We start from the raw sequence: 55,804 nt of genomic DNA on the forward strand, positions 1-55,804 counted from the left end.
GGAACATACCCTCTTCCTTTTCTTACTCTGATAGTCATATTAATTTTTCCATTATCAGCCAATGTAGCAATTTTATGATCTGGATTTACGACCTCTACACCTGCAGGCAGATCAAAATCACCAGCTGTTAGATCTCCAGCGCCTGATTTTTCTACCGTCATTTCAGCTTCCTCTTGATCTAAAAGTTTTACACTCATCCCTTTTAGATTTAAAAGAATATTTATTACATCTTCTTTTATTCCATCTATTGTTGAATAATCATGCAAAACTCCATCAATTTTTGCTTCTACTACAGCTGCTCCTGGGGTAGAGGAAAGAATTATTCTCCTTAAGGCATTCCCTAAAGTGTGACCAAATCCCCTTTCGAGAGGTTCTAGTATTATTTTTGAATGATTTACATCAATTTCCTCAACTAAAATCTCTTTTGGGGTGAGAAAATCTTTTATAGCATCAAAGTTATCAGTCATATTTACCTCAGTTTAAAATGTTATCTTGAATAGAGCTCTACAATGTAATTTTCATTAATTTCATTGCTTAGTAATTCTCTGGTTGGCTGTGCATCAAACGTTCCGGAAAAATCTTTGTGATTGACAGTAATCCAATCACAAGTCTCACGAGTAGTGAATAAGTCCATTGCCTGAACAACTCTTTTTTGATTTTTTCCTTTTTCGCTAAGAGAGATTTTATCTCCCTCTTGAACCAAAAACGAAGGAACATTTACCATTGAATCGTTTACTAAAATAGCTTTATGCACTACTAACTGTCTTGCTTCAGATCTTGTAGCGGCAAATCCCATTCTGTATACTAAATTATCTAATCTAGATTCAAGGAATATTAATAAATTTGTTCCTGTTTCCCCTTTTTGACGAGCAGCCAGTTTGTAATAATTTCTGAATTGTCTTTCCAGTACGCCATATATTCTTTTGACTTTTTGTTTTTCTCTGAGCTGAACTCCAAAGTCGGAAAGTCTTGTCCTTCTAGCTCCATGAGCGCCTGGAGGATTTTCTGATCTTATTTTTGAATCATAGGATCTATAGCCACTTTTTAAAAATAAGTCTGTTCCTTCTCTTCTTGAAAGCTTATTTTTTGGACCTATATATCTTGCCATTATTACACTCTCCTTTTTTTAGGGGGGCGACATCCATTGTGAGGAATTGGGGTTACATCAGAAATTTTTGTAATTTTTAAACCGCAACCATTCAAAGCTCTTACTGCAGATTCTCTTCCCGAGCCCGGACCTGACACCTCTACTTCAACTGTAGTCATACCCAAAGCCCTAGCTGCTTCGCCTGCCTTTCCGGCTGCAATTTGCGCTGCAAAAGGAGTACTTTTTCTAGAACCTTTGAATCCGTTAGCTCCTGAGCTAGACCACGCAATGGTGTTACCTTGTTTATCAGTAATATTTATTATGGTGTTATTAAAAGTAGCTAGAATATGAGCTACTCCCTCATTTGATACCATTTTAGACTTTTTTGCTTTTGTATTTTTATTCACCATATTTAATTACCTATCTTCTAATTGGTTTTCTTGGTCCCTTCCTGGTTCTAGCGTTTGTTTTAGTTCTCTGACCTCTGACAGGAAGTCTTTTTCTGTGTCTAATCCCTCTATTCGTTCCAAGATCCATCAACCTTTTAATATTTGTACTAATTTCTCTTCTTAAATCTCCTTCTACCAAGAATTCTGAAACCGCTTTCCTTAGTTTTTCAATATCTTCTTCGTTTAAAGCTTCGATTTTAGTATCGTAATTGATACCGGTAGAAGCACAAATCTTTAATGCGGTTGTTCTTCCAATACCATAAATATGAGTCAGCGAAATCCAAGTTTGCTTTCTGTCTGGAATATTTATACCTGCAACTCTAGCCATTATCCTTGTCTCTGTTTATGTTTTGGGTCTGATGGACAAATTACATAATTTACCCCTCTTCTTTTAATTAATTTGCAGTCTTTACAAATTTTCTTCACTGAAGCTCTTACTTTCATGTCATTACCTTTTATAACCTTTAAGGTTTGCCTTCTTCATTAGAGATTGATACTGGCTTGATAAAAGATGTGATTGTACCTGAGCCATGAAGTCCATTACCACTACTACTGCAATTAATAATGAAGTTCCTCCAAGGTAAAAAGGAGCATTTGCAGATACAATTAAAAATTGTGGAGCTAAACAAATTACAATCATGTACATTGAACCCCATATAGTTAATCTGGACATAACATTATCTATATAATCTACAGTGTGGTCGCCCGGCCTGATTCCTGGTAAAAAACCTCCTGATCTTTTTAAGTTGTCAGATATATCTTTCGCGGGAAACTGGATAGCGGTGTAAAAAAAGCAAAAATACGCAATCAACACTGCAAAAACTACGACATACAAAGGCTGGCCAGGACTTAAAGCTAAAGAGACTTCCTGAAGCCACTCAAAACCGTCATTTTGACCAAACCAGGAACTCATAGAAGCAGGAAATAAAACCAAGCTGCTAGCAAAAATTGCAGGTATTACTCCAGCCATATTTACCTTAAGAGGTAAATGAGATGCCTGCCCCATGTTCATTTGATTAGGCGCACGTCTTGCATAATTAACAGTTATCCTTCTTTGAGCCCTTTCAATCCAAACTATGAAAGCGATTGCTAAAATTGCGAATAAAGCAATCAAAAGAAGTAAAATTAAACTTATTTCTCCTTGCCTAGAAGCTTCGAAGGATTGTCCAATAGCGCTAGGAAGTCCAGAAACAATACTAGCAAATATAATTAAAGAAATACCATTTCCTATCCCTCTTTCGTTAACTTGTTCTCCAAGCCATACAAGAAACATGGTTCCTGTTACAAAAGAAATTACAGCTGTAATGATGAATCCTAAACCTGGAGTTACAGCCATGGCCTGTGAAGATAAAGCAATAGCAAATCCAGTAGATTGAAAAATAGCAAGTACAAGGGTGCCTAACCTTACGTAAGCAGTTCTTTTCCGTCTGCCCGATTCACCTTCCTGTCTGAAAAGTTTTTTAAGGCTGGGTGTAGTTGCTTCAAGTAAGTTCATAACAATTGCAGCTGTTATGTATGGAACTACATTTAAAGCCATAATACTCATTCTCTCTAAGGCTCCGCCAGAAAACATATTAAACAAACCAAGAAGCGTTCCTTGATTTTGATCAAAAAGAGAGGAAATTTTTAAAGGATCTATACCAGGAACTGGAATGTGGGTTCCGATTCTATAAATAATAATAGCTAATAAAACAAACCTTAGTCTCGACCAAAGTTCTTTAAGCCCATCTGATTTAAACCCTAAAGCAGCCATATTAATTTATTTCACCGCCATTATTTGCTATCAATTCTTTTACAGATTTTGAGACTTTGAGTCCTTTAAGTTTTAGAGGCTTAGTTAAATTTCCACCGGATATAACTTTTACTTCAGAAATTTTATTTTTGATAATTTTTTTGGATTTTAATAACTCAATGTCAATTTCTTCGGATCCAATTTTTTCTAAATCGCCCACTTTGATATGACATTTTAGAGGAGCCTGTCTTGAAGTGAATCCAAATTTTGGTAATCTTTGCTGAATAGGCATTTGACCGCCTTCAAAGCCAGGTCTCACTTTCCCTCCAGACCTAGCCTTTTGTCCTTTATGGCCTCTACCAGAAGTTTTACCTGAACCTGAAGCTGAACCTCTTCCAATTCGCTTAGCAGATTTATTTGATTGAATTGATTTTATTTTATTTAAACTCATACTAGTCAACAATTTTCACAACATGTTTAACTTTATTAATCATTCCCCAGTTTTCTGGGGAATTCTTAACTTCTACAACATGATTAATTTTTCTTAGTCCCAACCCCTTAACGGATTTTTTATGAATCTCTCTTATGCCGGACAAACTTCTAACTTGTTTAACCTTAATTGTTCTGTTGTCCTTTTTAGTCATTTACTTTGATCTCCTTATACTTACTTTGGCGGGAGATTCAATACTAGCTAAACCTTTAAATGTTGCCCTTACGACATTAATTGGATTTGTAGAACCATATGATTTAGCCAATACATCTTTTACTCCTGCCAACTCTAAAACTGCTCTCATTGCACCGCCAGCGATAATTCCTGTCCCAGGAGATGCGGGTTGCATATATACCGTTGCTGATCCATGCCTAGCTTTGACTGCATAATGAATCGTGCTGCCATTTAACTCTATATTTGAAATATTTCGTCTAGCGTTTTCCAAAGCTTTTTGTATCGCAATAGGAACCTCCCTAGCCTTTCCTCTTCCAAATCCTACTTTACCTTTTCCATCGCCCACTACAGTTAAAGCAGTAAATCCAAAGATCCTTCCACCTTTAACTACTTTAGCAACACGGTTAACACCTACGAGTTTTTCTTCTAATGCTTCGCCAGATTGTTGTTCAATATTTTCTTCCATAATTTACCTAAAATTTTAATCCTGAAGCTCGTGCTCCTTCGGCTAAAGATTTAACGCGTCCGTGGTATTTGTAACCTGATCTGTCAAACGCAACTTTTTCTATCCCTTTGGCTAAAGCCCTCTTGCCTATAACTTCTCCTACTTTAAGAGCAGCGTCAATATTGCCGGTACTTTTTAAATCTACTTCTTTATCCAAAGTAGAAGCCTGTACCAAAACTTCTTTGCCATCCAATGAAAAAACTTGTGCATAAATATGTTTGCCGGATCTAAAAACGGTCAGCCTGTTTGTTTTTAAATTAATAGCATGGGCCCTTAACTTTTTTGTCCTTCTATTTCTTGATTCTATTTTCTTCGACATAATAATTACGCTTTCTTTGATTCTTTTCTTATGATTCTTTCGTCGGAATACTTAACACCCTTTCCTTTATAAGGTTCAGGGGGCCTAAAAGATCTAATTTTAGACGCTACATCCCCTAAAAGTTGTTTGTTAGGGGAAGTTAAAACTAGCTCTGTTTGAGATGGAGCTTCTGCAGAGACGCCCTCAGGCAAATCATAATTAACTGGATGAGAATAACCCAAAGAAAGTTCTATTTTAGTACCACTAACTTTTACCCTATATCCGACTCCATTGATTTCTAATTTTTTTTCAAAACCTTTTGATATCCCTTCTATAATATTCTCAGCAAGAGATCTCATAGTACTTGCCAACGTAATTGATTCTTTAGAGTCAACATTCGGAGAAAATAGTATAAATTCCTCGTTTGACTCTATAGAAACCTGTTCATGAACATTAAGATCCATAACGCCTTTTTTTCCTGAAAAAGTTACAACTTGCCCTTTCACTTCAGCTTTAACACCTTCAGTAAAATTAATTTTTCTTTTAGAGTTTCTAGCCATATTAAAAAATTGTACAAATTAGCTCGCCGCCAATATTTTGAGTCTTAGCTTGTTTGTCAGTTAATACTCCTTTAGAAGTAGTAAGAATTCCTATTCCAAGGCCTCCTTTAATAGCGGGAATATCTTGGCTCGAGAAATATTTTCTCAAGCCAGGTTTACTTTCTCTATTGAATTCTTTAATTACAGGTTTATCCTCGAAGTACTTAAGAGTTATTTCGATTTCTTGTTTTGGCAAATCTCCTGTTACTTCGGATTTCTTAATGAAACCTTCATCAAGCAAAACTTCACATATAGCTCTTTTAAGTTTTGATGACCCAAAAGAAACTTTTGCATGCCCTCTAGATTGAGCGTTTTTAATTCTTGAAATCATGTCTGAAATAGGATCTTGTAAACTCATATTTATCTCCTTATTTTTACCAACTTGCCTTTACCAATCCAGGAACATCACCTTTCATAGCTAGTTCTCTAAGTTTATTTCTAGATAACCCAAATTTTCTATAGACCGCATGAGGTCTTCCTGTTATTTGACATCTTCTTTGAAGTCTAACTGGGCTTGCATCTCTAGGAAGTTTTTGTAATTTTTTCATTGCTATATCTTTTTCTTCTTCTGTTTTTGAAATGTCATTTATGATAGATTTAAGTTCAATTCTTTTTTTTGAAAACTTTTCCACCATTTTTAGTCTTTTGTTTTCACGTGCGATCATAGATTTTTTTGCCATGTTTACCTCAAGTTTTAAAAGGAAACTTTAAAGCAGACAAAAGTTTTAAGCCTGCTTCATCGGTTTCTGCCGAAGTTGTAATACTTATATCTAAGCCTCTTATTTTTTGAACCTTGTCGTAATCTATTTCAGGAAAAATTATGTGTTCTTTAATTCCAATAGAATAATTACCCTTACCGTCAAATGATTTGGTATCCAAGCCTCTAAAATCTCTTTCTCTAGGAATAGCTATGCCCAATAATCTATCTAAAAACTCATACATTCTCTCTCCTCTCAAAGTCACTTTGCAACCTATTGGGAACCCCTCTCTTAATTTGAAACTGGCTACTGATTTTCTTGCTAAAGTTTTTATAGGCTGTTGGCCAGAAATTAATTTTAATTCCTCCATGGCTCCATCTAAAACTTTCCTATCGTTCATAGCATCAGGCCCAAGACCCATGTTCAACGTAACCTTAGTTATTTTTGGCACGGCCATAGGCGATTTGAGGTTTAACTCTTTCAATAGATTAGGAATCGCTTCTTCCAAAAAGGTTTTTTTAATCATTGAAGTATTCATTTGATTTCTTTACCATCAGATTTAAATATTCTCTTCTTTCCTTTTTCATCAGAATAAATTTTTACCTTATCTGCTTTCTTTAATTTTTTGTTGTAAATGGCCACATTAGAAATGTGAATCGGAGATTCTTTTTCTATGATTCCTCCAGCAATATTTAACTGGGGATTAGGTTTTTGATGTTTTTTTACTATTTTTAATCCCATTACAATACATCTATCTTTTGCTAAAAATTTAGTAAGAGTTCCGGTTTTACCCTTATCCTTTCCGGAGATAATAATCACTTCGTCGCCTGTTTTTAACTTGTTCATTAAATTACCTCCGGAGCTAAAGAAATAATTTTCATAAAGTCTTTAGACCTGAGTTCTCTAGAAACTGGTCCGAAAATTCGAGTTCCTATTGGTTGTTTCTGAGCATTGATTAATACAGCAGCATTGTCATCAAATTTAATACTCGATCCATCTTCTCGTTTTATATTTTTTTTTGTTCTTACAATAACTGCGTCTGCAACTTGTCCTTTTTTTACTCTTCCAGTAGGAATCGCCTCTTTAATTGCAACTTTAATTACATCGCCAACATGAGCATATCTTCTCTTAGACCCGCCAAGTACTTTTATGCACATAACTTCCCTTGCGCCACTATTGTCTGCAACTAAAAGCCTCGATTGTGCTTGTATCACGAAATATCTCCTTTAGCAGACTTCACAATCTCAACCAATTCCCATGACTTAGTTTTAGAAATTGGCCTGGTCTCTTTAATTTTTACTTTGTCACCTAATTTTGAAGAATTTTGCTCATCATGAAACCTAATTTTGGAAGAACGTTTCATAATTTTTCCAACTAACTTATGTTTAACTGTTCTTTGAATAAGAGCAACTCTGGACTTATCGCCTGATAAACTAATAACTGAACCAGTCATTGTTCTTTTAACATCATTCATTTTCTAAAGACCTCTTATCTTGATTAATTTGAGTTTTGATTCTTGCTATATCTTTTCTAGCTTCGGATAGCTTATGAGTTTCTTTAAGAGCAGAACTTGAGTGTTTCATCTTTAGATCGAAATACGTTTTGTTCAACTTCTTCAATTCTTGCGCGTTTTTATCTATATTTTTTTTAGCCATTAGATTGATTTCCTTGCAATAAATTTTGTGGCAATTGGAAGCTTAGCGGCAGCTAGAGCGAAAGCTTCTCTTGCAACTTCCTCATCTACTCCTTCCATTTCATAAAGAATTTTTCCAGGTTTTATTGGAGCTACGTAATACTCAACATTACCTTTTCCTTTTCCCTGCCTGACCTCCAAAGGTTTTTTTGTAATAGGTTTGTCTGGAAAAATTCTTATCCAAATTTGAGCCCCTCTCTTTACATGTCTAGTCATTGCTCTCCTAGCTGCTTCAATTTGTCTTGAAGTGATTTGACCTCTTGATGTGGCTTTTAAGCCAAAAGCACCGAAATCAAGCGTATTTGATTTATGAGAAAGGCCTGTATTTCTACCCTTCATTTGTTTTCTAAATTTTGTTCGTTTAGGTTGAAACATATTTAATCAGTGATTGAATTTTTCTTTTTTTGAACTTCGCCTCTGCAAATCCAAACTTTAACGCCGATTATTCCATAGGTGGTTTTAGCTTCAGCAAAACCATAATCTATATCAGCTTTTAAAGTATGTAATGGCACTCTTCCTTCCTTATGCCATTCAGCTCTTGCAATTTCAGCTCCACCTAATCTGCCTGAAACTCTCACTTTTACACCTAAAGCGCCTTGTCTTGTACAATTTTGTGCAGCTCTTTTAATAACTCTTCTAAACATTGCCCTTTTTTCTAATTGCACTGCTATGTTAGCCGCAACTAGTTGAGCGTCTAAATCGGGCTTTCTAATTTCTTTGATATTTAGACTTACTGGAACTTCCATAAGCTCAGAGAGCTCAGCTCTTAACTTATCTATGTCTTCGCCTTTTTTTCCAATTATCATCCCTGGTCGAGAGGTATGAATTGAAACTTTAGCGCTCTCAGAGGGTCTTTCGATTTCAATCTTACTCACGAAAGCATTATCTAATCGTTTCTTTAAAAACTCACGAACTAAGAAGTCGTTTAGAAGTAGTTTTTGGTATTTATTTTTTTCTGCATACCAAACTGAATTATGATCTCTAGAAATGCCTAACCTGATTCCAATTGGATTTACTTTCTGTCCCATTTAAATTCCTCTCGTGTTAAGCGATAGATTAATATGACATGATCTTTTTTGAATCCTATCCGCCCTTCCTCTTGCTCTGGGTCTTATTCTTTTAAGCAAAAAAGCATCATCTACTGAAATCTCAGATATAAAAAGATTATCAATATCTAAACCATTATTATGTTCTGCATTGGCTATTGCAGACTCTAAAAGTTTTTTTAGATTCTTAGAAGAAGATTTTTTACTAAAATTAAGAATATCTAAAGCTTCTGAAACAAACTTTCCTCTTATTTGATCTGCAAGCAATCTAACTTTGAAGCTAGATACTGGTAGACGACTTAATTTAGCTTTTACTTCATTCATTTTAAGTTTTCCTATCTCCAGAATGCATTTTGAAAGTTCTTGTGAGAACAAATTCTCCTAATTTATGCCCAACCATGTCTTCTTTGATGGAAAGAGGGACGTGATCCCTTCCGTTATGGACAGATATTGTTAAGCCAACCATCTCAGGAATAATTAATGACCTTCTTGACCAAGTTTTAATAGGTTTCCTGTCATTATTTGAGGAAGCTTTAACAACTTTGTCTAAAAGATGATGATCTACAAAAGGACCTTTTTTAATTGATCTAGGCATTACTTCTTCCTCCTTCTGATGATAAAAGAGTCAGTTCTTTTATTATTTCTAGTTCTAAAACCTTTTGTAGGAGTTCCCCAAGGAGAAACAGGATGCCTGCCTCCCGAAGTTCTTCCTTCACCTCCACCATGAGGATGATCTACAGGATTCATAGCCACTCCTCTTACGGTTGGACGAATACCCATCCATCTTTTTGCTCCAGCTTTACCAATTGACTTGAGAGAATGTTCTGAATTTGAAACCTCTCCAATCGTAGCCCTACAAGAAGTTAAAACTTTTCGGACCTCCCCACTTTTTAACCTTAAAGAAGCATACCCAGCATCTTTAGCAACGTACTGGACAGAAGATCCAGCGCTTCTTGCAACTTGAGCTCCTTTTTTCGGCTTCAATTCAACACAGTGGATAGTTGTGCCGACGGGAATGTTATCTAATTCTAAAGAGTTGCCAATACTAATCGGAGCTGAACTTCCTGAAATAATTTCGTCTCCTACTTGTATATTTTTAGGAGCGATAACATATCTTCTCTCCCCATCTGCATATAAAACTAAAGCAATATGGGCTGATCTATTTGGGTCATACTCTAATCTTTCAATTTTGGCGGGAATGCTGTCTTTATCCCTTTTAAAATCAATGATTCTATAGTGGTGTTTGTGACCACCTCCAATGTGTCTGGTAGTGATTCTACCAGCGTTATTTCTGCCGCCAGACTTTAAGTTAGGTTCGGTCAAAGGTTGATAAGATCTTCCTTTATATAGGTCAGGATTGGAAGAAATGCTTCTAAATCTTCTTCCGGGAGAGGTGGGTTTTGCCTTTATTACTGCCATAACTAATCTTGAGATATTTCTATTCTGTCTCCTTCTTTCAAAGCTACATAAGCCTTTTTCCAATTAGATTTTTTTGAAATTTTCCCTTTAGCTGTCATACTTCTTTTTATCTTCCCTTTAACATTGAGAATATTTACCTTATTGACAGTTACTTTGAATTCTTCTTCCACCGCTTTTTTTACTTCAATTTTTGAGGCTTTTGGACTTACTTTAAACACGTAAGCATTTGCGAATTGTCCTACGAGGGAGGCTTTTTCAGTCATATGCCCCGAAAAAATAACTTGATTAGGATAAAGGTTGCTCATGTATATAGCTCCTCTAAATTCTTAAGGCAATCATTATCAATTAAAATTGAATTGTTCTTAAGAAGCGAAATAGGATTTAAAGAATTAATTCCGATAACTTCTAGGTCAGCAATATTTCTACTAGCTAATCTCATATTATCGCTCAACTCTTTATAAATTATGAGACCTTTCTCAAAACCTATTTCTTTGAGTTTCAAAGAAAGTTCTTTAGTTTTTGGGGATGCTAGTTCCAAATCTTGAGAGATAAATATTTTATTTTCCTTTGCTAGATTTGAAAGAATTGACCTCATAGCTGATTTATACATTTTTCTGTTAATTTTTTTAGGTTCCGAAGACTTAGATCTGGCTGCAAACGTTACTCCTCCGCCTTTCCAGATAGGACTTCTTGATGTGCCAGCTCTTGCTCTCCCAGTTCCTTTTTGCCTCCAAGGTTTTTTTCCTCCCCCGCTTACTTGAGATCTATTTTTTTGTGCTTTAGTTCCTTGGTGACTGTTATCTATGTATGAATTAAGTAATTGAGAAATTAGATTTTCATTTACGTTTTGATTAAACAAAACATCAGAAACAGGCAAAGTCTTATTTTTTGAGTTAATTACTGGCAATTCCATATCTATTTTTTTATCGCGGGTTTGATAATTATTTTTGAGCCAGAAGGCCCAGGAATCGATCCTTTAACAAGAATCAGTTTATTTTCTTCATCAATCTTTACAATTTTCAGATTTTGTATTGTTTTATTTACATTACCCAAATGACCAGACATTTTTTTTCCTTTCCAAACTCTTCCAGGGGTTTGGCATTGTCCAATAGAGCCGGGTTTTCTATGAGCTAAAGAATTTCCATGAGTTGCATCTTGAGTAGCAAAATTCCATCTTTTAACAGTTCCAGCAAAACCTTTACCTTTAGAAAGCCCAGACACGTCTACAAACTGGCCTTCCTCAAAGTTATTTACAGAAAATTCTTTTCCAATTTCTATCTCAGCAAGACTATCTGGTGTAACTCTAAACTCGTGAATGTTATTTTTTGTGTTGATGTTATTTTTACTAAAATGACCTTTGTTGGGTTTTATGACTTTTTTTTCTTTTCGATCATTTGAAGACAATTGAACTGCGGAATACCCATCAGTTTCTTCATTCTTGATCTGAGAAACAATATTTGGGTCAACCTTGATAACACTGACAGGAATGGATTCACCATTTTCGTGAAATACTCTTGTCATTCCCTCTTTAGTTGCAATTAAACCAATCACTTTAAATACCTAAATTATTTAGTTAATTCGTCTAAGGATATTTGAACATCTACACCTGCAGATAAATCCAATTTCATCAAAGCATCTACAGTTTTTTCTGTCGGCTTGATAATATCCATAATTCTTTTATAAGTTCTAATTTCGTATTGATCTCTAGCATCTTTATCTTTGTGAGGAGAGATAAGAATTGTAGTGAGTCTTTTTCTTACAGGCATTGGAATTGGTCCTTTTATGATTGCACCGGTCCTTTTTACAGTTTCAACTATTTCCTTAGCCGATTTATCAATCAGCTTATTATCGAAGGCTTTAAGCCTAATTCTGATATTTTGGTTTTGCAAAATATACCTCTATAAAAATACAAAATTGTTAAAGAACTTAGCTTTTTAATTAATAAAAAGCACAAAGAGCCGCAATTCTATTGGGGCAGAGGGATTGTGTCAACAGATAATATCTTACGTTTTACTAATAATAGCTTCAGCTACGTTTGTAGGAACTTCTGAATATTTCAATGGTTCCATAGTGAAAGTTGCTCTACCCTGAGTTGCTGATCTTAAGTCAGTAGCATAGCCAAACATTTCAGCTAACGGGACTTCCCCATCTAGAACTTTTCCTGCGTGCACGTCAGTCATGCCATTAACTATTCCTCTTCTTCTATTTAGGTCTCCAACAACATCTCCCATGTATTCTTCAGGAGTAACAACCTCCAGCTTCATTATAGGTTCTAAAAGCGCAGGTTTAGCCTTTAGAGCTCCATCTTTGAGAGCCATAGATGATGCAACTTTGAAAGCAATTTCACTTGAATCAACATCATGAAAAGAACCATCATAAACAGTCACTTTAACGTCTATCAAAGGATACCCGGCAATAATTCCTGATTGCATCTGCTCTTTTGCTCCCTTTTCAACAGCTGGAATGAATTCCCTAGGGATTGTTCCTCCAACAATTTTATTAACAAACTGGAAGACTTCTTTTTCGTCTTCTTTTTCATTATCTTCAAGGGGTTCAATTTTTAACCAAACATGACCATATTGTCCTTTACCTCCTGATTGTCTAACAAACTTTCCTTCTGACTCCACACTTTCTCTAATAGACTCTCGATAGGCAACTTGAGGCTTTCCGATATTAGCTTCAACGTCGAATTCTCTCTTCATTCTGTCTACTAAGACTTCTAAATGAAGTTCTCCCATACCAGATATAATGGTTTGTCCAGATTCTTCATCAGTATTTACTCGAAAAGATGGATCCTCTTGAGATAACCTTCCTAGTGCCAATCCCATCTTTTCCTGATCAGATTTTGTTTTCGGTTCAACAGCAACTGATATGACTGGCTCAGGAAATGTCATTTTTTCTAAAATAATTGTTTTTTTCAAATCACATAATGTGTCCCCTGTTGTCACATCTTTAAGTCCAATTATTGCAGCAATATCTCCTGCTCTTACTTCAGAAATTTCCTCTCTATTATTTGCATGCATTTGAAGCATTCTTCCAACTCGTTCCTTAGAACTTTTAGATGAAGCAAAAACCGAGTCTCCTTGAGTCAAAACTCCAGAGTAAACCCTTATAAAGGTAAGCGTTCCGACAAATGGATCGGTCGCAATTTTAAAAGCCAAAGCAGAAAAGGGTTCATCATCGTCAGAATTTCTAGATTCTACAGTTTCTCCATCTTCTAAAACTCCTTGAATCGCTTCCACTTCAGTTGGCGCAGGAAGATACTGAATAACAGAATCAAGCATTGGTTGAACACCTTTATTTTTAAATGCGGAACCACAGATACATACTACTATTTCGTTTGAGAGTGTTCTCTCTCTTAAGCCCTTATGTATATCTTCCTCAGACAAATCGCCATCATTTAAATATTTCTCCATTAGTTCTTCATTTGCTTCGGCAGCTGACTCAAGCATGTCTTCTCGGTATTTCTTTGCTTTCTCTATTAAATTATCTGGAATCTCTTCTTCTTTGTAACTTGTACCTTTATCATCCCCATCCCAGTAAAGAGCTTTCATTTTTATTAAATCTATAATCCCCGAAAAATCGTCTTCGGCTCCTATTGGCAATTGAATTGCTACAGGGGAAGCGCCTAATCTATTTTTAATTTGGTCAACGACTCTTTCAAAATCAGCTCCAGCTCTATCCATTTTATTTACGAAACATATTCTTGGAACTTTATAGCGATTTGCTTGTCTCCAAACAGTTTCTGACTGTGGCTCTACGCCGGAACTCCCGCAGAACACTACAACAGCCCCATCAAGAACTCTAAGAGATCTTTCTACTTCAATAGTGAAATCAACATGTCCAGGAGTATCAATTATATTAATTCTGTGCTCTTGAAAATTTTGTCTCATGCCTTTCCAAAAACACGTTGTTGCTGCAGAGGTAATTGTTATTCCTCTTTCTTGTTCTTGCTCCATCCAGTCCATGGTTGCAGCACCATCATGAACCTCGCCAATTTTATGAGAAATCCCAGTGTAAAAAAGAACTCTTTCAGTGGTGGTAGTTTTTCCAGCATCAACGTGAGCGCAAATTCCTATGTTGCGATATAAGTCTAGAGGGAAATTTCTACCGGCCATGATAAATATTAAAATCTGAAATGAGAAAAAGCTTTATTCGCTTCAGCCATTTTATGAGTATCTTGTCTCTTTTTTACGGCCTCTCCTTTTCCTTCGGAAGCTTCAAGCAATTCATTTGCCAATTTTGAAGACATATTCTTTTCTGACCTATTTTTTGCGCTGGTAACTAACCAACGCATTGCTAATGCCATTTTTCTTGATGTCTTAACTTCAAGAGGAACTTGATATGTCGCTCCTCCAACTCGTCTAGATTTTACTTCTACTTGCGGGCCAACATTATCAAGAGCTTCTTCAAATATTTCTAAAGGATCTCTTTTGGCTTTGTTAGATATTTCTTCTAGCGCAGAATATATTATTTTCTCGGCAGTACTTTTTTTTCCTCTTTCCATGAGGTTGTTAATAAATTTAGAGAGCTTTAAATTACCATATTTTGGGTCAGGTAAAATTTCTCTTTTTGGAATCGGTCCTTTTCTTGGCATTATTTTGGTTTTTTAGACCCATATTTAGATCTTCTTTGTTTTCTATCTTCAACACCCGTAGTATCAAGAGTTCCTCTAACAGTGTGGTATCTGACCCCTGGAAGATCTTTAACTCTTCCTCCTCTAAGTAAAACTACAGAATGTTCTTGAAGATTATGGCCTTCTCCACCAATGTAAGAGATAACTTCATACCCAGAAGTCAGTCTTACTTTGCAAACTTTTCTTAATGCTGAATTAGGTTTCTTTGGAGTAGTAGTATATACCCTTGTACAAACTCCTCTTTTCTGGGGAGATCCACCTAAAGCAGGAACATCACTTTTTGCCTTCTTGATTTTCCTAGGTTTCTTTATAAGTTGATTGATAGTTGCCATAAAAATGATGCGATTTTAAAGTTGCTTTCTATTCAGGTCAATAAAATTGTACTAATTAAGATGACTCTTCTTCAGAGTTCATAGCTTCTGAAATTTCAGACTCAAGATCTGCAACATCTATTTCTTCATTTGCATCAACGTTATATCCTGTTCCAGAAGGAACAAGCCTACCAATAACTACATTTTCTTTGAGCCCTCTGAGCTTATCAACTTTCCCAGTTACAGCTGCCTCAGTTAAGACGCGAGTAGTTTCTTGAAAGGATGCGGCTGAAATAAATGACTCAGTTGCTAAAGAAGCTTTTGTGATACCAAGTAATAATCTATTAAATTTTGCAGGAGCACTGCCTTCAGCTAAAAGTTTTTTATTAACTTTAACAACTTCTGAGAATTCTACTTGATCACCTATTATGAGATCAGAATCTCCGGATTCTGTGACTTCAACTTTTCGTAACATTTGTCTGAGAATACATTCGATGTGTTTATCACTTATTTCAACACCTTGTAGTCTGTATACGTCCTGAATTTCGTTTACAACATAATCAGTCAACTCGGTTACACCTTTTAACGATAAGATATCATGTGGGCTCAAAGAGCCTTCACTAATGACGTCACCTTTATTTACGGTTTCACCTTCGAAAACGTTAATACTTCTGGTTTTAGGAATTAAAGTTTCACTTACAACCTCTTCTCCGGATTCTTTGCCTGTAATTATTAGTCTTCTTTTTCCTTTAGTCTCTTTACCCCAGGATACCACTCCAGTTAACTCTGCAAGAATAGCAACTTCTTTTGGTTTTCTCGCTTCGAAGAGATCAGCAACCCTTGGAAGTCCACCAGTTATGTCCCTTGTTTTCGACGACTCTTTAGGAATTCTAGCTAAAACATCTCCCACATTTATAGCTTCAGCATCTGAAACATTAACCAGTGACTTTTGTTCAAGAACATAATTAGCAGGCCTTTTACCATTTGGAAGAAGAACTTCGTTACCCTTTCCATCAACAATAGAAATTGTAGGAGTTAAATCTTTTCCTGCTGAAGTTCTTTCTCCTGCATCAAGAACTTCCATGCTGCTTAAGCCAGTGAGCTCATCTTGAACAACCCTAACCGAGATTCCATTTTCCATTTCCAAGAGTTTTGCTTTTCCTTTTACTTCAGAAATTATTGGATGGTTTAGAGGATCCCATCTAGCTAAAATCTCTCCAGCTTTAACTTTTGCTCCATCTTTTACATTAATAGTTGCGCCATAAGGAAGTTTGTATCTTTCTTTCTCAAAATCATTTTCATCAAGCAAGAGTATTTCTGCAGATCTAGAAATACATACTTCGTTTTTATCTTTATTTGTTACGGAGCTGATATTTTTATATTTTACTAACCCGTCAAATTTAACTTCTATCTTATCGTTTTCAGAAGCTCTTGAAGCCGCGCCGCCTATATGGAAGGTTCTCATAGTTAGTTGTGTGCCAGGCTCTCCTATGGATTGTGCGGCTACAATTCCTACCGCCTCTCCAGGATCTACTAAGTTTCCTCTTCCGAGATCTCTTCCGTAACACATTGAACAAATTCCAAAGCTTGTTTCGCAAGTTATAGCAGATCTAACCAAAGCATAATTTATCTTATGATGCTCAATTTTTTCTGCTAGTTCTTCGTCAATTAAAGTTCCTTTAGAAATTTTTAGCTCTCCGTCTTTCGATTTAATATCTTGAGCCAAAACTCTTCCTAATATTCTCTCACTCAGCGATTGAACTACTTCTCCTCCATCGATTATAGTTCTTAATTCTAAACCCTCTTTGGTTCCACAATCATATTCCCTGATAACTAAATCCTGTGCTACATCTACAAGACGTCTTGTAAGGTATCCTGAGTTTGCTGTCTTTAATGCGGTATCGGCCAAGCCCTTTCTTGCCCCATGAGTAGAAGTGAAATATTGAAGCACTGTAAGCCCTTCTCTAAAGTTAGCTGTTATAGGCGTTTCAATTATTGAGCCGTCTGGTTTAGCCATAAGCCCCCTCATGCCTGCAAGTTGTCTAACTTGGGCGGGAGAACTTCTTGCCCCAGAATCTAAATACATAAAGACTGAATTGAAAGAGTCTTCGTCAACTTCATCTCCTTCTGAATTTGTAACTTTATCTTTAGAAATAGTTTCCATCAAAGAACTGGCAACAGCTTCATTTGCTCTGGACCAAATATCTATAACTTTATTGTATTTTTCCCCTTGGGTGACCAAGCCAGAAGAGTATTGAGCCTCTATTTCTTTAACCTCGTTTTGTGCTTGAGAAATAATCGTTTCTTTATTATCAGGTATAACACAATCCTCAACACAAATTGACGAGCCAGAAATTGTTGAGTAATCGTAGCCAAGATTTTTTATCTTGTCTGAAAAGATCACTGTTGCTTTTAAACCAGAGTATCTATAGGAAGTGTTTATAAGATCTGAAATTGCTTTGCTATTTAGAGGCTTATTAACTTTTTCGAAAGGAATTTCTTTAGGAACTACCCCCCATAATATTGTTCTACCAACAGTAGTTTCAACTAGATCTGTGGTCCCATCAGAATTATCTATTCTGCATTTTATAATTGCTTGTAAATCTACTTGTTTAGAGTCGTAAGCTCTTTTGACTTCATCGACATCAGCAAATATAGAGCCTTCTCCCAAAGAGTTTAATTTAGACTTTGTCATGTAATAAATACCTAGAACGACATCTTGAGAAGGATCAATAATAGGCCTCCCATTTGAAGGTGATAGAATGTTATTACTTGCCATCATTAGCGCTCGACACTCTAATTGAGATTCTAAAGTTAAGGGGACATGTACCGCCATTTGATCTCCATCAAAGTCAGCATTGTAGGCTTTACAAACCAGAGGATGGAGCTGGATTGCTTTCCCCTCAATAAGAGTGGGTTCAAAAGCTTGGATTCCAAGGCGGTGAAGTGTAGGCGCTCTGTTCAAAAGAATAGGATGCTCTCTGATAACTTCAGCCAAAATGTCCCAAACAACTGGTTCTTCTCTTTCGACCATTCTCTTAGCACCTTTAATGGTGGTAGCAAGCTCCATATTCTGAAGTCTTCCAAACACAAATGGCTTGAAGAGTTCTAGAGCCATTTTTTTTGGCAACCCACATTGATGAAGCTTTAAAGTTGGCCCGACAACAATTACTGATCTACCTGAGTAATCAACCCTTTTGCCTAAAAGGTTTTGTCTAAATCTTCCTTGTTTGCCTTTGATCATGTCAGATAATGATTTTAAGGGGCGTTTGTTTGACCCGGTAATTGCTCTTCCTCTTCTTCCGTTGTCTAAAAGAGCATCGACAGATTCTTGTAACATTCTTTTTTCATTTCGAACAATTATTTCGGGCGCACTGAGCTCTAATAATCTTTTTAACCTGTTATTTCTATTTATAACTCTCCTATATAGATCATTAAGGTCAGAGGTTGCAAATCTTCCTCCTTCGAGAGGAACTAAAGGTCTTAGATCTGGTGGCAACACCGGTAGAACATCTAAAATCATCCATTCTGGTTTGTTACTAGATGATAAAAAACCTTTAAGAATTTTTAGTCTTTTAGACAGTTTCTTTATCTTGGCTTCACTATTTGTTCCTTCTATTTGAGAAACGACTTCACTTATTTCTTCCTCTAAATTCATTTCTGAAAGAAGAATTTTCACAGATTCAGCGCCCATTCCAGCTGAAAACTCTTCACCATAATTTTCTAAAGCTTCAAAGTATTCTTCTTCATCAAGAATTTGACCTTTTTCTAAATCTGTCATACCAGGATCGGTAACTACAAAAGATTCGAAATATAATATTCTTTCTATCTCCCTTAAGGTCATGTCTAGAAGCAATGAGATCCTTGAAGGTAAAGATTTTAGAAACCATATGTGCGCTACAGGGGCTGCTAATTCGATATGCCCCATTCTTTCTCTTCTGACTTTTGCAAGTGTTACTTCGACTCCACATTTTTCACAGACAACTCCTCTGTGTTTCATTCTCTTGTACTTTCCACAAATACATTCGTAGTCTTTTACAGGACCGAAAATCTTTGCGCAAAATAAACCATCTCTTTCTGGCTTGAAAGTTCTGTAATTTATTGTTTCTGGTTTTTTTACCTCACCATAAGACCAAGATCTGATTTGTTGTGCCGAAGCTAATCCGGCTTTAATAGAATTGAAATTATCGGATTGATCTTGATTGAATAGTTTTAATAAGTCTTTCATAAATTAGTTTACCTCTTCAAAATCTATGTCTATTCCTAGAGATCTTATTTCTTTAGTCAAAACGTTATAGGATTCTGGAATTCCGGCTTCCATTTCATGATTTCCATCCACAATGTTTTTGTAAACTTTTGTTCTTCCCGATACATCATCAGATTTTACTGTTAGCATTTCTTGTAACGTGTGAGCAGCTCCATAGGCCTCAAGAGCCCAAACCTCCATCTCTCCAAGTCTTTGGCCACCAAACTGTGCTTTTCCACCTAATGGTTGTTGAGTCACTAAGCTGTAGGAACCAGTTGATCTTGCATGCATCTTATCTTCTATTAAGTGATTGAGTTTAAGCATATACATGTATCCAATAGTTACTGGTCTTTCAAAAGCGTCCCCAGTTCTTCCATCATAAAGAGTTGTTTGACCTGAAGCAGGAAGCCCTGCTAAATCTAGCATAGCTTTTATTTCTTTTTCAGAGGCCCCATCAAATACCGGAGTAGCCATAGGAACACCAGATTTCAAGTTATTGCAAAGTTCTTTAAATTCTTTTTCATTTAGCTTATCAAGGTCTTCTTCTCTTCCGACAGAAGAATAAACTTTGTTCACGAATTCTCTAGCTTCTTTAATGTTTGTGGAATCAATCAATTCTCCGATTTTTTTTCCAAGTTCTTTGGAAGCCCATCCAAGATGTGTCTCCATTAGTTGACCAACATTCATTCTAGATGGAACGCCGAGGGGGTTCAAAACAATATCTACCGGCTCACCTTTCTCGTCATATGGCATATCCTCCACCGGCATAATTACTGAAATTACGCCTTTGTTACCATGACGACCAGCCAATTTGTCTCCTGGCTGAATTCTTCTTTTAACTGCTAAATAAACCTTGATTACTTGTTGAACTCCTGGCGGCAAATCATCTCCAGATATTATTTTCTTCTTTTTGTCGTCGAATTTTTTCTTTAAGTCTTCTTCGTATTTTTTTAATTTATCCTTTGCTTCTTTAATATCATCATTTAACGACTCATCCTTCATCCTCAATTTAAACCATTCAGAAGGAGGAAGATCTGACAAAAAAGAATCTTCAATTTTGCTGCCTTTTTCTAAACCCTTAGCACTTACTATTTGTTTTCCCACAATAGAAGTTTTCAAAGAATTCAATGTAGCCATTGTGACGATTGATAATTCTTGGTCTATGTCTTTTTGGATTTCTGACAAGGAAATAGATTCAATTACTTGAGCTCGAGAATTTTTATCCAAGCCTTCTCTAGTAAAAATTTTAACATCGATAACTGTTCCATCTTGTCCAGATTTCACCCTCAAAGAAGTATCTTTAACGTCAGACGCTTTTTCTCCAAATATTGCTCTCAGAAGTTTTTCTTCTGGAGAAAGTTGGGTTTCTCCTTTTGGAGTTACTTTCCCAACAAGTATGTCGCCTGCGTTTACTTCAGCTCCGATATGAACAATTCCACATTCGTCTAATTTAGATAAAGCAGAATCACCCACATTTGGAATATCTGCGGTTATTTCATCTGGTCCAAGCTTTGTGTCTCTTGACGTACAGGTTTCTTCTACAATATGAATACTAGTTAATTTGTCTTCTTGAACGAGGCGGTCGGAAATTAAAATTGAATCTTCAAAGTTATATCCATGCCATGGCATGAATGCTATTTTTATATTTTGTCCCAAGGCTAATTCACCTAGATCTATTGATGATCCATCAGCCAATATATCGCCTTTAGAAACTCTATCTCCCTCCGAGACGATGGGTTTTTGATTTATGCAAGTATTCTGATTAGATCTGGTGTACTTGATAAGGTTATAAATATCTACAGCAGAACCTGTGCCAGAAATATCTTTCAAATTTTTCCTAACAACAATTCTTCCGGAGTCTACCTTTTCAATAATTCCAGCATTTTTAGCTATCACACAGTCTCCAGAATTTCTAGCCACAGTTCTTTCCATACCAGTTCCTACTAATGGAGTTTCGGTAGATAGTGTTGGTACCGCTTGCCTCATCATATTTGAGCCCATCAACGCCCTATTTGCGTCGTCATGCTCGAGAAATGGTATCAATGCTGCTGCAATGGAAACGACTTGTTGAGGTGAAACATCCATTAAATCGACTCTATCAGGAGTAACTAATTCAAATTCATTTCTGTATCTAACAGGAACAAGTTCTTCTACAAATTTATTATTCTTATCAAGGACAGCACTAGCCTGGGCAATGACAAATTCGCCCTCTTCGATCGCAGATATGTACTTGATGTTCTCTGATACCTTTCCGTTGATTATCTCTCTATAAGGCGTCTCAATAAATCCGAAGTCATTAACTCTCGCATACACTGACAAAGAATTTATAAGACCAATATTTGGACCTTCAGGAGTTTCAATGGGACAAACTCTTCCATAGTGAGTGGGGTGAACATCTCTGACCTCAAAACCTGCTCTTTCTCTAGTTAAGCCACCAGGACCTAGTGCAGAAACTCTTCTTTTGTGAGTAACTTCTGACAGAGGATTGTTTTGGTCCATAAATTGGGATAATTGACTTGATCCAAAAAATTCATTGATAGCAGCAGTTACTGGTTTTGCATTGATTAATTCAGCAGGACCAAATCCCTCCGCTTCTGCAACATTCAAACGTTCTCTAACTGCCCTTTCAACCCTCAAGAGACCTACTCGCACCTGATTGGAGACCATTTCACCAACAGATCTAATTCTTCTGTTTCCAAGATGATCGATGTCATCACAGTTTTGCTTTCCGTTTCTAATATCAACAAGAGTTTTCAAAACATCGATGATGTCATCTTTAGTAAGAACTCCTTCTCCGATAAGGTCTTCCTTACCTAATCTCTTGTTGAACTTCATCCTGCCCACATCGGACAAATCATATTTGTCTGCATTAAAAAATAAATTTTCAAATAGAAGAGTGGCAGCTTCTTTCGTAGGCGGCTCTCCAGGACGCATCATCCTGTATATTTCTGCTAAGGCTTCAAGATTTGTAGCAGTTGTATCAGATCTCAAAGTCTCTGAAATGTAAGGACCAGATTCAAGCTCGTTAATGTATAGAGTATTTATTTGCTTGATTTTTAATTCTTCCAATTTTTCAAGCATGTCGGTATCAATTAGGGCATTGCAGGAAAAAATAATTTCTCCAGTTGTTTCGTCAATAATATCTTCAGCAAGCGAAAGGCCTACTAAAGCCTCTTTAGGGAGATCTAAAGATTTAATTTTATTAGACTCTATTAGTCTAATATGCCTGGCAGTTATTCTCTTACCTAATTCAATGATTACACTTTTATCTTTAGCCAGAATATCTACTGGTGCTAATCTTCCCACTAGTTTTTGTGAATTCAAAGAAAGACTATATAGCCCATTTTTATTCAAAGTATAAGATTCTTTTTCATAAAAGATATCTAGAATCTCCTTAGGTGTCATACCTAAACTCTTAAGTAAAATTGAAGCGTAAAGCTTTCTTCTTCTATCTATTCTTATGTAGATCAAATCCTTATGATCAAACTCAAAGTCTAACCAAGAACCTCTGTAAGGAATAACTCTAGATGAATACAAAAGTTTCCCTGATGAATGGGTTTTTCCTTTATCGTGGTCAAAAATTAATCCCGGCGATCTGTGAAGTTGAGAAACAACTACTCTTTCAGTACCGTTGATTACGAAAGTTCCATGTTCAGTCATTAAGGGCATAGTGCCCATATATACTTTTTCATCTCTTGCACTTTTAAGGTTCTCTTCTCCAGTAGTTTTATCAATGAAAGTAATTCGGCACCAGATATGCAAGGGAGCTTCATAAGTTCTGCCCCTGGGAAGACATTCAAATACGTCAAATTCGGGTTCACTTAATTCATATTTTAAATAATCTATTTTGGCATTACCCGAGACACTTACGATTGGAAATATTGATTTAAAAACCTGCTCTAGGCCCTGGTCTTTCCTTTTTTCTGAATCAATATCACTTTGCAAGAAGTGTTTATAAGAATCTGTTTGAATCTCTAGGATGTCAGGGAGCGACATTACGCTAGAGATTTTTTCAAAGCTTTTTCTTATTCTTTTCTTTTCAGCAAATGAATAGTTTTCAGTCATAAATAATAATTTTTATTATTTTAATTCAACAGTTGCGCCAGCTTCTTCTAATTGAGATTTAGCTGTTTCTGCATCTTCTTTACTAGCTCCCTCTTTAACAGATGCTGGGGCACCATCGACAATAGCCTTGGCTTCTTTTAAACCTAGTCCAGTAATCGTTCTCACCGCCTTAATAACATCTATTTTTTTATCTCCTACATCAGATAAAAAGATTTCAAATTCACTCTGCTCCTCAGCAGCTTCAGCTCCCGCTTCGCTAGCAGCTGGAGCAGCAGCGGCAGCGACAGGGGCTGCAGCGGATACTCCGAATTTTTCTTCCATAAGTTTAACTAGATCGACAATATCCATGACGCTCATTTCCGAAATTGCGTCTAAGATTTCTTCCTTTGTTAAAGCCATTTTTAACTCCTAATATAATAAACCAAACTCAATTTTTAGAATCACTGTAAGCACTTAAAGTTCTTACCATAGAAGATGGAATTTCCTTGGAGATCAACGCTAGATTAGTTATTGGGGCTAATATTAATCCCAGTAACATTGAAATTGCTTCTTCTTTATTAGGTAGTGAAGCAATACTATTAAGTTGATCTGCTGAAAGCAAACCCTCTCCTATTGAAAGGCCTTTAACTTCAAAAGATTCTTCAGATTTTGAAAAATCTTTTATGAGTTTCGCAGCGCTTTGATAATCTTCTTTAGAAAAAGCCAGCAAAGTTGGACCTGATAGAACATCTATCAGAGAATCAAATTTAGAATCCTCTAATGCTTTTTTAGCAAGAGTGTTTTTAATTATTTTAATAAAAACAGACTTGTCTTTTGCATCTTTTCTGAAGGAAGTAAGTTTTGGAACATCTGTTCCTCGATAATCTACCGCAACAACCGATAAAGACTCATCAACAACCTTTCTTAATTCATCAACTTGTACTTTTTTTAAGTCTAAATTAGACATTATTAATTCCTCAAAATGAGTAATATAAAACCTCAATCTCTCGAAGAGTATTGAGAACCATCTGCGCAGGAAAAATTAAGCTTTTTTTTACGAAGCTCCTGCGGTCTTTGACAATTGCAATGGAACTGCAATGGCACAAAAATTCTTTATCTACAAAATTATATTTCAACATTAAAAATTCAAATTAGTTAGATCTAAATCAAAACCTTTTCCCATGGTAGAAGAAATAGAAACTTTAGAAATGAAAACTCCTTTAGAAGAAGGAGGTTTAGCTTTTTTTAAATCTGTAAGAAAAGCTTCTAAATTGTCTCTGATTTGATCTTCTGAATAACCTATTTGCCCAATACGGGTATGGATTATACCCTGCTTATCAGATTTATACCTAATTTGTCCCGATTTAGCATTCTTAACAGCTGATTTAATGTCTTTTGTAACCGTTTCAGATTTTGGATTAGGCATTAGACCTTTAGGCCCAAGTATTTGGCCAAGTGGACTGACAACTTTCATAGTTGTAGGCGTTGCTATGATGACATCAAAATCTAAATTTCCTTTTTTCATTTCATCGGCCAAATCTTCCATTCCAACTTTGTCAGCACCATTTTCTTTAGCATCCTTAGCTTCATCACCCTCGGCAAAAACTGCCACTTTATAAGTTTTTCCATTTCCATGCGGTAAATTTGTTGCTCCTCTAACGGCTTGATCTGTTTTTTTTGGATCAATACCTAAATTGACTGCTACGTCTAATGCTTCCTTAAAATTTTTTGATGCGCTTTCGTTAATTTCACTAACAGCAAATTCTAATTTTACCTTTTCCATAATTTAATTCTCTACTTCGATTCCCATACTTCTTGCGCTGCCCTCAATAATCTTGACAGCAGCATCTAAATTTGAGGCATTTAAATCTGCCATTTTGGCTTGAGCTATTTCTTCCAATTGTGATCTATTAACTTTTCCGACTTTTTCGGAGTTGGGCGTGCTACTTCCTTTTGAAAGTCCAGCTGCTTTTTTTAATAAAATACTTGCAGGTGTAGTTTTAACTATAAAATCAAAACTTCTATCTTCATAAACAGATATGACAACAGGAACAGGAACATTTTTTTCTAAATCATTTGTTTTTGAATTAAAAGCGTTACAAAAGTCCATCAAATTCACTCCATGTTGACCGAGTGCAGGACCAACAGGCGGGCTAGGGCTAGCAGCTCCAGCAGGAACTTGAAGCTTAATATAGGTCATAATTTTCTTATCTTTGGCCATTAGCTTCTCTCAATTTGAGTAAAATCTAATTCAACTGGCGTCGACCTTCCAAATATCATAACTGCAACTTTAACCTTACTTTTTTCATTATCTACTTCTTCCACAACACCACTAAAATCATTAAAAGGTCCATCTATTACCCTAATCATTTCCCCGGGCTCAAATGAAACTGATTGCGTAGATTCATCAACTCCATTTTCAATCTGATTTAAAATTCGGTTCGCCTCAACATCTGTAATGCTTTTAGGATCATTTTTTGTTCCTCCAATAAAACCTAAAACTCTTGGAGTTTCTTTAACTAAATGCCAAGTATCATCATTCATTTCCATTTCCACTAAAATATATCCAGGAAAGAACTTCTTTTGTACGATTTTTTCTTTACCGCCTTTAATTTCAGTTATTTCCTGAGTAGGAACTTCTATTCTTCCAAAATATTCATCCTGTCCCTCAGAAGCAATTCTGTCCATCAATTGTTCTTTAGCTTTATTTTCATAACCAGAATAAGAATTAATTACATACCAAGCTTTAGACATATTTCAACCCAATAACAATTTGATTAAAAAAGAAAACAAAGAGTCTAATCCCCACAAAATAAGAGAAGCAATTAAAACCGCAACAGTAACTATAAGAGTTGTCTGAGTCGTTTCTGTTCTATTGGGCCATACAACTTTCCTGATTTCTGTAGAAGATTGTACAAGTAAATTGTAAGTTTGATTTCCGAATATTGTAAATCTCAAGACAAATAAAGAAACTAAAAGAATCCCTACAACGCCTAATACTCTATATAAAAGACCAATGTCAGAAAAATATGAATTGCCCCATACGGCAAGGGAAATTAGACATAATCCTATAAGCCAAAGCAGCTTGCTTTGGATATTATAATTACTTTCTACTTGTTGTGACATCAAAAACTACCTTCAAATCGTGGCAGGCCAGGAGGGAATCGAACCCCCAACCTGCGGTTTTGGAGACCGCCGCTCTACCAATTGAGCTACTGGCCTACTCGATAATCTTAGTAACTACTCCAGCACCTACGGTTCTTCCGCCCTCTCTAATGGCAAATTTCATACCGTCTTCCATCGCGATGGGAGAAATAAGCTCAACAGTGACAGAGACGTCATCACCTGGCATGACCATCTCAACGCCGTCAGGTAAAGTAACCGCACCTGTAACATCGGTAGTTCTAACATAAAACTGTGGTCTGTAGCCTTTAAAGAAAGGTGTGTGTCTTCCTCCTTCTTCTTTGCTTAAAACATAAACTTGGGCTTCAAATTTAGTATGAGATTTAATAGAACCAGGAGCGCATAAAACTTGACCTCTCTCTACTTCCTCACGTTTCGTTCCTCTTAATAAAACACCAACATTTTCGCCAGCTCTTCCCTGGTCTAGAAGTTTTCTAAACATTTCTACTCCAGTACAAACTGTAGCTTCGGATTCTTTGATACCGATAATGTCCAAAGGATCGTTAACATTAACCATACCTCTCTCAATTCTTCCTGTTACCACTGTACCTCTTCCTTGAATAGAAAAGATGTCCTCTATAGGCATTAAAAAAGGTTTGTCTGTTTCTCTTTCGGGTTCTGGAATATAAGAGTCGAGAGCTTCCACAAGTTTCGTAACTGCTGAAACACCTATATCTGATGCATCTCCTTCAAGCGCCTTCAATGCGGATCCGACAATAATTGGAGTATCTGCCCCAGGAAAATCATATTCTGTTAATAATTCTCTAATTTCTTCTTCAACCAACATTGTCAATTCTTCGTCATCTACCATGTCAGCTTTATTCAAAAAAACTACAATGTAAGGAACACCAACTTGTCTTGCTAATAAGATGTGTTCTCTAGTTTGTGGCATAGGACCGTCAGCAGCATTGACCACTAATATAGCCCCATCCATTTGGGCAGCTCCAGTAATCATATTTTTTATGTAGTCGGCATGCCCCGGACAATCGACATGTGCATAATGTCTGTTAGGTGTATCGTATTCCACATGAGAGGTGGCAATAGTTATTCCCCTTTCTTTCTCCTCTGGAGCATTATCAATTCCATCAAAAGCTACGGCTTCTCCAGCTCCATAAGCATCTGCACATACTTTTGTAAGAGCAGCGGTAAGTGTAGTTTTACCATGATCTACGTGACCAATAGTTCCAACATTTACATGCGGTTTGGTTCTTTCAAATTTTTCCTTAGCCATTTTTTTTCCTCTCTAAAATTAAACTAAATTTTTAAAACTTTGGAGCTCATAACCGGATTTGAACCGGTGACCTCTTCCTTACCAAGGAAGTGCTCTACCGACTGAGCTATATGAGCAAACCCTGGAAGAAAAAAGAAAGTCTAGACTTATCATCATCAAAAAAAAATAAACAAACCTAGACCCTTATCTCCGTTCGCGTTTATACTCAATTCTAAGGTTAATTGCAACAAAAATATGGTGGAGGGGGCAGGATTCGAACCTGCGAAGCCGAAGCGGCTGATTTACAGTCAGCTGGGTTTGACCGCTCCCCAACCCCTCCATATTGGACGCTTATTCTCTTGTTACAAATGGAAGATGTCAATCAAAACCCTTTAAATAGGAAAATTATTAATTCATATTTGAATTTAGAGGAATTCCAAAAGGTAAAAATACTAATTTTTAAAGAAATAGACTCAACAAATAGATACTTATCGGATTTAGAAAGTGACGCAGATACTCTTTATATTTGTTCAGCTGAAAAGCAAACTAGGGGCAAAGGAAGAGGAAATAAAAAATGGGAAAGTCCAACGGGTCAAAATATTTACTTATCATTATCTTTCCAGTTTGGAAAAAATTCTAACCTGAATGGCTTTAGTTTAATGGTTGGTTTAGCAATTAGAGACACTTTAGAAGAGCTTTATGACATAGATTCAAATATAAAATGGCCAAATGATATCTTTTTTAAAAATAAAAAATTATGTGGAATTTTGATTGAAACTAAATATGAAAATAATTTAGTCAAGATTATTATTGGTATAGGGATAAATGTTTTTATGCAAACTAATAATGATATAAATCAGGATTGGGTTTCCCTTAAATTAATTGATGGAAGAAAAAAGTTTGACAGAAACCTAATTATTGGAAAATTGACGTCAAAAATCATAGATTATTCTAGGGATTATCAAATGTATGGCTTTGCTCACTTTCAAAAAAAATTCAACCAATATAATTATCTAAAAAATAAAACTGTAACCTCAGAGAGTTTCAAAAAAAAAGATTGTAAGGTAATTGAAGTAGACCACGAGGGAAGATTAAAAGTATTGATCGACAAAGAAACCAAACTAATTTCTTCTGGAGAACTCTCTTTCAAAATAAAAGAATAGTTATATAATCATTTCTCTTAGCTGGCGTAGCTCAGTTGGTAGAGCTCCTGATTTGTAATCAGGTGGTCGTTGGTTCGAATCCAATCGCCAGCTCCGTTTGTATTTCTAAATGAGTAAAATCTTTATTGAGATTATCTTTGCCCTTCTGGTGAAAACTTTTCTCTTTTTTTCAAGAATTATTTTTACAGTAATTTGCTTTATGAGAGAGGAAAGGAAATTGTTTAAAAAACAAAGTAATAATCTAAACATCAAAGGTATTCGCCTAAAAAAAAGATTTATTCATATTGATGGTTATCAGCACTTGATAACAGAATGTGGTGATTCTGAAGCCTCGGAGGAAAATACTATCGTAATGATGGGTGGCATTCCTTGCGATCCAAGCGAGAGCCTATACTGGATGACAGCAGAACTTTGCAGATTAGATAAAGATTTACATATTTTAATTTTGCATCTTCCCTATTACGAAGATCATTCAAAAATTGATTTGGATAAGAATCTTTATGCAAAGTTCAATGCATTGAAGCTTCCTTTCGATCGTGAAATAAATTTAAAGGAAATTAACATTGATCCAAAATTTAACCACGAATACCAAGCAGAAATTACCTTAAAAATATTTAAAAAATTAAAATTAAGAAAAGCTCATTTTGTTGGACATGACAGAGGTGTAATAGTTTTTGAAAACTTATTAATTTCAAATCAAGAAATATTTCTTAGCTTGAGCAGAGGGTCTCAGGTTTGGGATTATTATAAGGACGATTGGTCAAAATTAGCTCCCAAGATTTGTGTAGGGCCTCCCCACAGGTACATGGTATATCCTTATCAATTGAGGCTTTTATTTATTCTCATAACATTCATTAAACTTCCTTTTGGAATTACAGAAATAGCTAACCATTTAAAAGGCTCAAAAAAGGGTTCTGAAGAATATGATCGAGTAACTCACCTGATTTACAAAGCAAATAATCCTTCAAGAAAATTTCTTTTAAAAGCTCAACAAACTTTCATGCAAACTGATTCTAAAAAGGAAGTTTTTAATAGAAAGAAATTGAAGCACATAGACGTAAAAATAATGCAATTTCAAGGAGAAGATGAATTTAAATACGGAAAAAATAGAAAATTAATATCTGACCAACCTTATTTTGGAGTTTATAATCTTTTTAAAAATGAAGTCGAAGATTTATTTCCTGGTTGTGTAGGTCAAGATCCAAATAAAAAAGTTTCAAATCTAATTGAAGAAAAAGGGGATTATAGAAAGCTTAAGTTGTTGCCCAACGCAAAACTTCAATCTTTTGCTCTCATTCCAAAATCTTCACATTTTAATGTCATAGAAAATCCTAAAGGTTGTGCAAATGCAGTGTATGATTTTATTAAAAATATTTAAAACTGATAATGAACAAGATAAATCCAATAAAAACCTGGCACAAAGTAGTTGAAAATGGAGAACTTTCTAAGTTAGATGAAATCCTAGATGAAGATTGCAATTTTTATTCACCAGTAGTTTTTTCACCGCAAAATGGAAGAGAAACAACAAAGAAATATTTAAGTGCTGCAGCTATCGTTTTTGCTGACGAAAGCTTTAAATACACAAAAGAGCTAATCTCCAACGAGTTAGCTTGTTTAGAGTTTGAACTAGTTCTCAACGAAATAAATATTAATGGTATAGATATTATTTCTTGGAACGAGGAAGGAAAAATAACAGAGTTTAAAGTCATGATTAGACCACTAAAAGCGGTAGAAATAATTCATAAATACATGGGTGAGGAATTAAAATAGATTTCTCTTAAAATTTTTCTTCATCAACGATTTCTGCATCAATTATCTGCTCCTCATTTTTCTTTTTTTTAGTTTTCTTCGCTGGAGAAAAAAACATTCCTAATAATAGAAAAAAATAAGGCCAAAAAAATAAAAGAACTGCAAAAAGTATATTCCAACCCCATACCAAAGTTGCTCCGAGTATTCCTAATATGGGTCCTACTAATGGGGTAAATGTCAAAAAAATTGAAACTATGAAAGTGACCCCTTCGAGAAAAGTGTTATTGATATTAAAAATGAATAGTAAAGAATCTGTGACAGCGGTAATTTGAAAAATTGAAATTATAAAATAAAAACCTAATGTTAAAAGAATCCAATTAAAGGAAATTTTCAAAAATCCTCCAATTTAATTTCAGAAACGAGCACACCACTTTCATCAGCATATATCCAAGAATCTTCTTTTACTAAAATACCTCCTATTTCAATTGGCTGTCCTAGTGCGCCTCTATTTTCTTTGTTGCTTCTCACCGGACAAGAACCAGTGGCAAAAATACCTAGCGAGAGTGCTTTTAAAATTTCTACATCGCGAACACAACCATTGATTATCACTCCCTCCCAAGAATTCTCAATCGCCTGCTTTGCAAGCATATCGCCCAGAAGAGCTACTTTAGAACTTCCATTGCCGTCAACTAAAAGAACTTGGCCAGAACCATCTTGACTCAATATTTCCTTTACCTTGCTATTATCTTCTGGACATTGCGCGGTTTTAACTTGTCCACAAAAATATTCTTTTTTTCCAAAGCTACGAAATTGAATATTGATGGCAAGTGAATGAGAGTATTTATCACTAATATCTGGCGTACTAAATCTTTTAGTCATTTTACGAATTATAATGCATAAGATGGCCAAGAAAAAAAATGTAAAAAAAAATTCATTTATAAGCTATGAATTCAATAATCCTTTTGAGTTCTCAACTGAGCTAGCCTTAGAGAGATCTGATATTTCAGAGACTTGGCCCAAATCAACAATTAGAGAAATTAATAAAATCAAAAAAGAGGGGCCGTTGGATTCTTCTGTTTCCAGAGTTGATTTAACAGATAAATTTTTCGTAACAATAGACGGTAAAAGTGCAAAAGATTTTGACGATGCCCTCTATGCAGAGGAAACCTCTTCTGGTTTTAAGCTATTCGTCTCAATTTCCGATGTGTCTGAATATGTAAGAAAGAATTCAGCTTTAGATATTGAAGCTTTGAATAGAGGCACTTCGATATACTTTAGAAATAAAGTGATCCCTATGTTGCCTGAATTGTTATCAAACGGCAGGTGTTCTCTTAATCCGAATGAGAAAAAATATACGATATCTTGTGTTATTGACCTCACCAAAGATGCAGAAATAAAGGATTACTATTTTTGTGAATCAGTTATAGCGTCCAAAGCCCGTCTCACCTACGAAAATCTAGGACCTCTTTTTTCAAAACCAAAAAATAAGTTGGATAAAAAAATTAATATCAATTTAAATAATTTAGAAAAAATATATCGAGCTTTAAAGCAAAGGAGACAACAAAGAAATAGTATTGAATTTAACCTTTCTGAAACTAAACCGATCTCAAATAAATCCAATCGAATTTTAAAGTTCTCTAAATTAAAAAGGAATGAATATCATGGTGTTGTAGAAGAATGCATGATTCTCGCAAATATTTGTGCCGCTAATTTTTTACTTAAAAGAAAAATTCCTACAATTTTTAGATTTCATGAAAAACCTGATCTTTCTAAGATCTCAAACTTGAAAGAATTTCTTACAAGTAGAGGTTTTAAGAAAAATATGAAAACTAGTAACTCTAGAAATGCAATTCTTAGTTGGCTGAAAGAATCAAAAAAAACAAGATTTGAAGAAATAATCAATATTCAAATTTTGAGAAGCATGAAACTCGCGAAGTATGACTCTGCTAATAGCGATCATTTTGCATTAGCTCTTGACAGATATTGTCATTTCACCTCTCCAATAAGAAGATATGCTGATTTAGTTGTGCATCGAGGCATCAAGGGTTATCTTCGAGAACAAAATAAAAATAATGGCTCAAGATTTTTTTATAATAAAAATGAAGTAGCTGAAATTTCTGAACTTATTTCTGATAAGGAAAGAAAAGCAGAAAAAATAACAAAGGAAGCAGAAAAGTTTCTCAAGTGCAAGTGTGCCGAAAACTATATCGGAGAGAAGTTTGAGGGCACTATTGTTTCAGTTTTTGATTTTGGATTCTTTGTAAAGATTCATAAACTCAATATTGATGGATTTTGCCACATAAATTCTTTTAAAGGCACCAAAAGAATTAGATTCAAATTAGATGAGACAATTCAAGCACTGATAGGAAAGAAGGAAAATTATTTTGTTGGGGATTCGATAAAAGTAGAAATAACTTCGGTGGATATTTTTAGAAAACGCATAGATTTAAAAAAATGCTGAAAGAAAGAATTGTTACCACAACCGATATAAATTTCATCAAGACTTTAATTGAATTAAATCATGAAAAAATCGTTGAAATTATTTATAAAGAAGGGATTAAAAGAATAACCTCTATTATTGAATTAGCCAAAGCAAAGGGTGTTCATGTGTCTAAATCGGATACGAAAGATCTAAAAATATCAATGACCTTTTATCCTCAAGAGATTAAAAATATAAATTTTCTTGAAGATTTAATCTTCAATAAAAAAAATTTATTTTTTCTAATTCTAGATAGAATTCAGGACCCACAAAATTTAGGTTCTATTTTTAGAACTTCTCTTGGAATGAATGTAGATGCAATTATTGTTCCCAATAAAAATTCATGTCGTCTCACTAACTCTGTCAGAGAGGTCTCAAAGGGTGCTACTGAAGTAATTCCTTTGATCATGGTATCTAGCCTTACAAAAGTTGCTAAATTTCTTATTCAGAATGATGTAAATGTGTTTACTTGCTCAAGCGAAAGTAAGAAGAATTTCTATGAAGCTAATTTCAAACAAAATCTAGCGCTAGTATTTGGTTCTGAGAATGATGGAGTGTCAAAGGCTTTGGAGGAATTGGCTTCAGAAAAAATTAAAATTCCTATGGATGCAAGATTAGAAAGTCTTAACGTTTCTAATGCTTCTTCTGTTATTCTATTTGAAGTTTTTCGTCAGAGAGAATTGTAAATGCTAGTTCAAAGAACATTGACTAATTCAATAAATGCCGTCGGCGTTGGACTGCATTCTGGAAGAAGAATTTCCATCAAACTCCTGCCAGCAGAAGAGGATACTGGAATCATTTTTAGAAGAGTTGATTTATCTCCGCCCGTAGAGATTAAAGCAATAGTTAATAATGTAGGGGCCACAACCCTTGCCACTACTCTAATGGAAGGAGAAGTTGAAATATCAACAATTGAGCATATGTTATCTGCATTTGCGGGCTTGGGAATAGATAATGCAATTATTGAAATAGACGATGTAGAGGTGCCAATAATGGATGGAAGTTCTAGTTCTTTTGTGTTTCTTATACAGTCTGCTGGAATTAAAGAACAAACTAAGCCAAAAAAATTTATAAAAATTAAAAAAGAAATCTCTGTTGAAACAGATAATGGCGCCTTTGTTAAATTGTCTCCATATGACGGATTCAAGGTTACATATTCTTTAGTTTATGACGACGATAAGCACAAACAATATTCTAGTAAAAAAAGTATCGATTTTAATTCGACAACTTATTTAAAGGAAATTTCAAGAGCAAGAACATTTGGTTTTATGGAAGAGCTCAATGTACTTAAAGAAAAAAATCTTGCCTTGGGAGCGAGCGAAAAAAATGCCATAGCTATTGGAGAAGAAGGAATTCTTAACGAAGAAGGGCTTAGATCTAAAGATGAATTTGTTCAACACAAGATATTAGATGTTGTAGGAGATTTATATCTACTTCAATACAACATAATTGGAGAATTTGAAGGCTATAAATCTGGTCATACGCAAAATAATTTGCTTCTAAAAAAATTACAAGAATCGCCGGAGACTTGGGAATTAATTTCATCTGACGGTGATGCGCCTGAAATAAAATATATCGAACCAATTATAGATCCTAGTTCAGGTTAATTTTAAATAATGTCCTTTTTAAGTAAAATTTTTGGAAACAAAGATACAAAAAGCTTAAAAAAAGCTAATAGTTATTTAACTAAAATAAATTCACTAGAAGAAAAATTTTCAAATTTTTCAAACCAAGAATTAAAACAAAAATCTGAAGATTTAATAAGTCAATACTCGCAAGAAAAAGATCTAGAAGCACTTATACCAGAAGCTTTCGCAGCTGTTAGAGAATCTAGCAAAAGAAATATAGGTTTAAGGCATTTTGACTGTCAGATTTTGGGCGGAATAATTTTACATAATGGAAGTATTGCTGAAATGGCTACAGGGGAAGGAAAAACTCTTGCTGCTACCCTTCCCTGTTACCTGAATGCTCTTTCGAAAAAAAGTGTTTTGGTCATTACTGCTAACGAGTATCTTGCAGAAAGAGACTCTAAATGGATGGGGCCAATTTTTGAGGGTCTTGGTATGTCAGTTGGATTTATTTCCTCCGGCTTGAGTTTAGCCGAAAGAAAGGCTATTTACGAAAAGGATGTAGTTTACGTTACAAATAACGAAATAGGATTTGACTACCTTCGCGACAACATGCTTATCAGAAAAGAGGACAAAACCTTGAGAGAATTAAACTTTGCTGTAATCGATGAAGTTGACTCTATTTTAATAGATGAGGCTAGGACCCCTTTAATAATAAGCGGCTTAGCAGAGGATAACGCTGATCTTTATATCAAATTAAAAAATATTCCAAAATCTCTCAGTGAAGAAATAATAGATGTGGATACAAATGAAACCTCACAGGAAGGTGATTACGTTATCGATTTGCAATCAAACTCTATAGAACTTACTAACCGAGGTCATGAAAAGATTGAAGAAAAACTGAGAGAATTAGGTCTCATTACTTCAAATGAAAATCTGTATTCCAGTAAGAATCTAAAGTTGCTCGACATGGTGAATTGTATTTTAAGAGCAAATTTACTTTTTCATAAAAATACAGATTATATTTTACAAAATAATAAAATTATTTTAATTGATACAAATTCGGGAAGACCCATGCCAGGAAGACGATTGTCAGGTGGGGTTCATCAAGCCTTAGAAATGAAAGAAAATCTTTCAATTCAACAAGAAAGCCAAACACTAGCCTCAATCACCTTTCAAAATTTTTTTAGATTATTTAAGAAAATTTCTGGAATGACTGGAACAGCTAAAACTGAAGCCGCAGAATTTGAGGAAATCTATGGACTCTCCTCAATTTCTATTCCAACAAATAAGCCGATGATTAGACTAGATATGGAAGACAAAATCTACTTGTCGATAGAAGAAAAATTTGATGCAGTTGTTAATGAAATATCCACTTTTCATTCAAAACAAAGACCTATTTTGATAGGTACTATTTCAATTGAAGCATCTGAAATTATTTCACAGAAGTTAAAGGCCATAGGTATTCACCATAACGTGTTAAACGCAAAGCAAAATCAAAGTGAGGCTCAAATTATCTCTGAAGCAGGCAAATTAGGAGCGGTTACCATCGCAACAAATATGGCTGGAAGAGGAACTGACATTGTTTTAGGAGGCGTTGATTCTTCTGATGAAGAAAGGGAAAAAATAATTAAATTAGGAGGATTACATGTCATTGGAACAGAAAGACACGAATCTAGAAGAATAGATAATCAACTAAGAGGAAGAAGTGGTCGGCAAGGCGACCCGGGGTCTTCAAGATTTTTTGTTTCTTTAGAAGATCCTTTGATGAAAATTTTTGCCCCAGAAAGAATTAAAAATCTAATGACTTCGATGGGAGGAATGGAAAAGGGAGAAGCCATTGAACACAGGATGCTTACGAACGCTATTGAAAGAGCACAGAGACGTGTTGAAGGAAGAAACTTCGATATCAGAAAAAGAATTTTAGAGTTCGACGATGTCCTTAATGAACAAAGAAAAATAATATATTCACAGCGTGATGAAATTCTAAACAGTCTAGAGATCAACGATTTAATTGATTCGATGATAGAAGACGTCTTGTCTTTTCAATTTGATCAATTAGTTCCTGAATCTGGTTTGGAGTCTGAATGGAAAAATGAAGAGCTTAATACTCTTTGTAAAAGTGAATACGGTATCGAAATAGATTTTATAAATATTTTTGAAAAAAATAATACTGACCTTACCGAATCTAAAAAAGAGGTTTTAGACATTGTGTCTAAAAAATACTCATCCAAAAGAAACGAAAAAAGAGACGTCTTTAATCAAATTGAAAAACAAATAGTGCTTCAGGTGATAGACCAAACTTGGAAAAATCATATAAATAGTTTAGATAGTCTTAGACAGAACATTGGGTTTAGAAGTTATGCAGGTAAAGATCCTAGGCTAGAATATAAAAGAGAAGCTTTTGAAATGTTCGAAAAGCTTTTAGAAAGCATTAAATCTGAATCGGTTAGATTTTTAACTAAAGTTGAAGTCTCTGAAAATAATTCAGAAGATAATGAAAGAAGTGAAGACTTGATCAATAAAACAAAATCAAAAAAAGCTTCTTTTGATTCATTATTAGAAAATAAATTAGAACCTAACATCAATCACAACAATCTAAGTAGCGAAGGTAATAGAAGACAAAGAAGGATGAGAGCCAAAGCTAATAGAAAAAGAAAATGATATGTTAGACGAAATAGAAATTGGTTGTGCAACCACGAATTCAAAATACAAAAAACGCTTAGATTGTGCTTTGGTCAAAATTCCTGAATCATCAGCTTTGTCGGGAGTTTTTACCACAAATAATTTCAAGTCGGCTCCGGTAAAAAACTGTATAAAAAAATTTAAAAAAAAACTGAAAGGAAATAAATTACTTGCTATCAACGCAGGAAATGCGAATGCAGGAACAGGCCTTGCTGGAGAAAAGGATTTGGAGTTATTACTCAATTCTGTGTCCTCAATGACTGGGGTAGAAGTAAAAAATATTCTACCCTTCTCTACAGGAGTTATTGGAGAAAGACTTCAAATAAAATCATTAACTTCGGCTTTTGAAAAATGTTCAAAAAGTCTCAAAAAAAATAACTTTAATAACTTGGCTACGTCAATAATGACCACTGACAAAAAAGTTAAAATATCAAAAAGAGTTGTAAAAATTGGTAACAAAAAATTCTCGATCTTAGGTGTGGCTAAAGGAGTTGGTATGATTGAACCCAACATGGCTACCACATTAAGCTTTATATTTACTGACCTTAAAATTTCCGAATCCTCTTTGAAAAAAATTCACAAAAGCATCTGCAATGAAACTTTTAATTCTATCTCAATAGATGGTGATCAATCCCCAAGTGATTCGAGTATTTTAGTTGCATCGGGTAAAAATTTAATAAACTCTTCAAAATTACTCCAAACGTTTAAGAAATCCTTAGAAGTTGTTTTTACAGAACTTTCTGAAAAGCTATTGTTGGATGGAGAAGGAGCCACAAAATTAATTGAGATAGAAGTCTCAGGACTGAAATCAAAAACTGCTTGTAAGGAAGTAGCAAAAAAAATAGCAAATTCGCCTTTATTAAAAACTGCTGCCTATGGAGAAGACCCTAATTGGGGTCGAATACTATCTGCAGCAGGAAATACAAAACATAAATTTCTAGCAAAAAACGTATCTTTAAAGATCGGTCAAATAAAAGTTCTTAACAAAGGAGAGATTCACAAAAAATATAGAGAGTCTTTGGGTAAAAAAGAATTCAAAAAACAAAGAATATCTTTAGCTGTTAACTTAGGACCCTCTAAACATTGTGTAAAAGTAAAATCATCTGATTTGACTCATGAGTATGTTTCTATAAATAGTGATTACCGAAGTTAATCTAATAGGTATCACTCCAGAAGTAATACAGGATAAAGATTTTGATAAGATCAAAGATTCTTTTGAATCAAAACTAGATCTGTTGATTCTAAGATTTAAAAATAAAAGAGAATTCAAAAAACATTATAGGAATTTCATCGCGATAGCCAAGGACATAAGTAAAGAAATAGTTATTAACTCCAGACATTTAGATCAAATATCTAAAAATTTTAATTTGCATCTAAACTCAAAGGATTTAATGAGATTTGATAAAAGACCAATACCAACTAGTTTCATGCTTGGAGCATCTTGCCACAACGATCTAGAAATAAAGAAAGCAAAAAAAATTGGCTGTGATTATTTGCTTATCTCCCCGATAAACAAAGCCCATGGTAAGGAAGGTATAGGTTGGAGTCGTTTTAAATATTTATCTGAATTAAGTGCTTGTCCAAGTTTTGCTTTAGGAGGAATGAAAAAGGAAAATGTAATCGATGCTATTAAAAACGGTGGGCAAGGAGTTGCTGGAATTTCTTTAGTAAAAGATTAATCGAGATTAGCTTTAGAGTCAAAAGTTGTTGAGATAACATTTTTTTCACTTAACCAATTTGATAAATCTAGTGATCTGCATCTTTCTGAACAAAAAGGTTTAAAGTCACTTCGATCACTTTTCGAGATTTCTTTTTTACAGTTTAGACATTTCACCTATATATTTTTTTTAAAAGATTCTTGTGTACTTTTTTAACATTTGTTTCAAGTTGCTCTAAAGAATCGTCATTTTTGATGACTATCGTTGCAATTTTTAATTTTTCTTCTCGAGACATTTGAGCTGAAATTATTTTCTTTACAGAATCTTTTGAAACAGAATCTCTTTTTGAAGTTCTAGATATTTGCGAATCTAATGAAGAGTCAATCAAAATAGTATCATTACAAAATTCATGTTGATCTGTCTCAAATAATAAAGGCGAAACTAAAATAACATACTCTGACGATGATTTTTTTAATTTAGATTGAATAATATTTCTTATTTCTGGATGTAATAGTTTCTCTAACCAAACTTTATCTTCATAGCTGTCAAAAATTATTTCCCTTAACTTTGCCCTGTTCAAACTTTTATCTTCAAGGAGTATTTTGTTTCCGAATTTCTTTTGAATTTCACTTAGAGATTTCGAGCCAGGTAATACCGCTTCCCTGGATGCTAAATCAGCATCAACTACGTCTATTCCTAAATCTTCAAAAATAGATGTAGCAGCTGATTTACCTGAACCTATTCCCCCAGTTAACCCAACAACGAACATTCCAGAATGATAACAATAATTTCATTAATGGTGGAGCTACGCGGGATCGAACCGCGGACCTCCTGAATGCAAATCAGGCGCTCTCCCAGCTGAGCTATAGCCCCAGAGCGAAGAATTATATATTAAAAAAACAAAATTTTTTCTATTTTTATTCCATCCACATGCTTGTAATTAGCCTAAAATAAAGCCCATGCGAGTCGCAATCATTGGTTCTGGGATAAGCGGTTTATCAAGCGCTTTCTTTCTAGCAAAAAAAAACAAAATAGATATTTTTGAAAAAAATAACCGACTCGGCGGCCATACTCATACACATAAAATAAAATTAGATAATGAGGTAAATGTTGATTCAGGTTTTATAGTTTTTAATAAGAAGAACTATCCGAACTTAACCAAACTTTTTAATGAGCTAGGTCTAGAATTTCATATATGTGATATGTCATTGAGTGTGCACACAAAAGATTTTCAGTGGAGTTCAAAAAAATTCTCAAAGGCAAAAAATCTCTTATCCTTAAAAAACTTAAAGTTCATATCTGAAATAATAAAGTTTAACTACCTTGCTAAATCTAATTCATCTTCGGAGCCTATTGAAAAATGGATAAAAGAAAATAATTTTTCAAGAAATTTTTCTGAGTCCTATCTCTATCCAATGATTGCGGCAATATGGTCTGGATCTTCTGAGAGGATGAAAGATTATCCTGCGAGTTCTTTGGCAAATTTTCTGAATAATCACGGTTTATTAAATCTTTTTAGAGGTCCTCAATGGTTTTCTATTAAAGGAGGAAGCAATCAATACATAGAAAAAATTATTGAGAAAGGAAATTTAAATAATATATTTCTTGATTCTAAGGTAGCAATTAAAAGAGTTAAAAATAAAATAATTCTAGAAAACAACGGGGAAAAACGCGAATATGACAAATTAATAATGGCTTGCAATGCTAAAGAAATAATTGGATCTATTCTTGATCTGGGAAAAAATGAAATTTCTATTTTGAAAAACTTTGCTTTTACAGAAAATAAAGTTTGTTTACATACCGACGAGTCACTTATGCCTTTAAATAAAGAGGAATGGTGCTCATGGAATGTGAATAAAGACTCAAACTCAGAATTTGTCACTTATTGGATGAATAATCTTCAGGATCTTAAAACGAGCAAAAATATATTTGTTTCAATTGGAGATTTCAAGATAAGAGACAATAAAGAACACAGGAGTATGATCTATGAGCATCCATTTTATAATTTAGATACTTTCCTGGGACAAAAAAATGTTGACGGCATTCAAGGATTGAATAACACTTTTTATTGCGGGGCTTACCTAGGCTATGGCTTTCATGAAGATGGAATAAATTCCGCCCTTAAAGTCAGTAAATTAATTGAGAAATAAAGTGAAAAAATTTTTTTTTGATGGAGACGTATTTCACAGAAGAGTGAAAGGCAAAAATCATAAATTTTTATATCCTTACAAAAGCTTCTATCTTGAAGGTTTTTATAATTTTGACGAAAAGCGTTCTGTTATTCCAATATCAAATTATTTTAAATTTAATTTTTTTAAAGAAAAAGAATATTTGGAAATTATCAATAGGTTTGAAAAATTCGCAATTTCTAATGGCGTTAAGCTTGCTGATTTAAATGTAAGTGTTTTAAAAACACCCGATAATCCCTTTTTTAAATCTTTCAACCCAGTCTCCTTTTGGATTTTGTTCAAGAAGACAAAAATAATCTTCTTACTTTCTGAAGTGAAAAATACTTTTTTCGAAAAACAACTCTACGAGATACATAATAAAGGAGAAGAAATTGACTCCAATTGTTGGTACGAAGAAACCAAGAAAATGTACGTTTCGCCATTTTCTGAGAAAAAAGGTTTCTACAAATTCAAAATATCTTCGATTCCATTTTCAATAAAGATTAATCAGTATAATTCGTTAAGTAAATTAGAGGTTTTAACAGAATTAAATGGAAAATTTAAAGAAAAAAAATTTTTCAATAAAATTTATTATTACTTTTTCATATCTTTCAACAGCGTTTTTGTGATGATCAGAATTCATTGGCAAGCGCTAAGGTTATGGGTTAAAAAACTCAAAGTTACACCTCATGAGGGCAACGGATATGCTGAATAAAGTACTGAATTATTGGATTTCTAAGAATTTAAAAGAAATAGAACAGGGAACTTTTAAATTGATTCTTCCGAATACAGAAGAAAAAATTCTGTTGCGTGGTAAAACTAATTTAAGTTTAGAGGCGACGCTTGAAATAAAAAGTTGGAAGGCCTTGTGGCTTATATACTCTCGAGGGAGTTTAGGGTTTACCGAAGGTTACCTTGAAAATTATTGGGATACTGACGACCTGATGAAGCTTATGGATCTTATAAGTAAGAATTATAATTCATTTGATCGGGTCAATAGCGGAAGCGGTTTCTGGAAATTATTCACAAAATTTTCTCATTTCAGAAATGAAAACTCCTTATCGGGTAGTAAAAAAAATATTCATGCTCACTATGACTTAGGCAATGATTTTTATAAATCTTGGCTGGATGAAACAATGACCTACTCCTCAGGTTTTTTTGAAGGAAATTCTGATAATCTAAAAGAAGCCCAAAATAAAAAATATAAACTGATTCTAGATACATTAAACCTTCCAAAAAATTCTTCTATTTTGGAAATTGGTTGTGGTTGGGGAGGCTTTTTAGAATACGCTTCAAGTGTTGGTTACAAAATAAAAGGAATTACGATTTCGCAAGAACAATTTAAGTTCGCATCCAATAGAATAAAAGGACTAACCAACAATCCAGAAATTGAATTAATAGATTATAGAAAGTTAAAAGGAAAGTTTGACGCGGTAGTTTCAATAGAAATGTTTGAGGCCGTTGGATCCAAATATTGGAAAACTTATTTTGATGTAGTTAAGCAGCTTCTGAAATCAAACGGTCAAGCGTTAATACAAACAATAACCATGAAAGAAGATTTTTATGAAGGTTATCATGATTGGCCTGACTTCATTCAAACTTATATTTTTCCTGGGGGAGAGCTCTCATCGGATAAAGTTTTCAAGGAGAATGCTGCAAATTCTGAGTTGATTGCTTCGGACATAACAAATTTTGCGGCTTCATATGCGAAGACTCTAGAAATTTGGTACAAAAATTTCCAAAAAGAATGGGATGCTATTGGAGAAATTGGATTTGACGAGAAATTTAAAAGAACATGGGATATGTATCTATCATATTGCAGAGGTGGATTTTTAAATAATCAATTAGAAGTGTCGCAATATAAATTAACTCATAAATGATAACTTTAGGAATTTGGCTTGCTGAAAGAGGAATGCTTCCTGATTTTATTCTAAGAATTGCTGTTAAGTTACTTAGTAAAGCCAGAGTAAGAATGCCTAATGTCTTTTCTGAAAAACTAAAAGTTTTAAATACACTTAAAGAAGGCCCAATAGCAGAAAATACATCTTCGGCAAATGAACAACATTATGAAGTGCCTCCAATTTTCTTTGAAAAAGTCCTAGGTGAGAATTTGAAATATTCTTGCTGCCTTTACGATGAGAACAATAAAGATCTAGATAGTGCAGAAATTTTTATGCTGGATAAATATCTCGACAGAGCTGATATTAAATCTAATCAAGAAATTTTAGATTTAGGTTGTGGCTGGGGAAGTTTTACCCTGCATGCAGCCAAGAAATTTCCTCAATCGAACTTTACCTCGGTAAGTAATTCAAAAGATCAAATTGATTTTATTAATGCAAGAGCAACTGCATTAAATTTAACTAACGTCAAAGCCATTAGACAAAATATTAATGAATTAAATTTAGATAAAAAATTTGACAGAATCGTTTCTATTGAAATGTTTGAGCATATGAGAAATTACAAGAAGTTAATGAAGCAAATTTCTGATCTCCTAGTAGAAGATGGAAAATTATTTGTTCATATTTTTTGTCATAAAAATTCTACTTATTTATATGAAGCGAAGAGTGATAGTGATTGGATGTCAAAATTTTTCTTTACCGGAGGAATAATGCCCTCACAAGATATTTTCAATTATTTTAATGAAGATTTAGTCCTAAAAAATTCCTGGGAAATAAACGGTAAAAACTATTCAAAAACATCTAAAGATTGGTTAAAGAATATGGATAAAAACAAAAATGAAATAAAAAAAATTCTTAACGATCACTATGATGAAAAAAATATATGGTTTTACAGATGGCGTATATTTTTTCTAACTTGTGAAGAGTTTTTTAAGATAAATAAAGGCAAAGAATGGTTTGTGACCCACTACCTTCTGGCAAAAAAAAATACTTAAGCTTGTGGGAGATAATTCCCATGCTTATTTAAAGCTTCTAAAATCCTCTCGACGACTAATTTTTGAGAATATTGTTTTGTTTTTTCATAGTGAGGATGAGGTAATGTAGCTAAATCATTTGCTCTCGCTAAAGCTGTCTCCATTAATTTATCTGCTGGTACTACTTCGTCTAGAAGACCTGCAGTAACAGCTTCAGATGGAGTGTAGGTAGCTGAATGATAAAGTGCTTTATAGTAATGTTTTTTATCCAATCTATCTTTAACGATTTCCAGAATTTGCACTGGGATATCCATGTTATTTCTAACTTCATTGGCTTGCAGCACAAACTTTCCTTCGATACCAACTCTAATATCAGCGCAACATACAGTAAACAATCCTAAAGCAACAGCATGACCAGATACTGCAGCAACTATTGGACGAGGAAAAGAATACAAATCAAGTAGTGTCTTGAAACCTAAATTTGTCATTTTCACTGCAGCTTCAGCGTCGCCAGATGCAAGAGTTTTAAGATCAAAGCCGCCAGAAAATAAACCTTCTCTGCCAGTGATTACGACGGCACCGGAATCTTTAGGTATTTCGCTTAAAAAGCCTTGGACAGTGGTTAGCATGTCGAAAGAAAAGGCGTTGGCCTTTCCATCGTTTAATTGAATAATTGAGATGTCCCCTTCCTTAGATAATTTAGCTATATCAGTCATTCATTTCTCCATAAAAGTGTTAAGCAAAAAAACTTTAACGTAAAATCATTGCCTAAACAATAAGTTAAACATAGAATTTTCTCATGGAAAGCATAGCTTTTGACTCATCGATAATCATAAATTTGGCGGTGCCAACATTTTTTTTGCTAATCTTTATTGAGATTCTCTATGGCTATTTCACTGGCAAAAATAATTACAGATTTAATGACACATTCACCAGTATATCGCTAGGGTTAATAAGTAGATTTATTCCTTTATTAGGCATTGGTCTTCAAGGGGCTGCGTTCGCTTATGTAGCAGTTTATTTTAACTTAGCATTATTCTCAGCTAGTAATCTTTGGGTGTGGATCTTAGCCTTCTTTTTATACGATTTTAGTTATTACTGGATGCACAGACTACATCATGAAGTAAAAATTCTTTGGGCTACGCATGTGGTGCATCATCATGGGGAAGAATTTAATCTTTCGACGGCGCTTAGACAAACCAGTACCGGTTTTCTTTGGAAGTGGATTTTCTACTTGCCAATGTTTCTAATTGGTATACCGCCAGAGGTTTTCGTCACAGTAGCGGGAATAAATTTAGTATATCAATTCTGGGTTCATACCGAACACGTTGGCAAATTAGGTTGGCTAGAGTATGTTTTCATTACCCCGTCGAATCATAGGGTTCACCACGCTCAAAATAAAGACTATATCGATGCAAATTATGGCGGTGTGTTCATTCTGTGGGACAGGATGTTTGGTTCTTATAAACCTGAAAAAGACGAAGTGAAACCGATCTATGGCACAACTAAACCGCTACGAAGTTGGAATCCTCTCAAAGCAAATTTTGAAGTTTTCACCGAGATTATTAGAGATTTCAGCCGCACAAAAAAATGGTCTGATAAATTTAAAGTAATTTTCTCCCCGCCGAAATGGCGCCCCAATGATGTAGAGCAAAATTACCCCATCTTCAGGAATGACTTAGCAAATTTTGAAGTCTACGATCCGAAAAACTCAATCTATTTGAAAATTTATGGCTGGATCCAGCTATCTTTCATTATTTTGACATCGGCATTTATTGCCTCGTCCATTGGCAGTCTTGGTCTACTGGAAAGTTATGCTTACGCTTTAATTCTGATTGCTTCAGTAATTGTGACTTTAAAAGGGTTTGAGAGTTATCAACTAAATTATATTAACGAAACTATCAAAATTTCTCTTTTGATCTCTATTTTATTTTTCTCAGGTTTATTCAATTCAAATCTAATGATCTTTCAAGTATTTGTACTTCACCAGTCAATCAGTCTTTTAAGTTTGTTGGTTTTGTATGCTATGCAGAGTTTTAAGCTTTTTTCATACGAAATCGATTCAGATCCAACAGTCTAGATTTTCATTAAATTTATTTTTAAGGATTAGTTTCAATTAATAAATTTGGTTGTTCTTTACGTTTTTTAAGAAGAAATTCATCATATAGCTTTCCCGTTGCCTTATATGCGCGGAACCTTAGATTATCTTTGTTAATATCTATAATTTGATAGAGCTGAGTATTTTCTCCTAGCTTTTTTGCATATAAACCTTTAGTAATTTCATACATTTTTGGTCCGCTTACCGAAACAACATGGACAGTGCCGATTTCTGGATCATAAGCCTGCTGATAACCTGTTGGAATATTTTCAACTTTTTTTGCATCAATTAGACCAGTACGAGAGTAGGTATGATCGTGCCCGCTTAAAACAAGATCAACTTTAAATTCATCAAGTAATGGTTTCCATAGTTGACGCATTTCTAAATTATCTCGATCTGATGCAGGAGAATATAGTGGATGGTGAAATGTAATTATTGTCCAACGATTATCATTCTCTTCTAGAACTTTTCTAAGCCAATCTACTTGAATCTCCATTTCAATATTTGAATCAAGCGATATAAAACGAACACCTTGGTAATCCAGATAGTACAAAGTCTCTCTTAATCGTTCATCGGGAACATTCTGGATTGGAAAAGAGAATTGTGGTCTCCAATGATTGCTAACCTTTTGAATTCCATCCGGATTTTGAAGACGATCATATAGTGGAGCTTTGCCACCCAAAATTGGTTTATTTATGAGTTCTTCTTTTTTGTACCCTGTAATTAATTCAATGCCCTCATCGGCATCTATTATTTCTCCAGAATCTTTAATCTTTATTGTTCCTGTTCTATTTTGAAAGTCTTCGATATCAACAATTAAGATCTCTGGATTATCATTGTTTAAAGATTCAATTTCGATATTTATAGGTTGACCATCTTTGTTTGTCCATATTCTTTTAGTTTCAGAATCTTTTTGATATTCATGATTGCCAGGGGTTGCTATAACAGGAATTGTTCCATTAACCCAATCAGGACCCTGATGCCATTCACCCCATTGTGAGTCCATATTGTGTTCATCAATTAAATCACCAGCATGTAATGTAAATGCAGCTCTTGGTGCATCACGAAAAGCTTCCCTAAAAACTCTGGACCAATGAGTTCTCACTTCATTTTGTGCGTCACCGAAATAAATAAAACTGAAGGGATCTTCTGAAGAGCTTGCAGTTTTAAAGTGATAATACTCTGTCCAATTTACTCCATCTCCAACTCTATAAGCATATAGAGTATTGGGTTGAAGATTCTTAAAAGTAACACTATGGTAATGAGCCTCATTTATATCACTCTCGAAGTAACTTGTTTCTGCTTTAAACTCATCTGGCTTAAGCGCCCTCCCATTTGCATTTGCTATAGCAAGCTGTGCAAGCCCCACTTCGATAGATGTATCAGTTCTCCATGTTACTGCTTGGGTTGTTGCAGGATCATCATTCCAAGTTAAGACTACTCTATCTGGCAGAGGTGTTGGTGCATGTGCCATTTCGTCAGGATACTTCTCAATAGAAGAATTTGGATGAGATAGAAGAACTATCGAAAAGAAGAATGTTAAAAAATAAAAAAATCTATGCAAAACAGTGAATTTTACTTGAAAAAAATTAATGTAAACGTGTCTAAGAAGAAACTTTTTGTATCAAAATTGAAAAAAATGGTGGGTCTGGCAGAACTCGAATCTGCGACCTCACCCTTATCAGGGGTGCGCTCTAACCAGCTGAGCTACAGACCCAATTGAATGGGATGATCATACTACAAGAAATAATTTAATTTGGTAAGAAATTAATAAGAAATATTTCTTAACTTTTCTGTCATTGGCTTGATGAAGTCTGGACCAATACCGCAACAGCCTCCAAAAATTGAGGCCCCAATTTTCTTCCACTCCATGCAGTATTCAACGAAAGCATCTTTACTCAAGTCTCTTACTTGATTTTTAATTTCATTGTCTAAAGTCCATCCTAAAGGCACAGAAAAAACATTTGGATAAGCTCCTATCTTTTTATCTGTAAGTTTTTGAAGTTCATTCAATCCTTTTGAAATTGAATCCGGATCGGTGCAATTAAATAAATATGCATCAGGATTGTATTGCTCCGCTTCTAAAAAGGCAGCTTCTATCCCCTCGCCGCTTCTTAGCTTATTAGAGTTAAAATCTTCTAGGGACCACGAAAGCCAAACTGGTTTACCAGAGTTAAATCGCTTTAAGGACTCCAGAACATTTTTCGTTTCTTGAATTGAGGAAATTGTTTCGCACAAATAAAAATCCACATACGGATCTAATTCTTTAATTAAAACTTCATACACCTCAAGTGATTGCTTAAGATCATGAACTAAATCGGGTCGATAACTTTCATCTAATGGAGGAATAGAACCGGCTACTTTAATTTTTCCTTCATATTTTAGTGCAGTATTTTTTGCAATTTCTCCAGCTTTCCTAATGAGATTGACCATTTCATCTTCGAGTCCATCTTTGGAAAGATAGCTTGGAATAGTTGAATAAGTATTAGTTGTGATAACTTCAGAACCAGCATCAATGTACTCGTCATAAACTTCAGAAATTAAATTACTTTCTTTTAAAAGAAATTGCGCTGACCAAGTGCCTTTAAATTTCTTCTTGGATCTCTCTAAAAGCTCATGGCCAAGACTGCCGTCAAGAAAAATCATAAAAAAAATTAGTTTTTAGATTTATCTACCAATTTATTCTCTGAAATCCATGGCATCATCCCACGCAACTGCTCTCCGACTTCTTCAATTGGATGTTCTTGAGATTCCTTTCGATACTTTTCCATTACTGGTCCGCCAGCTTGGCTGTTACTCTGTCTTGCATCTGATACAAATTCATCAGCAAAATCACCAGATTGAACTCTTTCTAGAATTTTTTTCATAGCTTCTTTAGCAGTATCGGTAATGACTTTAGGACCGGAGGTATAATCTCCATATTCAGCAGTGTTGGAAATGCTATAACGCATATTTGCTAGCCCACCCTCATAAATTAGATCTACGATAAGTTTTACCTCGTGCACACACTCAAAATAAGCTAACTCTGGAGGGTACCCAGCTTCAGTTAGTGTCTCATATCCCGCTTTAATTAAAGAAGTTAAGCCGCCGCACAAGACAGCTTGTTCACCAAATAAATCGGTTTCAGTTTCGTCTTTAAACGTAGTTTTGATGATCCCCGCTCTACCGCCGCCAATTGCACTTGCGTATGCAATTGAGTTTTCCAAGGCGGTACCCGAAGCATCTTGTTGGATGGCAATTAAACATGGCACGCCCGCGCCACTTTTGTACTGACCTCTTACGGTATGACCTGGACCTTTGGGAGCGATCATAACTACATCTAAATCTGATCTAGGGTTGATTTGTTTGTAATGTATATTGAATCCATGCGCAAAAGCTATAGTTGCGCCTTGCTTCAAATTGGGCTCTATTTCTTCTATATAAGTTTTACCTTGGAATTCATCAGGAATTAAAAACATCACTAAGTCAGCTTTTTGAGCAGCATCAGCATTGCTTAAAACTTCAAACCCCGCTTCTTCTGCTTTGAGAGCTGAAGACGAGCCTTCTCGCAATCCAATGATGACTTCAAAGCCCGAGTCTTTCAAATTGTTAGCATGAGCATGACCTTGTGAGCCATAGCCAATGACTGCGATTACTTTTTTTTGTAAAACTTCAAGATTTGCATCTTTATCGTAATAAACTTCCATTGTTTCTCCTATTTCAATATATAACTTTCGTCTCTTCTTCAGTTTCCAAAGAAACATTCCCCAACGTCATTCCAAGAGCTCCTGTTCTAGTTACCTCTATTAAGTCGTCTTCTAATTCAACTAATAAACTTTCTAGATTGTCAGTGTCTCCAATCAATCTCAAGATTGTTTTCTCGTCTTTATTATCAAGTTCATTAAATTCTAAACTTGAATAATTCTTTTCTATTTTACTAATCACTTCTGATTTATTTAAAACTTTTATTAAAGCCATTTCTAAAGATATGGATTCACTTGCTTTTAAATCTTGAACCATGACAACATCAATTAACTTATAAAGCTGTTTAAGTATTTGTTGAATCACTGCAGAAGATTCTGAGGTAGTCATTGTAAGTCTTGATAGAGTTGGGTCCTGAGTTGGCGCAACAGACAAAGAGTCGATGTTGTAGCCTCTTTGAGAGAATAGACCTATCACTCTAGACAAAGCTCCTGGCTGGTTTTCCATCAATAAAGAAATTTGACTAGCCATCTTAAAAAGTTTTTTTATCTTTACTTAAACGCATTTCAGACATTGACCCTCCGGCCTCAAGCATGGGATATACATGCTCATCAGGATCTACCAAAACATCTAAAAATACTAATTTATCTTTTATCGCAAAACTTTCTTTCATAGCATCATTAAGTTCTGAAAACTTATCTACTTTGATTCCAACATGTCCAAAAGATTCTGCAAGCTTCACAAAATCTGGGAGAGAATCTTCGTATGAGATACTTGAATATCTTCCTCCATATTGCATATCCTGCCATTGCTTTACCATTCCTAAAGCTCTGTTATTCAAATTAATGATCTTGATTGGAAGACCATATTGTCCACAAGTTGATAATTCTTGAATACACATTTGAATGCTGCCTTCCCCTGTCACGCAAGCAACGTCAGCTTCAGGAAATGCAAATTTAACTCCCATAGCTGATGGAAGCCCAAAGCCCATAGTTCCCAGACCGCCTGAGTTGATCCATTTTCTAGGGTCTTTAAATTTATAATATTGGGCTGCAAACATCTGGTGCTGACCAACATCAGAAGTTACATAAGCATCACCTTTGGTAGTTTGGTATAAAGACTGGATAACTTGCTGCGGCAGAATTATATCCTGATCATTTTTGAGATTAAGCATGTCGTGGTTTAAACCATGCGCCTTTCTCCAAGCTTCAACTTTACTCCACCAATCTTTATAAATGGCTTGATCGAAACCACTAGCTTTTACTTGCTCTATTAATTGTTGCATCACCAACTTAGCATCGCCTTCTATTGCTAAATCAACTCCAATAATCTTATCGATTGAAGACGGATCTGAATCGATATGGATTTTCTTTGCTGCCAAGCCAAATTTACTTGGATTGTTTGTTATACGATCGTCAAATCTTGCGCCAACGTTAAAAATTAAGTCAGCTTCAGACATCACCATATTTGCCTCATAAGTACCATGCATGCCTAACATACCGACAAATTGATCATCATTGCCTGGAAATGCTCCAAGTCCCATTAGCGTATTGGTAACAGGACAGCCAATTAATTTTGAAAATTCGGTTAGTTCTTTAGAGGCATCTGCTTGAATAGTCCCACCGCCGGAGTAAATAACTGGTTTTTTTGCAGTTCTAAATAATTCTATCGCAGCAGCAATTTTTTCATCATCTCCCTTTCCTAAAATTGGAAACGATCTCATGACTAAATCTTTAGGATACTTATAATCAAACTTGTAATTTGGATCCGTCATGTTTTTAGGTACGTCAATTACTACTGGCCCAGGTCTACCTGAAGTAGCAATATGAAATGCTTTTTTTATAACAACTGGTATTTCTTCGGCTGATTGCACTAGAAAGCTATGTTTAACAATAGGTCTCGAAATTCCCATCATGTCGGTTTCTTGAAATGCATCGGAGCCAATCAAGTGGCTAGCAACTTGCCCAGATATAACTACAACTGGAATTGAGTCCATATAAGCGGTTGCGATTCCAGTAATTGCGTTAGTAGCGCCAGGACCTGAAGTAACCAAAGCAACTCCTGGTTTTCCTGTTGCCCTGGCATAACCATCTGCAGCATGAACTGCAGCTTGTTCATGTCTTACGAGAATATGTTGAACTTCATTTTGTTGATAAATTGCGTCGTAAATATGTAAAGCGGCACCGCCTGGATAACCAAAAATTAGATCAATATTTTCATCGGCAAGAGCTCTTATCAGGGCTCCTCCTCCATTAATTAAGTTTTTACTCATTGCAATTGTTAGATGTTAGATTTTATTCCTGAGGGAGCGAATTTTGACACCCCTAAAAAACAAGTCAAGTTTTAGGCAAGCTGCGCAAGCTTATCTTTCAGACTTCTCATGTCTTCTGGAAGTTCACTTACGAAATTTACAGTTTTTTTAGTACTAGGATGTTTAAAAGATAACTTTGAAGCATGCAAAGCCTGCCTCGGGAAAAGCTCAATTATTTCTCTCAATTCACTATTAGTTGACTTAGCAAACCTTCTTTTTCTCCCATACAGAGGGTCACCTATAATTGGAAATCCGGTATGACTTAAATGGACTCTTATCTGATGGGTCCTTCCTGTTTCCAGTTTTAACTCCAAGTGTGAGTAATTTCCAAAGTTTTCCTTCAATGAATAATAAGTGATTGCTTCTCGGCCATTTGATTGAATAGCCTGTTTCTGTCTATTGTTAGGATGTCTGCCAATTGCAAGATCTATTTTTCCTGACTTTTTTAGATTCCCCACAACGAATGCATCATAAATCCTTGAAACAGTTCTGTTAGAAATTTGATTGGAAAGATCTAATAGAGCCTTTTCGTTTTTTGCCACTACCATCAAACCAGAAGTGTCTTTATCTAATCTATGAACAATTCCACCTCGAGGTAACTTTTTTAAATCGGGGAATTTATAAAGCAATCCATTCAGTAAAGTCTTTGATTTATTTCCTGCTCCAGGGTGCACTACTAATCCTGGTTTTTTATTCAACACTATGAAATCCTCTTGCTCATCAAGTACAGAAATTTCTATATTTTGAGGTATGTAATCAACTGATTCCTCAGCTTTAAAAATTATCTCAACTCTCTCTCCACCTAAAACTTTAGTACTTATTTTTTTTATAATTTCTTCGTTAACAGTCACTCTTCCATCTTGAAGACAAGTTTTAATCTTTGATCTTGATATTTCATCAAGTATTTCTGTTAAGGCAGAATCAATTCTCTGACCAGACAGATGTTCTGGAATTTCCAAAATTTTATTAGTTTTAGTCATATTTTCTAATGATAGAATAGTCCAAATAATGAATCTTCTTAAGAAAAAAATTTTTAACGTTTTAATTTTATTATTTTTCGTAGTCTCTTGTGCCTCTGATGATGGCGAAAAAGTAACTATAGAAATGATAGAAAAGGATTTATACGATCAAGCACAAAGCAGGCTTAAAGCGGGAAACTATGCTGCAGCAATTTTGAGTCTCGAAACGCTTGAAAAACAGTTTCCATTTGGAAAGTATGCAGAGCAAGCTCAATCCGAACTAATTTTCGCCTACTACAAAAGTTCTTTATTTGAAGCAGCTATTTCTGCCGCGGATAGATTTATAAGTCTGCATCCTCGACATCCTAATACTCCATATGCTTTTTATTTAAAAGGCTTAGCGAAATTTACTGATGATCAAACTTTTTTTGGAGATCTTCCTTTTTTAGGAGATATGACTTTCAAAAGAGATTTAAGTAAAGCAAAGGAATCTTTTGATGATCTAAGTGAATTTCTTACTAGATACCCCGAAAGTGAGTACGCCGGAAATGCAAGGCAAAGAATGATTTTCCTTAGAAATTTAATTGCAAAACAAGAAATTTATATCGCAGAATATTATATTGAAAGAAAAGCTTATGTGGCAGCAATCAATAGAGCTAATTATATCATCCAACACATGTCCAAAACCCCAGAAGTACTCAAAGCCTTGGAGATTTCAATAATTGCTTACAATGAACTCGGGAAAGAAGACCTTGCGCAAGAAGCAGAAGAAGTATTGAAAGCATACAAGGAGAAAATTTAACTGAAATGTTAAACCTAATCTTTCTTTTACTCTTCGTAACTTTTCTTTATGGGTTTGCAGAATTTCTTAAGACTACACAAAATACATCCGAAGTTACTAAGGTAGTTAAATGTTCGAAGTGTTCAAAATATATTCCTAAAGAAAATTCTTTTCAAGACGGTGAAAATATTTTTTGTAAAAACAAAAATTGCTATTAATTTTTAATCTTTGACAATTATTTTAATTTTTTCAGATAAGATCGGCGGATTATGCGGAACATGCATCCAGTCACCTAACAGTAACTGAAAACTATATTCGCCAGGTTTTAATTCCAAAAATGTTTCTGTTTGTCCTTTCCCAAAATGAATGTGATTTTCGTCTGCAGGTATACTTGATTTTAAGTCGGGCAGTTCAGTTAAGTTAACTAGTAAATGATGGTGTCCAGTTTCCGGAAAATTTATTCCTGCGGGAGCAATGCCGTAACCTTTTAAACCAAATTTAACATTCACGGGACTGTTTACCACTTCTCCATTTTTGGGACTTATAAAGTAAACCTCAGGACTAGAAAAAGCTAAAGTTGAAAACCCCAATAAAAATAAAATTAAATTTAATTTATTCATAATCTCCGTCTTGATATATAAGAGGATCTTTATCCCCTGAATGATTAAGCTCATACACTTTCCCAATTACTAAGGAGTGACTAGAAAAAGGAATTAGCTCCTCTATCGAACAGAAAATATTCGATTGTGCGCTTTCCAAATAAACTGGATCATGGGACTGCCATTCTCCCAAAGAAAATCTTTTTTCTCCATCATCTTGACCACTACACAAATTCGCTAAGTCCTTTTGATCGCTTCTGAGTAAGTTCAAACAAAACTTTCTACCATTCTCCAAAATTTGGTGAATTGAAGCATTCTTATTTATGCAAACAATAATCATTGGCGGGTCTAGCGAAAGCGAGGTAACTGAAGAAACTGTAACTGCCCTTCTTATATCATTCTTCTCAGCGGACATAATGAACACTGTCTGTTTCGTAGTTCTTAAAATTGATAAAAATTCTTCTTGCATAAGATATTGGATAAAAAGTGCCTTCAGTTAATATAATAATTCATTTATGACTGAGATGGAAAAAGGAAAGATTAGGATAACTGGAGGAAAGTGGAAAGGAAAAAAAATTTCCTTTGAGATTAATTCAAAATTAAGACCAACTCCTGATAGAGCAAAAGAAATGGTTTTCAATTGGTTAGGAAACGATTTGAGAGACTATAACTGCCTAGATATTTTTGCGGGGACGGGAGCAATGGGTCTTGAATCTTTATCGAGAGGAGCAAAGAAAGTAGATTTTATAGAAAAGGATGTTCGTGCTTCTCAAATACTTAAAAAAAATTTAATCGATATGACAGATCACATTGCTTTTAATGTATTCAATGAAAGTTATGAAAGTTGGTTTAAAAAAAATGATTCTAAATTTTCATACGACTTAATATTCATAGATCCCCCTTTTGAAAAAAATTTTGTTGAAAAGGTATTTAATTTAATTGAGGAGAAAAAAATTTACAGATTAAATACAGTTTTTTATCTAGAAGCTGAAAAAAAAATAAATTTGGATTTTCTTTTCGCAGATTACGAAATATTTAAAGAGAAAATTATGGGTAGAAAATCTTATAGATTACTTAGAAAAAAAGTTACTTAGATTTTTTCATCGAATCGAAAAATTCGTTATTTGTTTTGTGTTTTCTTAATTTATCAATTAGCCATTCTGTAGCTGTAATGTCTTCCATCTCATGAAGAAGTTTTCTTAAAATATTAGTC

General features: G+C 34.7%; 68 protein-coding genes, 6 tRNA genes and 1 pseudogene (2 of these 75 cut by a window edge). 17 read left to right on the forward strand and 58 right to left on the reverse strand.

Features of this window, described 5'->3' with window-relative positions:
- From rpoA to M9C82_04890, 42 genes and pseudogenes are all read right to left on the reverse strand, one after another.
- On the reverse strand, positions 1-467 hold the 5' portion of the coding sequence (rpoA, locus tag M9C82_04685) for a DNA-directed RNA polymerase subunit alpha (GenBank protein URQ73253.1). 526 nt of this gene lie to the left of the window's left edge; only the first 467 of its 993 coding nucleotides appear in the window; its start codon is at positions 465-467; its stop codon lies off the left edge, out of view.
- Positions 468-487: 20 nt separating this feature from the next.
- Positions 488-1,108: a 30S ribosomal protein S4 gene (gene rpsD / locus M9C82_04690; GenBank protein ID URQ73254.1), complete on the reverse strand. Its 621-nt coding sequence runs from the start codon at positions 1,106-1,108 to the stop codon at positions 488-490.
- Between the two features lie 2 nt (positions 1,109-1,110).
- Positions 1,111-1,497, reverse strand: coding sequence for a 30S ribosomal protein S11 (rpsK, locus tag M9C82_04695; protein ID URQ73255.1), 387 nt, complete (start codon positions 1,495-1,497; stop codon positions 1,111-1,113).
- A 10-nt stretch (positions 1,498-1,507) separates the two neighbouring features.
- Positions 1,508-1,864, reverse strand: a complete 357-nt coding sequence (gene rpsM, locus M9C82_04700; GenBank protein ID URQ73256.1) for a 30S ribosomal protein S13 — start codon at positions 1,862-1,864, stop codon at positions 1,508-1,510.
- Complete coding sequence (rpmJ, locus tag M9C82_04705; protein ID URQ73257.1) at positions 1,864-1,980, reverse strand: 50S ribosomal protein L36; 117 nt, start codon at positions 1,978-1,980, stop codon at positions 1,864-1,866. Before rpmJ ends, rpsM begins: the two co-directional genes overlap by 1 nt.
- Before the next feature lie 4 nt (positions 1,981-1,984).
- Positions 1,985-3,289, reverse strand: coding sequence for a preprotein translocase subunit SecY (gene secY, locus M9C82_04710; protein ID URQ73258.1), 1,305 nt, complete (start codon positions 3,287-3,289; stop codon positions 1,985-1,987).
- Position 3,290: 1 nt separating this feature from the next.
- Entirely contained in the window at positions 3,291-3,719 is a 429-nt protein-coding gene (gene rplO / locus M9C82_04715) for a 50S ribosomal protein L15 (protein URQ73259.1), read from the reverse strand.
- 1 nt (position 3,720) lies between these two features.
- Positions 3,721-3,912, reverse strand: coding sequence for a 50S ribosomal protein L30 (gene rpmD / locus M9C82_04720; GenBank protein ID URQ73260.1), 192 nt, complete (start codon positions 3,910-3,912; stop codon positions 3,721-3,723).
- On the reverse strand, positions 3,913-4,398 hold the full coding sequence (gene rpsE, locus M9C82_04725) for a 30S ribosomal protein S5 (protein ID URQ73261.1): 486 nt from the start codon (positions 4,396-4,398) through the stop codon (positions 3,913-3,915). It lies immediately after the preceding gene.
- 7 nt (positions 4,399-4,405) lie between these two features.
- Entirely contained in the window at positions 4,406-4,756 is a 351-nt protein-coding gene (gene rplR / locus M9C82_04730; protein URQ73262.1) for a 50S ribosomal protein L18, read from the reverse strand.
- A 5-nt stretch (positions 4,757-4,761) separates the two neighbouring features.
- Positions 4,762-5,295: a 50S ribosomal protein L6 gene (rplF, locus tag M9C82_04735; protein URQ73263.1), complete on the reverse strand. Its 534-nt coding sequence runs from the start codon at positions 5,293-5,295 to the stop codon at positions 4,762-4,764.
- Between the two features lies 1 nt (position 5,296).
- Entirely contained in the window at positions 5,297-5,692 is a 396-nt protein-coding gene (gene rpsH / locus M9C82_04740; protein URQ73264.1) for a 30S ribosomal protein S8, read from the reverse strand.
- A gap of 16 nt (positions 5,693-5,708) precedes the next feature.
- Positions 5,709-6,014: a 30S ribosomal protein S14 gene (rpsN, locus tag M9C82_04745; GenBank protein ID URQ73265.1), complete on the reverse strand. Its 306-nt coding sequence runs from the start codon at positions 6,012-6,014 to the stop codon at positions 5,709-5,711.
- A gap of 7 nt (positions 6,015-6,021) precedes the next feature.
- On the reverse strand, positions 6,022-6,570 hold the full coding sequence (gene rplE, locus M9C82_04750) for a 50S ribosomal protein L5 (protein URQ73266.1): 549 nt from the start codon (positions 6,568-6,570) through the stop codon (positions 6,022-6,024).
- Positions 6,567-6,878: a 50S ribosomal protein L24 gene (gene rplX, locus M9C82_04755; protein ID URQ73267.1), complete on the reverse strand. Its 312-nt coding sequence runs from the start codon at positions 6,876-6,878 to the stop codon at positions 6,567-6,569. The genes rplE and rplX overlap by 4 nt, the downstream gene beginning before the upstream one ends.
- Positions 6,878-7,246, reverse strand: a complete 369-nt coding sequence (rplN, locus tag M9C82_04760) for a 50S ribosomal protein L14 (GenBank protein URQ73268.1) — start codon at positions 7,244-7,246, stop codon at positions 6,878-6,880. Before rplN ends, rplX begins: the two co-directional genes overlap by 1 nt.
- On the reverse strand, positions 7,243-7,506 hold the full coding sequence (gene rpsQ, locus M9C82_04765; protein ID URQ73269.1) for a 30S ribosomal protein S17: 264 nt from the start codon (positions 7,504-7,506) through the stop codon (positions 7,243-7,245). The genes rplN and rpsQ overlap by 4 nt, the downstream gene beginning before the upstream one ends.
- Positions 7,499-7,687, reverse strand: a complete 189-nt coding sequence (gene rpmC, locus M9C82_04770; protein ID URQ73270.1) for a 50S ribosomal protein L29 — start codon at positions 7,685-7,687, stop codon at positions 7,499-7,501. The genes rpsQ and rpmC overlap by 8 nt, the downstream gene beginning before the upstream one ends.
- Positions 7,687-8,100 (reverse strand): 50S ribosomal protein L16, encoded by a 414-nt coding sequence (gene rplP, locus M9C82_04775; protein ID URQ73271.1) that lies wholly within the window; start codon positions 8,098-8,100, stop codon positions 7,687-7,689. The genes rpmC and rplP overlap by 1 nt, the downstream gene beginning before the upstream one ends.
- A 2-nt stretch (positions 8,101-8,102) precedes the next feature.
- Complete coding sequence (rpsC, locus tag M9C82_04780; protein URQ73272.1) at positions 8,103-8,753, reverse strand: 30S ribosomal protein S3; 651 nt, start codon at positions 8,751-8,753, stop codon at positions 8,103-8,105.
- Positions 8,754-9,095, reverse strand: a complete 342-nt coding sequence (gene rplV, locus M9C82_04785) for a 50S ribosomal protein L22 (protein URQ73273.1) — start codon at positions 9,093-9,095, stop codon at positions 8,754-8,756.
- A gap of 1 nt (position 9,096) precedes the next feature.
- Positions 9,097-9,366 (reverse strand): 30S ribosomal protein S19, encoded by a 270-nt coding sequence (gene rpsS / locus M9C82_04790; GenBank protein ID URQ73274.1) that lies wholly within the window; start codon positions 9,364-9,366, stop codon positions 9,097-9,099.
- Entirely contained in the window at positions 9,366-10,190 is an 825-nt protein-coding gene (gene rplB / locus M9C82_04795; GenBank protein URQ73275.1) for a 50S ribosomal protein L2, read from the reverse strand. Before rplB ends, rpsS begins: the two co-directional genes overlap by 1 nt.
- A gap of 2 nt (positions 10,191-10,192) precedes the next feature.
- On the reverse strand, positions 10,193-10,495 hold the full coding sequence (gene rplW / locus M9C82_04800) for a 50S ribosomal protein L23 (protein ID URQ73276.1): 303 nt from the start codon (positions 10,493-10,495) through the stop codon (positions 10,193-10,195).
- On the reverse strand, positions 10,492-11,103 hold the full coding sequence (gene rplD / locus M9C82_04805) for a 50S ribosomal protein L4 (protein ID URQ73277.1): 612 nt from the start codon (positions 11,101-11,103) through the stop codon (positions 10,492-10,494). The genes rplW and rplD overlap by 4 nt, the downstream gene beginning before the upstream one ends.
- 2 nt (positions 11,104-11,105) lie before the next feature.
- Positions 11,106-11,711: a 50S ribosomal protein L3 gene (gene rplC / locus M9C82_04810; GenBank protein ID URQ74129.1), complete on the reverse strand. Its 606-nt coding sequence runs from the start codon at positions 11,709-11,711 to the stop codon at positions 11,106-11,108.
- Between the two features lie 44 nt (positions 11,712-11,755).
- On the reverse strand, positions 11,756-12,079 hold the full coding sequence (gene rpsJ, locus M9C82_04815) for a 30S ribosomal protein S10 (GenBank protein URQ73278.1): 324 nt from the start codon (positions 12,077-12,079) through the stop codon (positions 11,756-11,758).
- Between the two features lie 114 nt (positions 12,080-12,193).
- Positions 12,194-14,308, reverse strand: a complete 2,115-nt coding sequence (fusA, locus tag M9C82_04820) for an elongation factor G (GenBank protein URQ73279.1) — start codon at positions 14,306-14,308, stop codon at positions 12,194-12,196.
- Between the two features lie 8 nt (positions 14,309-14,316).
- Positions 14,317-14,787 (reverse strand): 30S ribosomal protein S7, encoded by a 471-nt coding sequence (gene rpsG / locus M9C82_04825; protein ID URQ73280.1) that lies wholly within the window; start codon positions 14,785-14,787, stop codon positions 14,317-14,319.
- A complete protein-coding gene (gene rpsL / locus M9C82_04830) occupies positions 14,787-15,158 on the reverse strand; it encodes a 30S ribosomal protein S12 (GenBank protein URQ73281.1) in 372 nt (123 codons plus the stop codon). Before rpsL ends, rpsG begins: the two co-directional genes overlap by 1 nt.
- A gap of 55 nt (positions 15,159-15,213) precedes the next feature.
- The gene (gene rpoC, locus M9C82_04835) at positions 15,214-19,365 is read right to left on the reverse strand and encodes a DNA-directed RNA polymerase subunit beta' (GenBank protein URQ73282.1); all 4,152 of its coding nucleotides are present in this window, start codon (positions 19,363-19,365) and stop codon (positions 15,214-15,216) included.
- A 3-nt stretch (positions 19,366-19,368) separates the two neighbouring features.
- Complete coding sequence (gene rpoB / locus M9C82_04840) at positions 19,369-23,448, reverse strand: DNA-directed RNA polymerase subunit beta (GenBank protein ID URQ73283.1); 4,080 nt, start codon at positions 23,446-23,448, stop codon at positions 19,369-19,371.
- A 15-nt stretch (positions 23,449-23,463) separates the two neighbouring features.
- On the reverse strand, positions 23,464-23,847 hold the full coding sequence (gene rplL, locus M9C82_04845; GenBank protein ID URQ73284.1) for a 50S ribosomal protein L7/L12: 384 nt from the start codon (positions 23,845-23,847) through the stop codon (positions 23,464-23,466).
- 28 nt (positions 23,848-23,875) lie between these two features.
- The gene (gene rplJ, locus M9C82_04850) at positions 23,876-24,394 is read right to left on the reverse strand and encodes a 50S ribosomal protein L10 (protein ID URQ73285.1); all 519 of its coding nucleotides are present in this window, start codon (positions 24,392-24,394) and stop codon (positions 23,876-23,878) included.
- 171 nt (positions 24,395-24,565) lie between these two features.
- Positions 24,566-25,174: pseudogene (gene rplA / locus M9C82_04855) on the reverse strand (50S ribosomal protein L1).
- A 39-nt stretch (positions 25,175-25,213) separates the two neighbouring features.
- Positions 25,214-25,648, reverse strand: coding sequence for a 50S ribosomal protein L11 (gene rplK / locus M9C82_04860; GenBank protein URQ73286.1), 435 nt, complete (start codon positions 25,646-25,648; stop codon positions 25,214-25,216).
- A complete protein-coding gene (gene nusG / locus M9C82_04865; protein URQ73287.1) occupies positions 25,648-26,181 on the reverse strand; it encodes a transcription termination/antitermination protein NusG in 534 nt (177 codons plus the stop codon). Before nusG ends, rplK begins: the two co-directional genes overlap by 1 nt.
- A 3-nt stretch (positions 26,182-26,184) precedes the next feature.
- A complete protein-coding gene (gene secE, locus M9C82_04870) occupies positions 26,185-26,553 on the reverse strand; it encodes a preprotein translocase subunit SecE (GenBank protein URQ73288.1) in 369 nt (122 codons plus the stop codon).
- Positions 26,554-26,573: 20 nt separating this feature from the next.
- Positions 26,574-26,649: transfer RNA gene (locus M9C82_04875), tRNA-Trp, on the reverse strand.
- A complete protein-coding gene (tuf, locus tag M9C82_04880) occupies positions 26,648-27,841 on the reverse strand; it encodes an elongation factor Tu (protein ID URQ73289.1) in 1,194 nt (397 codons plus the stop codon). Before tuf ends, M9C82_04875 begins: the two co-directional genes overlap by 2 nt.
- A gap of 40 nt (positions 27,842-27,881) precedes the next feature.
- A tRNA-Thr gene (locus M9C82_04885) sits at positions 27,882-27,957 on the reverse strand.
- 119 nt (positions 27,958-28,076) lie between these two features.
- Positions 28,077-28,160 (reverse strand) — tRNA-Tyr (locus M9C82_04890).
- A 28-nt stretch (positions 28,161-28,188) separates the two neighbouring features.
- On the opposite strand from M9C82_04890, the gene M9C82_04895 reads away from it, so the two are divergent.
- From M9C82_04895 to M9C82_04910, 4 genes are all read left to right on the forward strand, one after another.
- Complete coding sequence (locus M9C82_04895; protein URQ73290.1) at positions 28,189-28,983, forward strand: biotin--[acetyl-CoA-carboxylase] ligase; 795 nt, start codon at positions 28,189-28,191, stop codon at positions 28,981-28,983.
- Between the two features lie 20 nt (positions 28,984-29,003).
- Positions 29,004-29,076, forward strand: a tRNA-Thr gene (locus M9C82_04900).
- A gap of 124 nt (positions 29,077-29,200) precedes the next feature.
- On the forward strand, positions 29,201-30,361 hold the full coding sequence (locus M9C82_04905) for a hypothetical protein (protein ID URQ73291.1): 1,161 nt from the start codon (positions 29,201-29,203) through the stop codon (positions 30,359-30,361).
- 8 nt (positions 30,362-30,369) lie between these two features.
- The gene (locus tag M9C82_04910; GenBank protein URQ73292.1) at positions 30,370-30,753 is read left to right on the forward strand and encodes a nuclear transport factor 2 family protein; all 384 of its coding nucleotides are present in this window, start codon (positions 30,370-30,372) and stop codon (positions 30,751-30,753) included.
- A 7-nt stretch (positions 30,754-30,760) separates the two neighbouring features.
- Here the strand turns inward: M9C82_04910 and M9C82_04915 are convergent, their stop codons facing one another.
- Together M9C82_04915 and rraA are read right to left on the reverse strand one after the other, a co-directional pair.
- Positions 30,761-31,126: a hypothetical protein gene (locus tag M9C82_04915; GenBank protein URQ73293.1), complete on the reverse strand. Its 366-nt coding sequence runs from the start codon at positions 31,124-31,126 to the stop codon at positions 30,761-30,763.
- The gene (gene rraA / locus M9C82_04920) at positions 31,123-31,611 is read right to left on the reverse strand and encodes a ribonuclease E activity regulator RraA (protein URQ73294.1); all 489 of its coding nucleotides are present in this window, start codon (positions 31,609-31,611) and stop codon (positions 31,123-31,125) included. Before rraA ends, M9C82_04915 begins: the two co-directional genes overlap by 4 nt.
- Positions 31,612-31,633: 22 nt before the next feature.
- Here rraA and M9C82_04925 point away from each other — a divergent pair, with 22 nt between their 5' ends.
- Genes M9C82_04925 through M9C82_04950 form a run of 6 tightly spaced genes read left to right on the forward strand, consistent with a single transcriptional unit; the run spans position 31,634 to position 39,143 of the window.
- Positions 31,634-33,193, forward strand: a complete 1,560-nt coding sequence (locus M9C82_04925; protein ID URQ73295.1) for a VacB/RNase II family 3'-5' exoribonuclease — start codon at positions 31,634-31,636, stop codon at positions 33,191-33,193.
- Positions 33,187-33,897 (forward strand): RNA methyltransferase, encoded by a 711-nt coding sequence (locus M9C82_04930; GenBank protein URQ73296.1) that lies wholly within the window; start codon positions 33,187-33,189, stop codon positions 33,895-33,897. Before M9C82_04925 ends, M9C82_04930 begins: the two co-directional genes overlap by 7 nt.
- Positions 33,898-34,818: a UDP-3-O-acyl-N-acetylglucosamine deacetylase gene (gene lpxC / locus M9C82_04935; protein URQ73297.1), complete on the forward strand. Its 921-nt coding sequence runs from the start codon at positions 33,898-33,900 to the stop codon at positions 34,816-34,818.
- 9 nt (positions 34,819-34,827) lie between these two features.
- Positions 34,828-37,443 (forward strand): preprotein translocase subunit SecA, encoded by a 2,616-nt coding sequence (gene secA, locus M9C82_04940; GenBank protein URQ73298.1) that lies wholly within the window; start codon positions 34,828-34,830, stop codon positions 37,441-37,443.
- A gap of 1 nt (position 37,444) precedes the next feature.
- Positions 37,445-38,617, forward strand: a complete 1,173-nt coding sequence (gene argJ, locus M9C82_04945; GenBank protein ID URQ73299.1) for a bifunctional glutamate N-acetyltransferase/amino-acid acetyltransferase ArgJ — start codon at positions 37,445-37,447, stop codon at positions 38,615-38,617.
- On the forward strand, positions 38,601-39,143 hold the full coding sequence (locus tag M9C82_04950; GenBank protein ID URQ73300.1) for a thiamine phosphate synthase: 543 nt from the start codon (positions 38,601-38,603) through the stop codon (positions 39,141-39,143). The genes argJ and M9C82_04950 overlap by 17 nt, the downstream gene beginning before the upstream one ends.
- On the opposite strand, the gene yacG is transcribed toward M9C82_04950, so the two are convergent.
- From yacG to M9C82_04965, 3 genes are all read right to left on the reverse strand, one after another.
- On the reverse strand, positions 39,140-39,298 hold the full coding sequence (yacG, locus tag M9C82_04955; GenBank protein URQ73301.1) for a DNA gyrase inhibitor YacG: 159 nt from the start codon (positions 39,296-39,298) through the stop codon (positions 39,140-39,142). The genes M9C82_04950 and yacG overlap by 4 nt on opposite strands.
- A complete protein-coding gene (gene coaE, locus M9C82_04960) occupies positions 39,295-39,891 on the reverse strand; it encodes a dephospho-CoA kinase (protein URQ73302.1) in 597 nt (198 codons plus the stop codon). Before coaE ends, yacG begins: the two co-directional genes overlap by 4 nt.
- A 28-nt stretch (positions 39,892-39,919) precedes the next feature.
- Positions 39,920-39,995: transfer RNA gene (locus tag M9C82_04965), tRNA-Ala, on the reverse strand.
- Between the two features lie 86 nt (positions 39,996-40,081).
- Between M9C82_04965 and M9C82_04970 the strand changes: the two genes are divergently transcribed.
- From M9C82_04970 to M9C82_04985, 4 genes are read left to right on the forward strand one after another with little or no spacing between them, the layout of a single operon-like run.
- On the forward strand, positions 40,082-41,272 hold the full coding sequence (locus tag M9C82_04970; GenBank protein ID URQ73303.1) for an NAD(P)-binding protein: 1,191 nt from the start codon (positions 40,082-40,084) through the stop codon (positions 41,270-41,272).
- A gap of 1 nt (position 41,273) precedes the next feature.
- Positions 41,274-42,005: a DUF1365 domain-containing protein gene (locus M9C82_04975; GenBank protein ID URQ73304.1), complete on the forward strand. Its 732-nt coding sequence runs from the start codon at positions 41,274-41,276 to the stop codon at positions 42,003-42,005.
- Positions 41,995-43,170: a cyclopropane-fatty-acyl-phospholipid synthase family protein gene (locus M9C82_04980; GenBank protein ID URQ73305.1), complete on the forward strand. Its 1,176-nt coding sequence runs from the start codon at positions 41,995-41,997 to the stop codon at positions 43,168-43,170. Before M9C82_04975 ends, M9C82_04980 begins: the two co-directional genes overlap by 11 nt.
- Complete coding sequence (locus M9C82_04985) at positions 43,167-44,183, forward strand: class I SAM-dependent methyltransferase (protein ID URQ73306.1); 1,017 nt, start codon at positions 43,167-43,169, stop codon at positions 44,181-44,183. Before M9C82_04980 ends, M9C82_04985 begins: the two co-directional genes overlap by 4 nt.
- Here the strand turns inward: M9C82_04985 and M9C82_04990 are convergent.
- Positions 44,180-44,878: a crotonase/enoyl-CoA hydratase family protein gene (locus M9C82_04990; protein ID URQ73307.1), complete on the reverse strand. Its 699-nt coding sequence runs from the start codon at positions 44,876-44,878 to the stop codon at positions 44,180-44,182. The two genes, M9C82_04985 and M9C82_04990, sit on opposite strands and share 4 nt — an antisense overlap.
- A gap of 83 nt (positions 44,879-44,961) precedes the next feature.
- Between M9C82_04990 and M9C82_04995 the strand changes: the two genes are divergently transcribed.
- A complete protein-coding gene (locus tag M9C82_04995) occupies positions 44,962-46,242 on the forward strand; it encodes a sterol desaturase family protein (GenBank protein ID URQ73308.1) in 1,281 nt (426 codons plus the stop codon).
- Between the two features lie 19 nt (positions 46,243-46,261).
- Here the strand turns inward: M9C82_04995 and M9C82_05000 are convergent, their stop codons facing one another.
- The 7 genes from M9C82_05000 to M9C82_05030 all read right to left on the reverse strand — a co-directional run bounded on the left by M9C82_05000 (position 46,262) and on the right by M9C82_05030 (position 53,232).
- The gene (locus tag M9C82_05000; GenBank protein ID URQ73309.1) at positions 46,262-47,824 is read right to left on the reverse strand and encodes a fibronectin type III domain-containing protein; all 1,563 of its coding nucleotides are present in this window, start codon (positions 47,822-47,824) and stop codon (positions 46,262-46,264) included.
- A gap of 76 nt (positions 47,825-47,900) precedes the next feature.
- A tRNA-Ile gene (locus M9C82_05005) sits at positions 47,901-47,977 on the reverse strand.
- A 50-nt stretch (positions 47,978-48,027) separates the two neighbouring features.
- Positions 48,028-48,906 (reverse strand): homocysteine S-methyltransferase family protein, encoded by an 879-nt coding sequence (locus tag M9C82_05010; GenBank protein ID URQ73310.1) that lies wholly within the window; start codon positions 48,904-48,906, stop codon positions 48,028-48,030.
- Positions 48,907-48,914: 8 nt separating this feature from the next.
- Complete coding sequence (gene ilvC / locus M9C82_05015; protein URQ73311.1) at positions 48,915-49,946, reverse strand: ketol-acid reductoisomerase; 1,032 nt, start codon at positions 49,944-49,946, stop codon at positions 48,915-48,917.
- A gap of 13 nt (positions 49,947-49,959) precedes the next feature.
- On the reverse strand, positions 49,960-50,472 hold the full coding sequence (gene ilvN, locus M9C82_05020) for an acetolactate synthase small subunit (GenBank protein URQ73312.1): 513 nt from the start codon (positions 50,470-50,472) through the stop codon (positions 49,960-49,962).
- A gap of 1 nt (position 50,473) precedes the next feature.
- The gene (gene ilvB, locus M9C82_05025) at positions 50,474-52,213 is read right to left on the reverse strand and encodes a biosynthetic-type acetolactate synthase large subunit (GenBank protein URQ73313.1); all 1,740 of its coding nucleotides are present in this window, start codon (positions 52,211-52,213) and stop codon (positions 50,474-50,476) included.
- A 71-nt stretch (positions 52,214-52,284) separates the two neighbouring features.
- Positions 52,285-53,232, reverse strand: coding sequence for an RluA family pseudouridine synthase (locus tag M9C82_05030; protein URQ73314.1), 948 nt, complete (start codon positions 53,230-53,232; stop codon positions 52,285-52,287).
- Between the two features lie 28 nt (positions 53,233-53,260).
- On the opposite strand from M9C82_05030, the gene M9C82_05035 reads away from it, so the two are divergent.
- Positions 53,261-54,013 (forward strand): outer membrane protein assembly factor BamD, encoded by a 753-nt coding sequence (locus M9C82_05035; GenBank protein URQ73315.1) that lies wholly within the window; start codon positions 53,261-53,263, stop codon positions 54,011-54,013.
- Positions 54,014-54,213: 200 nt separating this feature from the next.
- On the opposite strand, the gene M9C82_05040 is transcribed toward M9C82_05035, so the two are convergent.
- Complete coding sequence (locus tag M9C82_05040) at positions 54,214-54,612, reverse strand: DUF4399 domain-containing protein (GenBank protein URQ73316.1); 399 nt, start codon at positions 54,610-54,612, stop codon at positions 54,214-54,216.
- On the reverse strand, positions 54,605-55,060 hold the full coding sequence (locus M9C82_05045; protein ID URQ73317.1) for a flavin reductase family protein: 456 nt from the start codon (positions 55,058-55,060) through the stop codon (positions 54,605-54,607). Before M9C82_05045 ends, M9C82_05040 begins: the two co-directional genes overlap by 8 nt.
- 46 nt (positions 55,061-55,106) lie before the next feature.
- Between M9C82_05045 and rsmD the strand changes: the two genes are divergently transcribed.
- Complete coding sequence (gene rsmD, locus M9C82_05050) at positions 55,107-55,685, forward strand: 16S rRNA (guanine(966)-N(2))-methyltransferase RsmD (GenBank protein URQ73318.1); 579 nt, start codon at positions 55,107-55,109, stop codon at positions 55,683-55,685.
- Here the strand turns inward: rsmD and rho are convergent.
- On the reverse strand, positions 55,678-55,804 hold the end of the coding sequence (rho, locus tag M9C82_05055) for a transcription termination factor Rho (protein ID URQ73319.1). The gene runs 1,136 nt beyond the window's last position; the window shows 127 of its 1,263 coding nt (coding positions 1,137-1,263); its start codon lies beyond the right edge, outside the window — the gene reads right to left on this strand; its stop codon occupies positions 55,678-55,680. The two genes, rsmD and rho, sit on opposite strands and share 8 nt — an antisense overlap.

The sequence above is a fragment of the SAR86 cluster bacterium genome (assembly GCA_023703675.1).
Classification (GTDB): Bacteria; Pseudomonadota; Gammaproteobacteria; order Magnimaribacterales; family AG-339-G14; genus AG-339-G14.

Coding starts and splice junctions, on each gene's coding strand:
- rpsD (URQ73254.1), bottom strand. CDS start 1,108: ATGGCAAGATATATAGGTCCAAAAAATAAGCTTTCAAGAAGAGAAGGA.
- rpsK (URQ73255.1), bottom strand. CDS start 1,497: ATGGTGAATAAAAATACAAAAGCAAAAAAGTCTAAAATGGTATCAAAT.
- rpsM (URQ73256.1), bottom strand. CDS start 1,864: ATGGCTAGAGTTGCAGGTATAAATATTCCAGACAGAAAGCAAACTTGG.
- rpmJ (URQ73257.1), bottom strand. CDS start 1,980: ATGAAAGTAAGAGCTTCAGTGAAGAAAATTTGTAAAGACTGCAAATTA.
- secY (URQ73258.1), bottom strand. CDS start 3,289: ATGGCTGCTTTAGGGTTTAAATCAGATGGGCTTAAAGAACTTTGGTCG.
- rplO (URQ73259.1), bottom strand. CDS start 3,719: ATGAGTTTAAATAAAATAAAATCAATTCAATCAAATAAATCTGCTAAG.
- rpmD (URQ73260.1), bottom strand. CDS start 3,912: ATGACTAAAAAGGACAACAGAACAATTAAGGTTAAACAAGTTAGAAGT.
- rpsE (URQ73261.1), bottom strand. CDS start 4,398: ATGGAAGAAAATATTGAACAACAATCTGGCGAAGCATTAGAAGAAAAA.
- rplR (URQ73262.1), bottom strand. CDS start 4,756: ATGTCGAAGAAAATAGAATCAAGAAATAGAAGGACAAAAAAGTTAAGG.
- rplF (URQ73263.1), bottom strand. CDS start 5,295: ATGGCTAGAAACTCTAAAAGAAAAATTAATTTTACTGAAGGTGTTAAA.
- rpsH (URQ73264.1), bottom strand. CDS start 5,692: ATGAGTTTACAAGATCCTATTTCAGACATGATTTCAAGAATTAAAAAC.
- rpsN (URQ73265.1), bottom strand. CDS start 6,014: ATGGCAAAAAAATCTATGATCGCACGTGAAAACAAAAGACTAAAAATG.
- rplE (URQ73266.1), bottom strand. CDS start 6,570: ATGAATACTTCAATGATTAAAAAAACCTTTTTGGAAGAAGCGATTCCT.
- rplX (URQ73267.1), bottom strand. CDS start 6,878: ATGAACAAGTTAAAAACAGGCGACGAAGTGATTATTATCTCCGGAAAG.
- rpsQ (URQ73269.1), bottom strand. CDS start 7,506: ATGAATGATGTTAAAAGAACAATGACTGGTTCAGTTATTAGTTTATCA.
- rpmC (URQ73270.1), bottom strand. CDS start 7,687: ATGGCTAAAAAAAATATAGATAAAAACGCGCAAGAATTGAAGAAGTTG.
- rplP (URQ73271.1), bottom strand. CDS start 8,100: ATGTTTCAACCTAAACGAACAAAATTTAGAAAACAAATGAAGGGTAGA.
- rpsC (URQ73272.1), bottom strand. CDS start 8,753: ATGGGACAGAAAGTAAATCCAATTGGAATCAGGTTAGGCATTTCTAGA.
- rplV (URQ73273.1), bottom strand. CDS start 9,095: ATGAATGAAGTAAAAGCTAAATTAAGTCGTCTACCAGTATCTAGCTTC.
- rpsS (URQ73274.1), bottom strand. CDS start 9,366: ATGCCTAGATCAATTAAAAAAGGTCCTTTTGTAGATCATCATCTTTTA.
- rplB (URQ73275.1), bottom strand. CDS start 10,190: ATGGCAGTAATAAAGGCAAAACCCACCTCTCCCGGAAGAAGATTTAGA.
- rplW (URQ73276.1), bottom strand. CDS start 10,495: ATGAGCAACCTTTATCCTAATCAAGTTATTTTTTCGGGGCATATGACT.
- rplD (URQ73277.1), bottom strand. CDS start 11,103: ATGGAATTGCCAGTAATTAACTCAAAAAATAAGACTTTGCCTGTTTCT.
- rplC (URQ74129.1), bottom strand. CDS start 11,711: ATGACAAGAGTATTTCACGAAAATGGTGAATCCATTCCTGTCAGTGTT.
- fusA (URQ73279.1), bottom strand. CDS start 14,308: ATGGCCGGTAGAAATTTCCCTCTAGACTTATATCGCAACATAGGAATT.
- rpsG (URQ73280.1), bottom strand. CDS start 14,787: ATGCCAAGAAAAGGACCGATTCCAAAAAGAGAAATTTTACCTGACCCA.
- rpsL (URQ73281.1), bottom strand. CDS start 15,158: ATGGCAACTATCAATCAACTTATAAAGAAACCTAGGAAAATCAAGAAG.
- rpoC (URQ73282.1), bottom strand. CDS start 19,365: ATGAAAGACTTATTAAAACTATTCAATCAAGATCAATCCGATAATTTC.
- rpoB (URQ73283.1), bottom strand. CDS start 23,448: ATGACTGAAAACTATTCATTTGCTGAAAAGAAAAGAATAAGAAAAAGC.
- rplL (URQ73284.1), bottom strand. CDS start 23,847: ATGGCTTTAACAAAGGAAGAAATCTTAGACGCAATTTCGGAAATGAGC.
- rplJ (URQ73285.1), bottom strand. CDS start 24,394: ATGTCTAATTTAGACTTAAAAAAAGTACAAGTTGATGAATTAAGAAAG.
- rplK (URQ73286.1), bottom strand. CDS start 25,648: ATGGCCAAAGATAAGAAAATTATGACCTATATTAAGCTTCAAGTTCCT.
- nusG (URQ73287.1), bottom strand. CDS start 26,181: ATGTCTAAAGCTTGGTATGTAATTAATTCTTATTCTGGTTATGAAAAT.
- secE (URQ73288.1), bottom strand. CDS start 26,553: ATGTCACAACAAGTAGAAAGTAATTATAATATCCAAAGCAAGCTGCTT.
- tuf (URQ73289.1), bottom strand. CDS start 27,841: ATGGCTAAGGAAAAATTTGAAAGAACCAAACCGCATGTAAATGTTGGA.
- M9C82_04895 (URQ73290.1), top strand. CDS start 28,189: ATGGAAGATGTCAATCAAAACCCTTTAAATAGGAAAATTATTAATTCA.
- M9C82_04910 (URQ73292.1), top strand. CDS start 30,370: ATGAACAAGATAAATCCAATAAAAACCTGGCACAAAGTAGTTGAAAAT.
- rraA (URQ73294.1), bottom strand. CDS start 31,611: ATGACTAAAAGATTTAGTACGCCAGATATTAGTGATAAATACTCTCAT.
- M9C82_04925 (URQ73295.1), top strand. CDS start 31,634: ATGGCCAAGAAAAAAAATGTAAAAAAAAATTCATTTATAAGCTATGAA.
- M9C82_04930 (URQ73296.1), top strand. CDS start 33,187: ATGCTGAAAGAAAGAATTGTTACCACAACCGATATAAATTTCATCAAG.
- lpxC (URQ73297.1), top strand. CDS start 33,898: ATGCTAGTTCAAAGAACATTGACTAATTCAATAAATGCCGTCGGCGTT.
- secA (URQ73298.1), top strand. CDS start 34,828: ATGTCCTTTTTAAGTAAAATTTTTGGAAACAAAGATACAAAAAGCTTA.
- argJ (URQ73299.1), top strand. CDS start 37,445: ATGTTAGACGAAATAGAAATTGGTTGTGCAACCACGAATTCAAAATAC.
- coaE (URQ73302.1), bottom strand. CDS start 39,891: ATGTTCGTTGTTGGGTTAACTGGGGGAATAGGTTCAGGTAAATCAGCT.
- M9C82_04970 (URQ73303.1), top strand. CDS start 40,082: ATGCGAGTCGCAATCATTGGTTCTGGGATAAGCGGTTTATCAAGCGCT.
- M9C82_04980 (URQ73305.1), top strand. CDS start 41,995: ATGCTGAATAAAGTACTGAATTATTGGATTTCTAAGAATTTAAAAGAA.
- M9C82_04985 (URQ73306.1), top strand. CDS start 43,167: ATGATAACTTTAGGAATTTGGCTTGCTGAAAGAGGAATGCTTCCTGAT.
- M9C82_04990 (URQ73307.1), bottom strand. CDS start 44,878: ATGACTGATATAGCTAAATTATCTAAGGAAGGGGACATCTCAATTATT.
- M9C82_04995 (URQ73308.1), top strand. CDS start 44,962: ATGGAAAGCATAGCTTTTGACTCATCGATAATCATAAATTTGGCGGTG.
- M9C82_05010 (URQ73310.1), bottom strand. CDS start 48,906: ATGATTTTTCTTGACGGCAGTCTTGGCCATGAGCTTTTAGAGAGATCC.
- ilvC (URQ73311.1), bottom strand. CDS start 49,946: ATGGAAGTTTATTACGATAAAGATGCAAATCTTGAAGTTTTACAAAAA.
- ilvN (URQ73312.1), bottom strand. CDS start 50,472: ATGGCTAGTCAAATTTCTTTATTGATGGAAAACCAGCCAGGAGCTTTG.
- ilvB (URQ73313.1), bottom strand. CDS start 52,213: ATGAGTAAAAACTTAATTAATGGAGGAGGAGCCCTGATAAGAGCTCTT.
- M9C82_05030 (URQ73314.1), bottom strand. CDS start 53,232: ATGACTAAAACTAATAAAATTTTGGAAATTCCAGAACATCTGTCTGGT.
- M9C82_05035 (URQ73315.1), top strand. CDS start 53,261: ATGAATCTTCTTAAGAAAAAAATTTTTAACGTTTTAATTTTATTATTT.
- M9C82_05040 (URQ73316.1), bottom strand. CDS start 54,612: ATGAATAAATTAAATTTAATTTTATTTTTATTGGGGTTTTCAACTTTA.
- M9C82_05045 (URQ73317.1), bottom strand. CDS start 55,060: ATGCAAGAAGAATTTTTATCAATTTTAAGAACTACGAAACAGACAGTG.
- rsmD (URQ73318.1), top strand. CDS start 55,107: ATGACTGAGATGGAAAAAGGAAAGATTAGGATAACTGGAGGAAAGTGG.